This is a genomic window from Streptomyces deccanensis (assembly GCF_022385335.1).
Classification (GTDB): Bacteria; Actinomycetota; Actinomycetes; order Streptomycetales; family Streptomycetaceae; genus Streptomyces; species Streptomyces deccanensis.
The window spans coordinates 3,085,591-3,141,947 of sequence record NZ_CP092431.1 but is presented as its reverse complement, the minus strand read 5'-3'; the positions used below and the strand labels follow the sequence as shown (position 1 = coordinate 3,141,947).

51 protein-coding genes, 1 tRNA gene and 2 pseudogenes (2 of these 54 only partly in view) are annotated in these 56,357 nt (G+C 71.6%); 29 read left to right on the top strand and 25 right to left on the bottom strand.

Annotation, left to right across the window (positions count from 1 at the left end; translation table 11 throughout):
• From L3078_RS14045 to L3078_RS14030, 4 genes are all read left to right on the top strand, one after another.
• Window positions 1-152: the final stretch of a calcium homeostasis/redox stress adaptation protein gene (locus L3078_RS14045; RefSeq protein WP_005478762.1), read on the top strand. Its footprint begins 424 nt before the window's first position; 152 of the gene's 576 nt are visible here — the last part of the coding sequence; the start codon falls outside the window, past its left edge; the stop codon is at window positions 150-152.
• 169 nt (window positions 153-321) lie between these two features.
• The gene (locus tag L3078_RS14040) at window positions 322-897 is read left to right on the top strand and encodes a TerD family protein (protein ID WP_033527290.1); all 576 of its coding nucleotides are present in this window, start codon (window positions 322-324) and stop codon (window positions 895-897) included.
• 125 nt (window positions 898-1,022) lie between these two features.
• Entirely contained in the window at window positions 1,023-2,168 is a 1,146-nt protein-coding gene (locus tag L3078_RS14035) for a DUF475 domain-containing protein (protein ID WP_239753918.1), read from the top strand.
• 109 nt (window positions 2,169-2,277) lie between these two features.
• The gene (locus L3078_RS14030; protein ID WP_239753917.1) at window positions 2,278-3,015 is read left to right on the top strand and encodes a TerD family protein; all 738 of its coding nucleotides are present in this window, start codon (window positions 2,278-2,280) and stop codon (window positions 3,013-3,015) included.
• A 39-nt stretch (window positions 3,016-3,054) separates the two neighbouring features.
• Here L3078_RS14030 and L3078_RS14025 read toward each other — a convergent pair whose 3' ends face one another.
• Window positions 3,055-3,900: a TerD family protein gene (locus L3078_RS14025; protein WP_239753916.1), complete on the bottom strand. Its 846-nt coding sequence runs from the start codon at window positions 3,898-3,900 to the stop codon at window positions 3,055-3,057.
• Window positions 3,901-4,090: 190 nt separating this feature from the next.
• Between L3078_RS14025 and L3078_RS14020 the strand changes: the two genes are divergently transcribed.
• From L3078_RS14020 to L3078_RS14010, 3 genes are all read left to right on the top strand, one after another.
• Window positions 4,091-5,257 (top strand): HpcH/HpaI aldolase/citrate lyase family protein, encoded by a 1,167-nt coding sequence (locus tag L3078_RS14020; RefSeq protein WP_239753915.1) that lies wholly within the window; start codon window positions 4,091-4,093, stop codon window positions 5,255-5,257.
• Window positions 5,258-5,319: 62 nt separating this feature from the next.
• Entirely contained in the window at window positions 5,320-7,815 is a 2,496-nt protein-coding gene (locus L3078_RS14015; protein ID WP_239753913.1) for a phosphoribosyltransferase, read from the top strand.
• Entirely contained in the window at window positions 7,815-8,633 is an 819-nt protein-coding gene (locus L3078_RS14010) for an HAD family hydrolase (RefSeq protein ID WP_239753910.1), read from the top strand. Before L3078_RS14015 ends, L3078_RS14010 begins: the two co-directional genes overlap by 1 nt.
• A gap of 20 nt (window positions 8,634-8,653) precedes the next feature.
• On the opposite strand, the gene L3078_RS14005 is transcribed toward L3078_RS14010, so the two are convergent.
• Together L3078_RS14005 and L3078_RS14000 are read right to left on the bottom strand one after the other, a co-directional pair.
• Window positions 8,654-9,373: a DedA family protein gene (locus L3078_RS14005; protein ID WP_420864166.1), complete on the bottom strand. Its 720-nt coding sequence runs from the start codon at window positions 9,371-9,373 to the stop codon at window positions 8,654-8,656.
• Window positions 9,374-9,459: 86 nt separating this feature from the next.
• Window positions 9,460-9,681: an FmdB family zinc ribbon protein gene (locus tag L3078_RS14000; RefSeq protein WP_045557940.1), complete on the bottom strand. Its 222-nt coding sequence runs from the start codon at window positions 9,679-9,681 to the stop codon at window positions 9,460-9,462.
• A gap of 424 nt (window positions 9,682-10,105) precedes the next feature.
• Here L3078_RS14000 and L3078_RS13995 point away from each other — a divergent pair, with 424 nt between their 5' ends.
• The 3 genes from L3078_RS13995 (at window position 10,106) to L3078_RS13985 (ending at window position 14,824) form a co-directional block, all read left to right on the top strand.
• Complete coding sequence (locus tag L3078_RS13995) at window positions 10,106-12,232, top strand: transglycosylase domain-containing protein (RefSeq protein ID WP_392313564.1); 2,127 nt, start codon at window positions 10,106-10,108, stop codon at window positions 12,230-12,232.
• A gap of 47 nt (window positions 12,233-12,279) precedes the next feature.
• Window positions 12,280-13,566, top strand: coding sequence for a polysaccharide deacetylase family protein (locus L3078_RS13990; RefSeq protein WP_239753907.1), 1,287 nt, complete (start codon window positions 12,280-12,282; stop codon window positions 13,564-13,566).
• Window positions 13,567-13,681: 115 nt separating this feature from the next.
• Complete coding sequence (locus L3078_RS13985; RefSeq protein ID WP_239753906.1) at window positions 13,682-14,824, top strand: amidase domain-containing protein; 1,143 nt, start codon at window positions 13,682-13,684, stop codon at window positions 14,822-14,824.
• Between the two features lie 19 nt (window positions 14,825-14,843).
• Here L3078_RS13985 and L3078_RS13980 read toward each other — a convergent pair whose 3' ends face one another.
• The 3 genes from L3078_RS13980 to L3078_RS13970 form a co-directional block, all read right to left on the bottom strand.
• Window positions 14,844-15,476: a DUF4383 domain-containing protein gene (locus L3078_RS13980; protein WP_239753905.1), complete on the bottom strand. Its 633-nt coding sequence runs from the start codon at window positions 15,474-15,476 to the stop codon at window positions 14,844-14,846.
• 134 nt (window positions 15,477-15,610) lie between these two features.
• Window positions 15,611-16,957 carry a hypothetical protein gene (locus L3078_RS13975; protein ID WP_420864060.1) on the bottom strand — a complete coding sequence of 449 codons (1,347 nt, stop codon included), beginning with the start codon at window positions 16,955-16,957 and terminating at the stop codon, window positions 15,611-15,613.
• A gap of 518 nt (window positions 16,958-17,475) precedes the next feature.
• Window positions 17,476-18,306, bottom strand: coding sequence for a DUF4097 family beta strand repeat-containing protein (locus L3078_RS13970; protein ID WP_420864059.1), 831 nt, complete (start codon window positions 18,304-18,306; stop codon window positions 17,476-17,478).
• Window positions 18,307-18,476: 170 nt separating this feature from the next.
• Between L3078_RS13970 and L3078_RS13965 the strand changes: the two genes are divergently transcribed.
• Window positions 18,477-18,548, top strand: a tRNA-Val gene (locus L3078_RS13965).
• Between the two features lie 60 nt (window positions 18,549-18,608).
• Here L3078_RS13965 and L3078_RS13960 read toward each other — a convergent pair.
• On the bottom strand, window positions 18,609-18,950 hold the full coding sequence (locus L3078_RS13960; RefSeq protein WP_239753904.1) for a hypothetical protein: 342 nt from the start codon (window positions 18,948-18,950) through the stop codon (window positions 18,609-18,611).
• Between the two features lie 145 nt (window positions 18,951-19,095).
• Here L3078_RS13960 and L3078_RS13955 point away from each other — a divergent pair, with 145 nt between their 5' ends.
• Complete coding sequence (locus L3078_RS13955) at window positions 19,096-20,022, top strand: LysR family transcriptional regulator (RefSeq protein WP_239753903.1); 927 nt, start codon at window positions 19,096-19,098, stop codon at window positions 20,020-20,022.
• Between the two features lie 85 nt (window positions 20,023-20,107).
• Here the strand turns inward: L3078_RS13955 and L3078_RS13950 are convergent, their stop codons facing one another.
• A complete protein-coding gene (locus L3078_RS13950) occupies window positions 20,108-21,031 on the bottom strand; it encodes a ketopantoate reductase family protein (protein WP_239753902.1) in 924 nt (307 codons plus the stop codon).
• Between the two features lie 198 nt (window positions 21,032-21,229).
• Between L3078_RS13950 and L3078_RS13945 the strand changes: the two genes are divergently transcribed.
• The 3 genes from L3078_RS13945 (at window position 21,230) to L3078_RS44940 (ending at window position 22,724) form a co-directional block, all read left to right on the top strand.
• On the top strand, window positions 21,230-21,457 hold the full coding sequence (locus L3078_RS13945) for a DUF2277 domain-containing protein (protein WP_239753900.1): 228 nt from the start codon (window positions 21,230-21,232) through the stop codon (window positions 21,455-21,457).
• A 179-nt stretch (window positions 21,458-21,636) separates the two neighbouring features.
• Window positions 21,637-22,287: an SDR family oxidoreductase gene (locus L3078_RS13940; protein WP_239753898.1), complete on the top strand. Its 651-nt coding sequence runs from the start codon at window positions 21,637-21,639 to the stop codon at window positions 22,285-22,287.
• A 41-nt stretch (window positions 22,288-22,328) separates the two neighbouring features.
• Complete coding sequence (locus tag L3078_RS44940) at window positions 22,329-22,724, top strand: TetR/AcrR family transcriptional regulator (RefSeq protein WP_420864058.1); 396 nt, start codon at window positions 22,329-22,331, stop codon at window positions 22,722-22,724.
• 270 nt (window positions 22,725-22,994) lie between these two features.
• Here L3078_RS44940 and L3078_RS13935 read toward each other — a convergent pair whose 3' ends face one another.
• From L3078_RS13935 to L3078_RS13915, 5 genes are all read right to left on the bottom strand, one after another.
• Window positions 22,995-23,603, bottom strand: a complete 609-nt coding sequence (locus L3078_RS13935) for a DedA family protein (protein WP_239753896.1) — start codon at window positions 23,601-23,603, stop codon at window positions 22,995-22,997.
• 171 nt (window positions 23,604-23,774) lie between these two features.
• Window positions 23,775-24,230 (bottom strand): DoxX family protein, encoded by a 456-nt coding sequence (locus L3078_RS13930; RefSeq protein WP_239753894.1) that lies wholly within the window; start codon window positions 24,228-24,230, stop codon window positions 23,775-23,777.
• A gap of 87 nt (window positions 24,231-24,317) precedes the next feature.
• Window positions 24,318-26,378, bottom strand: a complete 2,061-nt coding sequence (locus tag L3078_RS13925) for an FAD/NAD(P)-binding protein (RefSeq protein WP_239753893.1) — start codon at window positions 26,376-26,378, stop codon at window positions 24,318-24,320.
• Between the two features lie 197 nt (window positions 26,379-26,575).
• Entirely contained in the window at window positions 26,576-28,231 is a 1,656-nt protein-coding gene (locus tag L3078_RS13920; RefSeq protein ID WP_239753892.1) for an alkaline phosphatase D family protein, read from the bottom strand.
• Window positions 28,232-28,395: 164 nt separating this feature from the next.
• Complete coding sequence (locus L3078_RS13915) at window positions 28,396-29,040, bottom strand: HNH endonuclease family protein (RefSeq protein WP_086800500.1); 645 nt, start codon at window positions 29,038-29,040, stop codon at window positions 28,396-28,398.
• A gap of 503 nt (window positions 29,041-29,543) precedes the next feature.
• On the opposite strand from L3078_RS13915, the gene L3078_RS13910 reads away from it, so the two are divergent.
• Window positions 29,544-30,125 carry a TMEM165/GDT1 family protein gene (locus L3078_RS13910; RefSeq protein WP_239753891.1) on the top strand — a complete coding sequence of 194 codons (582 nt, stop codon included), beginning with the start codon at window positions 29,544-29,546 and terminating at the stop codon, window positions 30,123-30,125.
• A 177-nt stretch (window positions 30,126-30,302) separates the two neighbouring features.
• Window positions 30,303-30,968 (top strand): HAD family hydrolase, encoded by a 666-nt coding sequence (locus L3078_RS13905; protein ID WP_239753890.1) that lies wholly within the window; start codon window positions 30,303-30,305, stop codon window positions 30,966-30,968.
• Between the two features lie 48 nt (window positions 30,969-31,016).
• On the opposite strand, the gene L3078_RS13900 is transcribed toward L3078_RS13905, so the two are convergent.
• Window positions 31,017-31,925 (bottom strand): NAD(P)-dependent oxidoreductase, encoded by a 909-nt coding sequence (locus L3078_RS13900; protein ID WP_239753889.1) that lies wholly within the window; start codon window positions 31,923-31,925, stop codon window positions 31,017-31,019.
• Between the two features lie 67 nt (window positions 31,926-31,992).
• Between L3078_RS13900 and L3078_RS13895 the strand changes: the two genes are divergently transcribed.
• A complete protein-coding gene (locus L3078_RS13895) occupies window positions 31,993-32,355 on the top strand; it encodes a winged helix-turn-helix transcriptional regulator (protein ID WP_239753888.1) in 363 nt (120 codons plus the stop codon).
• 363 nt (window positions 32,356-32,718) lie between these two features.
• On the opposite strand, the gene L3078_RS13890 is transcribed toward L3078_RS13895, so the two are convergent.
• Window positions 32,719-33,042, bottom strand: coding sequence for an antibiotic biosynthesis monooxygenase family protein (locus tag L3078_RS13890; protein WP_239753887.1), 324 nt, complete (start codon window positions 33,040-33,042; stop codon window positions 32,719-32,721).
• A gap of 51 nt (window positions 33,043-33,093) precedes the next feature.
• On the opposite strand from L3078_RS13890, the gene L3078_RS13885 reads away from it, so the two are divergent.
• The 3 genes and pseudogenes from L3078_RS13885 to L3078_RS45040 form a co-directional block, all read left to right on the top strand.
• Entirely contained in the window at window positions 33,094-33,852 is a 759-nt protein-coding gene (locus L3078_RS13885; RefSeq protein ID WP_239753886.1) for a recombinase family protein, read from the top strand.
• A gap of 7 nt (window positions 33,853-33,859) precedes the next feature.
• On the top strand, window positions 33,860-34,765 hold the full coding sequence (locus tag L3078_RS13880; RefSeq protein ID WP_239753885.1) for a recombinase zinc ribbon domain-containing protein: 906 nt from the start codon (window positions 33,860-33,862) through the stop codon (window positions 34,763-34,765).
• A 24-nt stretch (window positions 34,766-34,789) separates the two neighbouring features.
• Window positions 34,790-34,981: pseudogene (locus L3078_RS45040) on the top strand (DUF7848 domain-containing protein); the annotation flags it as partial.
• Here L3078_RS45040 and L3078_RS13875 read toward each other — a convergent pair.
• The gene (locus L3078_RS13875; RefSeq protein ID WP_239753884.1) at window positions 34,930-35,991 is read right to left on the bottom strand and encodes a peptidoglycan-binding domain-containing protein; all 1,062 of its coding nucleotides are present in this window, start codon (window positions 35,989-35,991) and stop codon (window positions 34,930-34,932) included. The pseudogene L3078_RS45040 and the gene L3078_RS13875 overlap by 52 nt on opposite strands.
• A 207-nt stretch (window positions 35,992-36,198) precedes the next feature.
• Here L3078_RS13875 and L3078_RS13870 point away from each other — a divergent pair, with 207 nt between their 5' ends.
• Window positions 36,199-38,415, top strand: a complete 2,217-nt coding sequence (locus tag L3078_RS13870) for an MDR family MFS transporter (RefSeq protein ID WP_420864057.1) — start codon at window positions 36,199-36,201, stop codon at window positions 38,413-38,415.
• Here the strand turns inward: L3078_RS13870 and L3078_RS13865 are convergent.
• The gene (locus tag L3078_RS13865; RefSeq protein ID WP_239753882.1) at window positions 38,381-38,911 is read right to left on the bottom strand and encodes a GNAT family N-acetyltransferase; all 531 of its coding nucleotides are present in this window, start codon (window positions 38,909-38,911) and stop codon (window positions 38,381-38,383) included. The genes L3078_RS13870 and L3078_RS13865 overlap by 35 nt on opposite strands.
• A gap of 181 nt (window positions 38,912-39,092) precedes the next feature.
• On the opposite strand from L3078_RS13865, the gene L3078_RS13860 reads away from it, so the two are divergent.
• On the top strand, window positions 39,093-39,857 hold the full coding sequence (locus L3078_RS13860) for a hypothetical protein (RefSeq protein WP_239753880.1): 765 nt from the start codon (window positions 39,093-39,095) through the stop codon (window positions 39,855-39,857).
• Between the two features lie 5 nt (window positions 39,858-39,862).
• Window positions 39,863-40,462, top strand: coding sequence for a hypothetical protein (locus tag L3078_RS13855; RefSeq protein WP_239753878.1), 600 nt, complete (start codon window positions 39,863-39,865; stop codon window positions 40,460-40,462).
• Between the two features lie 304 nt (window positions 40,463-40,766).
• On the opposite strand, the pseudogene L3078_RS44935 reads toward L3078_RS13855, so the two are convergent.
• Window positions 40,767-41,291, bottom strand: a pseudogene (locus L3078_RS44935) (NACHT N-terminal Helical domain 1-containing protein); the annotation flags it as partial.
• Window positions 41,292-41,402: 111 nt separating this feature from the next.
• Window positions 41,403-41,822 (bottom strand): DnaJ family domain-containing protein, encoded by a 420-nt coding sequence (locus tag L3078_RS13845; RefSeq protein WP_239753875.1) that lies wholly within the window; start codon window positions 41,820-41,822, stop codon window positions 41,403-41,405.
• A gap of 118 nt (window positions 41,823-41,940) precedes the next feature.
• On the opposite strand from L3078_RS13845, the gene L3078_RS13840 reads away from it, so the two are divergent.
• Window positions 41,941-42,336, top strand: a complete 396-nt coding sequence (locus L3078_RS13840; protein ID WP_045557963.1) for an FHA domain-containing protein — start codon at window positions 41,941-41,943, stop codon at window positions 42,334-42,336.
• Window positions 42,337-42,369: 33 nt separating this feature from the next.
• Here L3078_RS13840 and L3078_RS13835 read toward each other — a convergent pair whose 3' ends face one another.
• The gene (locus tag L3078_RS13835; protein ID WP_239753873.1) at window positions 42,370-43,041 is read right to left on the bottom strand and encodes an O-methyltransferase; all 672 of its coding nucleotides are present in this window, start codon (window positions 43,039-43,041) and stop codon (window positions 42,370-42,372) included.
• A gap of 113 nt (window positions 43,042-43,154) precedes the next feature.
• The gene (locus L3078_RS13830) at window positions 43,155-44,453 is read right to left on the bottom strand and encodes a DUF2330 domain-containing protein (RefSeq protein ID WP_338059493.1); all 1,299 of its coding nucleotides are present in this window, start codon (window positions 44,451-44,453) and stop codon (window positions 43,155-43,157) included.
• A 347-nt stretch (window positions 44,454-44,800) separates the two neighbouring features.
• On the opposite strand from L3078_RS13830, the gene L3078_RS13825 reads away from it, so the two are divergent.
• A complete protein-coding gene (locus L3078_RS13825) occupies window positions 44,801-46,831 on the top strand; it encodes a bifunctional glycosyltransferase 87/phosphatase PAP2 family protein (protein ID WP_239753869.1) in 2,031 nt (676 codons plus the stop codon).
• Complete coding sequence (locus L3078_RS13820) at window positions 46,828-47,316, top strand: hypothetical protein (RefSeq protein WP_239753868.1); 489 nt, start codon at window positions 46,828-46,830, stop codon at window positions 47,314-47,316. Before L3078_RS13825 ends, L3078_RS13820 begins: the two co-directional genes overlap by 4 nt.
• A 95-nt stretch (window positions 47,317-47,411) precedes the next feature.
• Here the strand turns inward: L3078_RS13820 and L3078_RS13815 are convergent, their stop codons facing one another.
• Entirely contained in the window at window positions 47,412-48,647 is a 1,236-nt protein-coding gene (locus tag L3078_RS13815; RefSeq protein WP_239753867.1) for a cytochrome P450, read from the bottom strand.
• A gap of 234 nt (window positions 48,648-48,881) precedes the next feature.
• On the opposite strand from L3078_RS13815, the gene L3078_RS13810 reads away from it, so the two are divergent.
• Both L3078_RS13810 and L3078_RS13805 read left to right on the top strand, forming a co-directional pair.
• Window positions 48,882-50,051 (top strand): steroid 3-ketoacyl-CoA thiolase, encoded by a 1,170-nt coding sequence (locus L3078_RS13810; protein ID WP_239753866.1) that lies wholly within the window; start codon window positions 48,882-48,884, stop codon window positions 50,049-50,051.
• 360 nt (window positions 50,052-50,411) lie between these two features.
• A complete protein-coding gene (locus L3078_RS13805) occupies window positions 50,412-54,191 on the top strand; it encodes an nSTAND1 domain-containing NTPase (RefSeq protein ID WP_239753865.1) in 3,780 nt (1,259 codons plus the stop codon).
• Between the two features lie 138 nt (window positions 54,192-54,329).
• Here the strand turns inward: L3078_RS13805 and L3078_RS13800 are convergent, their stop codons facing one another.
• The 3 genes from L3078_RS13800 to L3078_RS13790 form a co-directional block, all read right to left on the bottom strand.
• Entirely contained in the window at window positions 54,330-54,764 is a 435-nt protein-coding gene (locus L3078_RS13800) for an aggregation-promoting factor C-terminal-like domain-containing protein (protein WP_239760306.1), read from the bottom strand.
• A gap of 324 nt (window positions 54,765-55,088) precedes the next feature.
• Window positions 55,089-55,925: an ECF transporter S component gene (locus L3078_RS13795; RefSeq protein ID WP_239753864.1), complete on the bottom strand. Its 837-nt coding sequence runs from the start codon at window positions 55,923-55,925 to the stop codon at window positions 55,089-55,091.
• Window positions 55,926-55,948: 23 nt separating this feature from the next.
• Window positions 55,949-56,357, bottom strand: partial view of an ABC transporter ATP-binding protein gene (locus L3078_RS13790; RefSeq protein WP_239753863.1) — the final stretch only. Its footprint extends 1,379 nt past the window's final position; 409 of the gene's 1,788 nt are visible here — the last part of the coding sequence; the start codon falls outside the window, past its right edge; its stop codon occupies window positions 55,949-55,951.

Here is a 56,357-nt window from a genome sequence, read left to right as displayed (position 1 = left end):
GCTACGACCTCTCCGAGGACGCCTCCACCGAGACCGCCATGGTCTTCGGTGAGCTCTACCGGCACGGCGCCGAGTGGAAGTTCCGCGCCATCGGCCAGGGCTACGCCTCGGGTCTGCGCGGTATCGCCCAGGACTTCGGTGTGAACGTCTGAGTCACGGGGGAAGACCCCCGTGCGCCACAGACTCACCACGTCCGGCGCCGCGGTCGACACCGACCGCGGCGCCGGACGCGCTCGTACGACGAGGGCCGGCCGGCCCGCGCGTACGGAACAACTGAACAGTTGAGCAACTGAAGCTCGAAAATCGGGGAGGACCAGCACCATGGGCGTCACACTCGCCAAGGGAGGCAATGTCTCCCTCTCCAAGGCCGCGCCGAATCTCACTCAAGTTCTGGTCGGGCTCGGCTGGGACGTCCGGACCACCACCGGAGCCCCTTTCGACCTCGACGCCAGCGCGCTGCTGTGCCAGGGCGGCCGGGTGCTGGGGGACGAGTGGTTCGTCTTCTACAACAACCTCAAGAGCCCGGACGGCTCGGTCGAGCACACCGGCGACAACCTCACCGGTGAGGGCGACGGCGACGACGAGTCGCTGATCATCGACCTCTCCCGCGTGCCGGCCACCGTCGACAAGATCGTCTTCCCGGTCTCCATCCATGACGCCGAGAATCGCGGCCAGGCCTTCGGGCAGGTCAGCAACGCCTTCATCCGTGTGGTCAACCAGGCCGACGGCCAGGAACTCGCCCGCTACGACCTCTCCGAGGACGCCTCCACCGAGACCGCGATGATCTTCGGCGAGGTCTACCGCTACGGCGGGGAATGGAAGTTCCGCGCGGTGGGACAGGGGTACGCGTCCGGCCTGCGGGGCATCGCGCTCGACTTCGGGGTGAACGTCTCGTAGCGCTATATGCGCAAAAGCCGGGGCCGTGTGGGGTGCGTGGGGTACCCGACTAGACTTCGGGTTCAAAGTTTCGCAAAGCCGCGCGCGGCGCGGGGGAACCCCGTACACACACGATTGGGTAGCCAGTGGTTCTGAAAACCTTCGGCTGGTCGTTCGCGGTCACCGCGCTCGGCTTGGTCGCAGCGGTTCTCTACGACGGATGGACGGCTCTCGGGCTCGTCGCGATCCTCTGCGTCCTGGAGATCTCGCTGTCGTTCGACAACGCGGTGGTCAACGCCGGCATCGTCAAGAAGATGAATGCCTTCTGGCAGAAGATCTTCCTCACCATCGGCATCCTGATCGCCGTCTTCGGCATGCGGCTGATCTTCCCCGTCGTCATCGTCGCCATCAGCGCCAAGCTCGGGCCGATCGAGGCCGTCGACCTGGCGCTGACCGACAAGGACCAGTACCAGCAGTACGTGACCGACGCGCACCCGTCGATCGCGGCCTTCGGCGGTATGTTCCTGCTGATGATCTTCCTGGACTTCATCTTCGAGGACCGGGACATCAAGTGGCTGGGCTGGCTGGAGCGCCCGCTGTCCAAGCTCGGCAAGATCGACATGCTGTCGGCCTGCATCGCGATGATCGTCCTGCTGATCACCTCGATGACCTTCGCGACCCACGCCCACCAGCACGGCGGCACCCATGCCGACAAGGCGCAGACGGTCCTGATCTCCGGCCTCGCGGGCCTCATCACCTACCTGATCGTCGGTGGTCTCTCCGGCTACTTCGAGAACAAGCTGGAGGAGGACGAGGAGCGCGAGCACGAGGAGGAGGAAGAGGCGGCCCGCACCGGCAAGCCGCGTTCGGCCGTCGCCCTCGCCGGCAAGGCCGCGTTCTTCATGTTCCTCTACCTGGAGGTCCTGGACGCGTCCTTCTCCTTCGACGGCGTGATCGGTGCCTTCGCCATCACCAACGACATCGTCCTGATGGCGCTGGGCCTCGGTGTCGGCGCGATGTACGTCCGGTCGCTGACCGTGTACCTGGTCCGCCAGGGCACCCTCGACGACTACGTCTACCTGGAGCACGGCGCGCACTACGCGATCGGCGCGCTCGCCGCGATCCTCCTCGTCACCATCCAGTACGAGATCAACGAGTTCATCACCGGTTCCGTCGGTGTCATCCTGATCGCCTGGTCCTTCTGGTCCTCCGTCCGCCGCAACAGGGCGCTGGCGGCCGCGGAGGGAAAAGCTGACTCCGACGACAAGGCGGAGGTCTCCTCCGGGGTGTGACCACCCGCGGGGTGAGGGCAGGCTCTGAGCGGGGCGGCCGACGAGGATGCGTCCTCGTCGGCCGCCCCGCTGGTGGTTGACGCGACGACACGGCAGGTGTGGGGCGGGCATGAGTTTTCTGGACAACCTGTGGCGGGGGCGGGCCTCGGAGTTCGACGCGGGCAACGCGGCCACCAACGCGATCGAGCTGACCAAGCGGCACCAGAAGGTGTCCCTCTCCAAGCAGAACGCGGCGGCCGGACATCTGCGCGTCAACCTGTCCTGGCGGATGCGGACCTCAGACATCGGCGCTCCCAAGCGGCAGAGCGTGCTGCGGCACCCCTTCAAGGCCCTCAGGCCGGAGGAGGTGCAGGCGCACAGCCAGAGCATGGTGAACGTCGACCTCGACCTCGGCTGCCTCTACGAGCTGGCCGATGGCACCAAGGGGGTCGTCCAGCCGCTGGGCGGCTTCCTCGGCGACATCAACGAGGCGCCGTACATGCGGCTCAGCGGGGACGACCGGTTCGGCTCCGGGTCCGGCGAGACGATGTACATCAACCTGGACCACCGGGACCAGTTCAAGCGGATGCTGGTCTTCGTCTACATCTACGACCAGACGCCGGCCTTCGACCGCACGCACGCGATCGTGACGCTGTACCCGAGCAACGGGCCCCGGATCGAGATAGGCCTGGACGAGCGGCATCCGCAGGCCCGGTCGTGCGCCGTGGTGATGATCGAGAACGTCAAGGGCGAGATCACCGTGCGCCGGGAGGTGAAGTTCGTCTACGGCTTCCAGGCCGAGCTCGACCGGTTGTACGGGTGGGGGTTGCAGTGGGGCCGGGGCTACAAGACCAAGACCGAGCGCTGACGCCCGTCCCGGCACCCCCGTGCCCGGACGGGCCGCCGCTCAGCGGCCGATGAACTGCGGGCCCTGCGGGGGCAGACGGAAGTTGGGGTCCAGGGCAGCCGCCGTGGGCTGCGGGTAGCCGTACGCCGGGCCGTTGGTGGTGGCGGGGGTCGGCTGCGGGTGCGGGTAGCCGTAGGCCGGCTGCTGCGGCGGGGCCGCCGGGGGGTAGCCGTACCCGGGCTGCGCCGGGACGCCCGTCGGGGGCTGCTCGGGGGGCAGGGGGGCCGAGATCTCCGGGGCCGGGGTCTGGGTCGTGGCGGTCTCGTCCGCCGCCGCGGGCGCCGCCTCCGACTCGTCCACCGAGATGCCGAAGTCCACGGCGAGGCCCTGGAGGCCGTTGGTGTAGCCCTCGCCCAGCGCGCGGAACTTCCAGCCGCCGCCCCGGCGGTAGAGCTCGCCGCAGATCAGGGCGGTCTCGTCGCCGGTCTCCGGCTTGATGTCGAAATACGCCAGGGGTTCGGCGTCGGCGACGGTGGCGTCGTACAGCAGGATGCGCAGGGACCGTACGCGGCCGAAGGAGACGGGTTCCCCGGAGGCGTCGTCGGCGGAGGCCACGAGGAGAATCTGGCCGACGGCGGACTCGACACCGCGCAGATCGGTCTGGATGGTGTCGGTGAGGCCGTCGGCCACACGCTTTTTGCCGAGTCGCCAGACCTTGCCCGACGGGTGGCGTGGCTGGTTGTAGAAGACGAAGTCCTCGTCGGACCGTACGCGGCCGTCGGGGCCGAGGAGCAGCGCCGAGGCGTCGACGTCCGGGGCGTCCTGCCCCGGCGCCCAGCGCAGCACGGCGCGGACCGCCGTGGCTTCCACGGGGACGTTCGACCCCTTCAGCATCGCGTGCGTCATGCGGTCATCCTGCCCTCTCGGTCCTGATCACGACAACGCGGGGGCGGCGAACCGCCGGTGAAATCGTTCAGCGCCCGTCATGGCCGGGTTACCAGAACTTCACGCTCCCCGGGAACTGATGTCACACATTTGTACGTACTATTACCGGCCACGATCGTGACCGGAAGCCGAGCAACCACGGGGGAACCACATGCGTCATTTCGGGCACATCGCCCCTGAGGAGCGCCGACGTCTCTTCTACCGGGAGCCGGGTGCCTTCGACGCCGACTCCCCGGCCCGGGTGCTCGCCGCAGCGCTCGGTGCCACGCTCTACAGCCCCGCGACCCGGGAGCGGCTCGCCGACGACATCGTCAAGCAGGCCGGGCGCGGTGTGGTCTCCATGGTCCTGTGCCTGGAGGACTCCATCGACGACGCGGAGGTCGCGAGCGCCGAGGAGAACCTCGTCCGGCAGTTCACCGACCTCGCCGGCCGGCCGGACGTCGAGCTTCCGCTGCTCTTCATCCGGGTCCGCTTCCCCGAGCAGATACCCGACCTGGTCAGCCGGTTCGGCCCGGCCGTACGGCTGCTGTCCGGTTTCGTGTTCCCCAAGTTCACCGAGGAACGGGGCGTGGCCTTCCTGGAGGCGCTCACCGCCGCCGAGGCCTCGAGCGGGCGGCGGCTGTTCGGGATGCCGGTGCTCGAATCGCCCGAGCTGATGTACAGGGAGACGCGCGTAGAGGCGCTCCAGGGCATCGCCCACACCGTCGACAAGTACCGCGACCGGGTTCTCGCGCTGCGCCTCGGCGTCACCGACTTCTGCTCCTCCTACGCGCTGCGCCGGGCGCCCGACATGACCGCGTACGACGTCCAGATCGTCGCCTCCGTGATCGCGGACGTGGTGAACGTGCTGGGGCGCGCCGACGGCACCGGGTTCACGGTGACCGGGCCGGTGTGGGAGTACTTCCGGGTGCAGGAGCGCATGTTCAAGCCACAGCTGCGCTCCAGCCCCTTCCTGGCGAACCGGGCCGTGGAGCTGCGCGAGTCGCTGATCGAGCACGCGCTGGACGGTCTGCTGCGCGAGATCTCCCTCGACCACGCCAACGGTCTGCTGGGCAAGACCTGCATCCATCCCTCGCACGTCCTGCCGGTGCACGCGCTGTCCGTGGTCAGCCACGAGGAGTTCGGCGACGCCCAGGACATCGTGCGGCCCGACCGGCACGGGGGCGGGGTCCTGCGCTCGGCCTCCCGCAACAAGATGAACGAGGTCAAGCCGCACCGCGCCTGGGCGGAAAGGGTTCTGCAGCGGGCCGAGGTGTTCGGTGTCGCCAACGAGGACATCGGATTCGTGGACCTGTTGGCCGCCGGTTTGCCCGACTGACCCTCCATGGGCCGCGGGCCGGCCCGACCGACCATCCACTCGCCGTACCGACAAAGGAATCGATGATCAACACAGCGAACGACACGAGCGGGGCGCCCGGCGCGGTCTGGTCCGGGGCCTGGGTCCGTGAGCGGCTCGGGGTGGAACTGGTCGGGGACGAGGAGCTGACCGGGCTGCTCGGGCTCGCGCTGCGGCGCAACCCCAAGCGGGCCCATCTGCTGGTGTCGAACGTCCTCGGCAAGCATGTGCCGCAGTCCCCGGCCGTCGTGTACGGGCACGGGTTCGCGCTGGGCCGCCGGGTGCGGGAGCTGCTGGGGGAGGACGGGGCGCGGGCCGCGGTCGTCCTCGGGTACGCCGAGACGGCCACCGGGCTCGGGCACTCGGTCGCGGACGGGGTGGGAGAGGCGCCCTACCTGCACTCCACCCGGCGCCCCGTCGAGGGCGTCGCCCCGGCCGGGGGTTTCGAGGAGTCCCACTCCCACGCGACCTCGCACCTGCTGCTGCCGGAGGACCCCGAGCTGCTCGCGGGGCCCGGGCCGCTGGTCCTCGTCGACGACGAGTTCTCCACCGGCAACACGGTCCTCAACACCATCCGCGCGCTGCACGAGCGGTATCCGCGCGAGCGGTACGTCGTCGTGGCGCTGGTCGACATGCGCTCCGCCGCCGACCAGGGACGGCTGGCCGCGTTCGCCCGGGAGATCAGGGCGCGGGTCGACCTGGTGACGGCGGCGAAGGGCACCGTGCGGCTGCCGGAGGGGGTCCTGGAGAAGGGCCAGGCGCTCGTGGCGGAACACGAGGGGGGTGCGGGGGGTGCGCCGGGGCGTGCGGCCGGTACCACGAGTACCGAGGTCACGCGGGTCGAGCTGGGGTGGCCCGCCGGAGTGCCCGACGGGGGGCGGCACGGCTTCACTCCCGCGCATCGCGCCCGGCTGGAGCGCGCGCTGCCCGCCATGGCCGCCCGCCTCGCCGGGGCCCTGCCGCCGGGGGCCCGCCGGGTGCTCGTGCTCGGCTTCGAGGAGCTGATGTACGCCCCGCTGGCGCTCGCGCGGGAGCTGGAGAAGGCGGTCGCCGGGGACGGGCTGGAGATACGGTTCTCCACCACGACCCGGTCGCCCGTCCTCGCCGTCGACGACCCCGGTTACGCGATACGCAGCCGTATCGTCTTCCCCGCCCACGACGACCCGGCGGACGGCCCGGGGGAGCGCTACGCCTACAACGTGGCCGGCGCCGGCTTCGACGCCGTCGTCGCGGTCGTGGACTCGGTCGCGGACACGGCGGAGCTGCACGCCGAGGACGGTCTGCCGGCCACCCTCGCCGCCCACACCCCCGCCGTGCTGCTCGCCGTCGTGCCGTCGTACGTCCCGGCGCCACCGCCCCCGGACCACCCCGAAAGGTCATCCATGCTTCCCGAGCCCCTTCGCGGCCCCGACTTCTCCTCCTACGCGGCCGACGAGGTGGGGTGGCTGCTCCAGGACCTGTCGGACGTGACGCTGGAGGCGCCCACCGAGGAGCGGGAGGAGGCCATCCAGAGCGGGGGCGCGCACTACGCGGAGTCCCTGCCGGTCGAGTACCAGCCGAGCGAGCAGTACCAGGCCCTCTTCCACAGCGCCCTCGACGCGTCCGCCGAGCGCATCGCCGCCGCCGTGGGCGTGGTGACCGAGACCGTGCTGGCCGAGCGGTCGGCGCGGCCCGTCCTCGTGTCGCTGGCCCGGGCCGGTACCCCCGTGGGCGTGCTGATGCGGCGGTGGGCACGGCACCGGCACGGGATCGACGTACCGCACTACGCCGTGTCCATCGTGCGGGGCCGCGGCATCGACGCCAACGCGCTGCGCTGGCTCGCCGCCCATCACGACCCCGCCGACGTCGTGTTCGTCGACGGCTGGACCGGCAAGGGCGCGATCACCCGGGAACTCGCCGCCGCGATCGAGGAGTTCGAGGCGTCCGACGGGATCACCGGCTTCGACCCGGAGATCGCCGTGCTCGCCGACCCGGGCTCGTGCGTGCGGACGTACGGCACGCGGGAGGACTTCCTGATTCCCTCCGCCTGCCTCAACTCCACCGTCTCCGGGCTGATCTCGCGGACCGTGCTGCGCGCGGACCTCGTCGGGCCCGACGACTTCCACGGGGCCAAGTTCTACCGGGAGCTGGCCGGCGTCGACGTGTCGGTGGCCTTCCTGGACGCGATAGCCGCACGGTTCGCGGAGGTCGTGGACGCGGTCGACGTCCGCACCAAGGAACTGCTCGCCGCCGACCGCACCCCCACCTGGGAGGGCTGGGCGGCCGTCGAGCGGATCAGCGAGGAGTACGGGATCCACGACGTGAACCTGGTCAAGCCCGGTGTCGGCGAGACCACTCGGGTGCTGCTGCGCCGGGTACCGTGGAAGATCCTCGCGCGGGCCGGGGCGGGCGCGGACCTCGACCACGTACGTCTGCTCGCCGAACAGAGAGGGGTACCGGTGGAAGAGGTGGCCGAACTGCCGTACACATGCGTGGGGTTGATCCACCCGAAGTTCACGCGGGGCGCCACCGGCGCCGACGGCAAGGCGGTGACGGTCTGATGCCGGGTCCTCGGGTTCTCGTCGCGAGCGATCTCGACCGCACGCTCATCTACTCGTCCGCCGCGCTCGCGCTGACCATGCCGGACGCGCGGGCGCCGCGGCTGCTCACCGTCGAGGTGCACGAGAGCAGACCGCTGTCGTACATGACGGAGACGGCGGCGCAGCTGCTCGCCGAGTTGGGCGACACGGCGGTGTTCGTGCCCACCACGACCCGGACGCGCAAGCAGTACCAGCGGATCAATCTGCCGGGCCCGCCCCCGGCGTACGCGATCTGCGCCAACGGCGGGCACCTGCTGGTGGACGGTGTCACGGACGTCGCCTGGCACGAGCGGGTGACGGCCCGGCTCGCCGAGGAGTGCGCGCCGCTCGCTGAGGTGCGGGAGCATCTGGAGGCCACGGCGGACCCCCTGTGGGTGCGCAAGCACCGGGTCGCGGAGGAGCTGTTCGTCTATCTCGTCGTCGAGCGTGAGCTGCTCCCCGAGGAGTGGGTGAAGGACCTCGCGGTGTGGGCCGAGAACCGCGGGTGGACGGTCTCCTTGCAGGGGCGCAAGATCTACGCTGTGCCGAAGCCGCTCACCAAGTCGGCGGCGATGCGGGAGGTCGCGCGGCGGACCGGGGTGGAGCTGAGCCTGGCCGCGGGCGACTCTCTGCTCGACGCGGATCTGTTGCTGGCGGCGGATCGGGCCTGGCGGCCGGGGCATGGGGAGTTGGCGGAGGCGGGGTTCCTGGGGCCGGGGGTGACTGCGCTGCCCGAGCGGGGGGTGTTGGCCGGGGAGCGGATTCTTCGGGAGTTCTTGCGGGCGTCGCGGGAACGCTGACCTGCCGGGGACTGTGCCGGTCAGGGGGTGGGGGTGCGGTGCGTTTCGGGCTGCGGGTTCGTCGTGGCTTGTCGCGCCCGCGCGGCGGAGCCGCATATGTCAGCGCCCCGCGCCCCTTTGGAGCTGGACCTCCTCAGGAAGCGGACCAGGATGAAGGCCAGGAGCGCCAGGGCCGCGCCTGTCAGGACGATCTTCGAGTACGTCGAGACGATCGCGGTGACCTCCGTCCAGTTGGCGCCCAGGAAGTAGCCGGCCAGGACGAAGGCCGTGTTCCAGAGGGCGCTGCCCAGGGTGGTGAGGAGGGTGAAGACGGGCAGGGGCATGCGTTCCACGCCGGCCGGGACCGAGATGAGGCTGCGGAAAACGGGGATCATGCGGCCGAAGAAGATCGCCTTGGTGCCGTGCTTGAGGAACCAGGCCTCCGTCTTCTCGATGTCCGAGACCTTGACCAGGGGCAGCTTCGCGGCGATGGCGACCGTGCGGTCGCGGCCGAGGAGGGCGCCGACGCCGTAGAGGGCGAGGGCGCCGACGACCGAGCCCGCGGTGGTCCACAGCAGGGCGGCGAAGAGGTTCATCTGGCCGGTGCTCGCGGCGAAGCCGGCGAGGGGGAGGATGACCTCGCTGGGGATCGGCGGGAAGAGGTTCTCCAGCGCTACGGCGATGCCCGCGCCCGGCGCCCCCAGCAGATCCATCAGACCGATGATCCACAGGGGCGCGCCGCTCATGGACTCCGCTTGCATGGCTGTCATGGGCGCACGCTAGGCGAACGAAGCTGAAGGCAGCCTGAACGGTCGGGCGTCGGAGTCCGTTGATCGAAGTGTGTTGATCAACCGCAGCAGCCGCCACCGCAGCACCCGCCACCACCGCCGCCCGCCCGGGGCGCAGGGGCGGATGCGGCGGCCGTACCTCCGACGGCTACCGTCGACAGAAGTTTGACCGTGTCGGAGTGACCCCCGGGGCAGTCCGCGGGGGCGGAGGACTCGGCCATGGGACGGCTCAGTTCGAAGGTGTCGCCGCAGGTCCGGCAGCGGTATTCGTAGCGAGGCATGGGGTCAGGCTAACCGGCGTCCGGGGGGCGGCAAGAGCGCCGCGTTTTGCCTGGTCGGTCACACTGGCCAAATTTTCACGCTCCTGACAGAAGCAGTTGTGAAAGTGACTGATAATTTGTGGTCGCTGTGTGGAGACCGGAAGGTCGGGGGAACAGGGGGCTCACTGTCGCGGGTGTGGCGGCAGTGACCATCCGCGCGGCGATGCCAAGTGGGGAGGGGGGACAGTAATGACCGCTGTCCTTTGTCGATCGGGAGACACGTGTCCCGGTCGCATAGTCGCCGTGCGCGGGCGAAAGGTTGCCGCGCACCGCCGAATCGTTGCTGCGCATCGCTCGGGCCGTCCGTGCCGGGGAGCCCGCCGTGGGTAGCCGGGGGAAGGGGAAGGGGCAGGGGGAGGGGATGCCCGAGGAGTCCGACCTCACCATGCAGCTGAAGCTCCCGCCGGCCCCGGCGGACGAGACCATGCAGCTGCGGGTGCTGGAGCCGGGCACGTTCGACCTCCCGCAGGAGCAGCCGGCATCAGGGAAGCGCGGCAGACGCAAGGCGCCCAGGCCGTCCGTTCTGGCCAGGTTCACCGCCGTCGCCGGCGCGCGACTGGCCCCGTTCGCCCCCTTCGCCCGCCGTATGCGCCCGCAGTACCCCCGTCCGGGCCGCGCCGACTGGCGCCGCTGGGTGCCGTCCTGGCGGCAGTCGCTGGGGGCCGCGGGGCTCGCCGTGGGCGTCAGCGGCATGTTCCTGTCCGTGGCGTACGCCGCCACGGACATCCCGGAGGACCTCAACACCTTCGCCACCCAGCAGGACAACGTGTACTTCTGGTCCGACGGCTCCCCCATGGCCCGGACCGGCTGGGTGCGGCGCCAGGCGATGCCCCTGAAGGACGTCCCCGAGGACGTGCGCTGGGCGGTCCTCGCGGCGGAGAACGCGAGCTTCTACTCCGACCCCGGCATCTCCGTGAGCGGCATCACCCGCGCGCTGGTGCGCACCGTCGGCGAGGGGGACACCCAGGGCGGCTCGACCATCACCCAGCAGTACGTCAAGAACGTCTATCTGACCCAGGACCGCTCGCTCGGCCGCAAGTTCGACGAGGCGCTGCTCGCCCTCAAGCTCGACAACCAGATGAGCAAGGACGAGATCCTGGAGGGCTACCTCAACACCAGCTGGTTCGGCCGTGGCACCTACGGCATCCAGCGGGCCTCCCAGGCGTACTACGGCAAGGACGTCAGCGAACTGAACGTCAGCGAGGCCGCCGTCCTCGCCTCCCTCCTCAAGGGCGCGGGCCTCTACGACCCCACCCTGAGCAAGGCCAACCGGGAGCGGGCGGTCGAGCGCTGGGAGTGGATCCTGGACCGGATGGTCGACATCGGGAAGCTGTCCAAGGCCGAGCGCGCCACGTACACGAAGTTCCCCGAGCCGATCGAACAGGCGAACCAGTACGACACCGGCAAGCAGAGCGACTACCTGGTGCAGCTCGCCTCCCAGTACGCGAAGAAGGCGGCGAACCTCACCGACCAGGAGTTCGACCGGGGCGGCTACCAGATCTACACGACGTTCGACAAGGACCGGCAGGACGAGCTGACCGACGCCGTCACCGCGGCGCGCAAGGACGTGCGGAAGGACCACCCGAAGAAGGCGAGGACCGCGCACATCGGGGCCTCCTCCGTCGGCGCCGACGGGCGGATCCTCGCCGTCTACGGCGGCCCCGACCACCGCAGACAGGGCTTCAACGAGTCGAACGCGACCACCGTCCCGGCCGGCTCGGCCTTCCTGCCCTTCGTCTACGCGGCCGGGCTGGAACACGGTGTCGTCAAGGAACGGGGCGGCGAGGCGACACCTGTCACCCCGCAGACGGTGTACGACGGGAACGACGCCGTACCCGTGACCACCCCCGAGGGGCCCTACTGGGACCGGGACGGCGACCGGGTCTTCGCCCACAACGACGACAAGAAGTCCTGGGGCCCGATCACCCTGCACGACGCGCTCGCCCGCTCGGTGAACACCCCGTTCATGCAGCTCGGCATGGACACCGGCCTGGCCAAGGTGCGCGGCACCGCCGAGGCGGCCGGACTGCTCCGCTCCAGCTTCGGCGCACAGGTGCCGGCGCTCTCCGTGGGCAGCGCCACGCCCAGCGCGATCCGGATGGCCAGCGGCTACAGCACCTTCGCCGCCCTCGGCAAGCACACCGAGCCGTACTCCGTGCGGAAGGTGACCCACAACGGGTCCAAGGTCCCCCTGGACACCCCGAAGCCGCAGCGCGCGATGAGCGGAAAGGTGGCCGCCGAGGTCACCTCCGCGCTCACCGACGCCTACCGCAACGCCCACCCCACCTCGCCCGGTGCCGCCTCCTACGAGGTGGCCGCCAAGGGCGGGACCACCCAGGACGACAAGGCCGCCTGGTACGTCGGAACGGCCGACGACGTGTCGACCGCCGTCGTCGTCTACCGCATCGACCTGGCCAAGAGCCTGGAGCCGCTGCCGCTCGACGGGATCGCCGGAACACCCCATGCCGGGGTCCCCTACGACATCTGGTCCAGTGCGATGAGGATCGGCTGACCACCGATGAGCACCCGCACCCGCCACCCTCGCAGAATGAGCCGTACATGAAGTCTGGCAGCAAGCCGCACAAGGGCCGCCGTCGCAAGGCGCGCCCGCCGCGCCGCACCACCCGCCCGCAGTTCCTGACGGTGGCCGCGCTCCTCGTGGTGGCCTCCCTGGTCGGCGGCTATCTGGTGCTGAACCGGTCGGCCGACACCGCGCCGACCGCTTCGTCGGCCGGCAGCGGCAGCGACAAGGGGGCCACGAAGAAGGAACCCGTCTGGGACGGCAAGACGAAGATCATCGGTGACGGCTCCACCTCCTACACGGGCCCGCAGAAGGGCCGGTTGAAGCCCGTGCGGCTCAAGAAGGGCGAGAAGCCACCGCAGTTCGTCGTCTTCTCCTGGGACGGCGCGCTGGCGGGCGACGACAACCTCTTCGAGCACTACCGGCAGATGGCGAAGAAGTACGACGCCCACATGACGTTCTTCCTCACCGGCATCTATCTGCTGCCCAAGGCGAAGCGGGACCTCTACGACCCGCCGCAGCACGACAAGGGCGCCGCCGCGATCAGCTACCCCACCGACGAACACATCCGCACCACCCTGGCGGAGCTCGGCGAGGCGTGGAAGGAGGGCAACGAGATAGGCACCCACTTCAACGGCCACTTCTGCGGGGACAAGGGCGGCAAGGACTGGAGCGTCGCGGAGTGGAAGCAGGAGATCAAGGAGTTCAACTCCTTCCTCGCCAACTGGAAGACCAACACCGGCGCCACCGACCTCGACCCGCTGCCCTTCACCGTCGACGCCGTCAAGGGCGGCCGGGCGCCCTGTCTGGAAGGCCAGAACAACCTCCTGAAGGCCGTCAAGGACTTCGGCTACCGCTACGACGCCAGCTCCCCGGGCGCCTTCCAGGTGTGGCCGAGCAAGAAGAACGGCATCTGGGACTTCCCGCTCCAGATGCTGCCGTACAACGACGACTACCAGGCCCTGTCGATGGACTTCAACTTTCTCTACAACCAGACCAACGGGCAGACCGACGGTGATCCGGCCATGTACCCGACCTGGCAGCAGGAGACCATCGACACCTACATGGCGGGCTTCAACCGCGTGTACTACGGCAGCCGGGCGCCCCTGCTCATCGGCAACCACTTCGAGCAGTGGAACGGCGGCATCTACATGAACGCCGTCGACGAAATCATCAAGACCGTGTGCGTGAAGAAGGACGTCAAGTGCGTGTCCTTCGACGAACTCGCCGACTGGATGGACGTCCAGTCGCCGGAGACCCTGGCGAACCTGCGCGGCCTCGACCCCGCCCAGGCCCCGGCCGATTGGGCATCGGTCGTGAAATAGCCCCACAGATACCCATGTTGCTCACTTGTTACACCCCCCGACCTCACTTGCCTTGAGGAGGTCATGTAAAGATTCGCTCCCGGGTACGACCAACTCGGGGTCAAGGAGATTCCCAGTGAGATCAAGGACGTTGAGCCTCGCAGGCTCGACCCTCGCGGCGGCCGTCGTGGCCTCCGCCCTGCTGCCCGTCGCCGCGGCGAACGCCGCCGCGTCGACCCCCAAGGTCACGAAGGCGACCAAGGACGCCTTCGGGCGCGTCGCGGACAACGTGCTCACCGACCGTACGGCCGTGCTGCTCGGCAGCAAGGCCGCGCGCAAGTCGCTGAAGCCCACCGGCGGTGTGCAGCTGTCCGCCGGCCAGAAGAAGGCCGAGGACGGCAAGCTGTCCGCCCTGAAGGGCACCAAGTCCCGTCTGGCGTCGCTGGGTGAGGCCTACACCTCGGCCGACACGAAGGTCACCGTCGACGGCGCCAAGGTCAAGGGCAAGAAGGCCACGGTCCAGGTCACCGAGACCACGACCCTGAAGTACAAGAAGATACGCGGCGACGAACCCGCCTCGACGGGCTTCGACGCGCACCACGTGCTCACCTTCACCGCCCAGGCGAACGGCACCTGGCAGCTGACCGCGATGCGCTCCACCGACGGCGGCGCCCCGCGGATCAACGAGCCCGTCGCCGCCCCCGCGGACAGCAAGCTCAGCCGTACGCCGATGGCCATCATCCAGGCCCCCAAGGCGGCCACTACGCCCAACCCGGCCCCCAAGCCGAAGACGCTCACGGGCGGCGCCTACGACTACAGGGCGATGGCCACGTACACCGAGAAGTACTGGAAGAACTACAACCCGGCGTACCGCAAGTACAACGCGGCCGGCGGCGACTGCACCAACTACCTCAGCCAGGGCCTCCTGGCGGGCGGCTGGAAGCAGATCTCCACGGTCACGCCGGAGGAGTACGACACCTGGTACTACGCCTCCAACGGCACCGCCGACGCGTGGATCGGCGTCAACGAGTGGTCCTGGTTCACCCAGACCGCCAAGCGGACCACCGCGCTCGCGAACGTCTACCAGATGGACATCGGCGACGTGCTCCAGGTCGACTTCAACAAGGACGGGTCCAAGGACCACTCCATGATGACGACCTACCGCAGCGCCAGCGGTGTCCCGTACCTGACGTACCACGACGCGGACACCTACCGCCGTTCGGTCGCGAGCATCATCGCCTCGTACCCGACCGCGAACTACTTCGCGTACCGCACCTGAGCCCAGCCCTCACGGTGCCTCAGCCGGCGCCCTTCCCGTCGTCCGTCCCGGACTCGGGGAGGGCGTCGGCGCGTTCCAGCTTCGCCATCCCCGCACCGGCCTTGCGCCGCGTCTCGCGCTCCGCCTCCTCGGGATGGCGGGCCCGCCAGTACGGGTTGTCGTGCGGCAGCGCCGTGCCGACCCTGCCGTACATCCCGAACGTCATCAGCAGGATGCCGACGACAAAGCTGAACAGGACGTTCTGGATCCGGAACGCCAGGAAGTTCGAGTCGGTGTCCAGCAGGGCCATGTTCGCGAAGCCGCTCAGGATGAACAGGACGCCCAGGGTCATGTTCAGCGTGGAGGCGAAGTTGCCGCCGATCACCATGCCGACGAGCAGCAGCAGTCCCACGGCGATCGACAGGACGCTCAGCGTGCCGTTGGTGCTCAGCCCCACGACCTCGTCGCCGTTCGTGTCGAACCAGCCCACCTTGTCGATGAGCCCCAGGATGCCGAAGACGAGCAGGAACAGGCCCATCAGGCCCGCCCCGATCCGGTAGACCCTGCTGAGGCGGTGGTCGACGGGCAGGTGCTCGTCGATCCTGATCCGCCGCCGGGAACCCGCGTGCCGACCCTTGCCCGGACGCAGTGTGTGCGTGGCGTGCGTGGCCATGTCCGCCTCCCATCGGGCGTGCGCGGAGGCCTGCGTACCCCTTCAGCATCCGCCGGGCGGCTCCGCCGGGCAACCCAGTGCCCCGGTCCCGGGCCGGGGCCCGGTCGTCGCAGGGTGGGCGGGGGCGGGTGTCCTCAGGTCGCGCCCGCGCCGCGCTCCTTGCGGATCTGGTCCACGACCCGCGCCACGGCCTGCCGCACGGCCTCGGTCTCGGTCAAAAAGTGCCAGTAGTCCGGGTGCCGGCCCTCCAGCGTGGCGATCGCCCGGTCCAGCCGTGCCACGGACTCGTCCAGCGGGCGTGCGTGCCGCGGATCCGGGGTCGACCGCCCGGCCATGGCCAGCCGCTGCGCGTCCCGGATCGCGAACCGCGTCCGGTCGATCTCCTGCTGGGGGTCCTTCTGCACGGCGTTCAGCCGCCGCAACCGGTCCCCGGCGGCCGAGACCGCCTCGTCGGTGTGGTTCAGCAGCGCCCGCACCGTCGACAGCAGCGAGGTCGCGTCCGGCCACCGCTGGGCGTCCCGCGCGGCCCGTGCCTCGCGCAGCTTCAGCTGGGCCTGCTCGACGTCCCGCGCGGCCTGGTCCGGCACCTGCTGGAGGTCCTGCCAGCAGGCCGCCACGAACCTCCGCCGCAGCTCGCTCAGCACCTGCGGCACCTGCTCGGCCCGGGTGCCCAGCGCCTCCGCGCGGGTGCGCAGCGACACGAGCCGGTGGTCGATCTCGGCGGCTCTCTCCGGCAGCCGCTCGGCCTCCGCGCGCACCGCCTCCGCCTCGCGCACGACCCGGTCGGCCCGCTCCAGCGTCTCCCGTACGCCGTGCTGCCCGGCCCCCTGGTTGAGCTTGGTCAGCTCGGGGGCGAGGGCCGCGAGGCGGGCGGCGAGATCGTCGGCCTTCAGCCCCGAACCCCGTACGGCGTCCAGGGCGTTGGAGGCGGCGAGCAGTCCCTGCCGGGCGCGCTCCACGGCCGGGGCCAGCCGGGCCAGTTGGGTCTCGGCCTTGCCGAGCAGCGGGCCGAGGCCCTGGGCGAACCGGTCCAGCTCCTGCTTGACCCGGTCCAGCTCCGTCTTGGCGGCGGTCAGCTCGGTGCGGGCGCGGGCGGCCGCGGACGCCTCCAGGTCGTCGCGGTCCAGGTCGTGGGCGTCGACGGCGTTGATGTACTGGTGGCTGACCTCGTCGATCCGCCGGCCCAGTGCCGCGAAGCCGTCGGCCGCGTGGCGGGCGCCGGGGGAGTCGTCCACCGCCGTGATCGTCTCTATGGAGATCCGCAGATCCCGCTGCGCGGTGTCCAGCTCGTAGAACGCGGCCGCCGCCGCGTCCTTCGCCGCCTGCGCCTCCGCCCGCTGCCCCTCGGCCCGGCCCCCGAACCACCGCCGCGTCCCGCCCCCGGCGAACGCCGCGGGCAGCACGAGACCGGCGAGGAGGGGAAGAGCGATCAGCACGGCCCGATCCAGCGCGGCCGCCCGCCGCCGCACCCGCCGGCTCACGGGGGACTGCGGAGAGGGGCGGTGGGCGTGGGCTGTGGGCCCGCCGGTCCGTGGCCCGGGGGCGTCGGTCCTGGGGGTGGTGTCGGTCGGTCGGATGCCGTCGGCCGCCTGCGGGGCGGATGCGCCGGTGCGGGGTGCGGGGTCGTCCGTCAGGGGCGCGGGGCTGTCTGTTCGCGGCGCGGGGTTGGCCGTGTGCGGCGCGAGGCCGGTCCGTGGTGCGCGGTCGGCCGTCCCGCGCGCGGGGGCGTCGGCCTCGGGTGCGGGTGTCGGGCGGGTGGTCGGGTTGGCCGGTGGGCGTGCGGAGGCGTCGGGCCGGGGTGGTGGTGGCGTGGGGGCGATGGGTGGGTGGGGGCGCGGCTTTGGGGTTGTCGTGCGCTCGGCACCCTTGGTGTGTACGGCTCTGCTGGTGTCGCCGTCACTTCCCTCTCCCGTGCTGTCATCCACCCTGACCGGTGCCATTCTCCCACCGGTCAAGGACGAAAACACGGGCCGAGCGGTTCGATGTTCGCGGCCGCCGCTCAGCCGACGTTGCGCACCGTCACCGAACCGTCCTGCGTGTGGGCAGTCACCACATGGGCGCTGCCCTCGTCACGGGGCACCGAGACGTCCACGGAACCGTCGTCGCTCCCGGTCTCGATCCGGTACGACGTGTCCCGCGGCAACCCGATACTGATCGAACCGTCGTCACTGCGCGACTCCACCAGGTCCGGCACGACCCCGAGTTCGAGCTTGACCGAACCGTCCTGCGTGCTCACCTTGACGCTCCGCGACGCGACCCCGAGCGCCCGCACGGAGGCGTCGTCGGTGTGCAGCTCCAACGGCCCGGTGGTGTCGCCGACCCGCACGGCACCGTCGGCCGACCGGACCTCCAGCGGCTCCGCGAAGCCCTTCGCGGTCACACTCCCGTCGTCGCTGCGCACGGCGACCGCCACCCCGCGCGGGACCTCGATCCGGTGCTTGGCCGCGCAGTCGGCGACGATGCCGTCGCACTCCAGCCGCAGCTCCAGCCGGTCGTCCTTCATCTCCCAGGTCACCCGGGGCTTCCCGCCGACCATGACCCGCCCCTCGAACCACCGGGTGACCTCGACCTCGTCCACGTCCGCCGCGACCAGTTCGAGCGCGGAGTCGTCCGAGTCGACCGTGAGCGTCCGGCCCGCCAGGGCGAAGCTCCGGTGCTCCGGATCCCGGTCCTCCCCGGCGTCCGCCCCGCACGCGGCCACGGACGCCATGAGCACCACGGCGAGACCGGCGACCCCCATCGCTCCCGCACGCGACCTGCGAGCCGTACGAGCCGTACGAGCGGTTTGCGCCGGGCGTGCGGTGCGTGCGGTGTGTGCGGTGCCTGTCATGGCGATCTCCCCCTGGGCCGGTCCTCCGATGTCCTCCGACCGTACGGAGCAGGGGAGTTCGGGGGGATCCGGGCCGCTCCCGGATCAGGGGTGGGGTTAACCCCCGAGCCGGCCCCGATACGCGTTTGCCGGGCACTCCCTCGGGCAATGTAGGCTGTCGACCTGTACTCGGGCGTGTAGCTCAGGGGTAGAGCGCCTGCCTTACAAGCAGGATGTCGGCGGTTCGAAACCGTCCATGCCCACCGAGACGAAGACCCCGGCCGATCACGGCCGGGGTCTTCGCGTGTCCGGGGCTGTGGGCCTCAGGAATCCCGCGCGTGGGAGTCCCGCGCGTGCTTGAGATGGGTGCGGGCCTCGACCTTCTCCTCGGTGGCTATCTCCGACCAGAAGCGGTGGCAGCTCACGAAGACCGCCAGTTCCCGCTCGCGCTCGCGCAGTTTCTCGACCTCGGCCTGCTCGTCGGCCGTCCAGCCCGGCGAGGCGGGGCGCTCGACCTTGCGCCAGCCGCGGTCGTCGCTGAAACCGTCCAGGGGCTCGACCGACCAGGGCAACCGCTTCAGCAGTGCCAGGAGCTCGGCCCGGACCTGATGCAGCTCCTCCTGACCGGCGAGAAGGTCCTCTGGGAAGTCATAGGTCTTAGCCACACGGCAATGGTACGCCTGTTCGATTTTGGGATGCGAGTTCCTTCTGTCACTTCGGGCACGGGTTCACGCGAACGGGTGGCCGAGGCGGAGGCCTCTCTTGGAGCGCGGATCCATCCCCAAGGTGAGCCTTGGGTATCGTCGGGCCATGACCCTCGATGATCTCCGTGTCTTCGTCGCCGTCTGCCGGGCCGGGAGTCTCAGCGCGGTGGCCCGTGAGCTGGGGTGCACCCAGTCGGCGGTGAGCCAGCACGTGCGGCGGCTGGAGCGGGAGGTCGGGGTCGCCCTGGTGGAGCGGCAGGCCCGAGGGGTCGTGCCCACCCGGGCAGGCCGGGTGCTCCAGGAGGCGGCGGCCGATGGCATCACCGGGCTCGACCTCGCCCTGCGCCGACTGGCCGAGATGGTGCGCGGTGACGGCGGTGTCGTACGGGTCGCCACGGGCGGCACGACCGTGCGGCACTTCATGACGCAGGGCATCGTCGACTTCCGGCGCTCGTACCCGGACGTGGGCCTGGAGTTCCAGACCATGCGGTCCAGCGCCGGGTGCCGCGACGCGCTGGCCGATCCGTCCCGGGACCTCGACCTCTCCTGGCTGACCCTGGGGCCCGCCGTCCGGGGCATCGAACAGCGGGCCGTGGCGGAACTGCCCTGGGTGCTCGCCGTGCGCGCCGACGACGAACTCGCCGGACGGGAGCGGGTGGAGGGCCGGGAACTGGACGGGATGCGGCTGATCGGGCTGCCGGAGAACTCCACGTCGTACGCCCATCTCGACGCCGCCTACCGGGAGTTGGACATCTCCGTCAGCTCCTCCGGGGCCGGGGTCGCCGACTGGGACACCGCGATCCTCCTCGCCGAGCTCGGCGTCGGCCACGCCGTGGTCCCCGCGCTCCCGGGCTGGACGGGCCCCGGCCACCCCGGGCTCCGCTTCGTCCCGGTCCCCGACCTGCCCCCGCTCACGGTCGGCTGGGCCGTACGACGCTGGGACGCCCTGTCACCCCCGGCCCGCGCCTTCGCCGACACGGTGGCCCGGCACGCGGTGCGGGTGGGGGGTGGGGTGCGGGCGGTCGAGGAGTGAGCCCTGGCCTCCGCGTCGAGCACCGTCGGCTCGTGGTTCGCCGTACGGGGTTGCTCGGTCGTGCGGGGGCCCTCGGCTGTCGGGGTCATTCGGCAGTCCGACGTCCCTCCGCCGCCCTCAGCTCCGCCACCACCTCCGTCGCCACCGGCACCCGTACGCCGTGCCGTTCGGCCGTACGGAGCAACGCGCCGCCGATCGCGTCCAGTTCGAGGGGTCGGCCGGCCTCCGCGTCGCGCTGCATGGACGACTTGGTGGCGGGTGGGAAGGCGTCGTAGCGGCGGAGGGTCTCGGCCGGGTCGACCGGGGCGCCGGCGGCCGTGCTGACCGCGGCCGTCTCCTCGACCAGGGCGGTCAGTTCCTCGCGGTGGCGGGTGCGGATCTCGCCCAGCGGCAGCCCATGACGGGTCGTCAGCAGGGCGAACGGGGCCAGGAAGGACATCTTCGCCCACAGCACGGCCGTCTCGTCCGGCAGGACACGGGTGCCCACCCCTGCCCATTCCAGGGCTCCCGCAAGGGAGTTGAGGCGCTCCCTGGGGACCCTGTCGCCGGTCAGGTCGACCTCCGCGAACGGGCTGCCATGCTCGATGACGCCCGGGGCGACCCGGGTCGACTCGACGCGGATGGTGGCGGGGGCGAGGGGCACGTCGTCGCCGTAGTGGGCGCGGAGGCGTGCGGGGTGCTCGACGCCGTTCAGGAACGGGACGACCAGCGTGCCGGGGCCGAGGGACGCTGCCGGGAGGCGGTCCAGGGAGGCCGTCAGGGTCGTGTGCTTGACCGTGATCAGGGCCGCGTCGACCTGCTCGCGAAGTTCTGTCGCTGTCTCGACGCGGGCGGTGAAGTCGCCGAAGCGGGCGCTTCTGACCTCGATGCCGTCCCGCTCCAGGGCCTCGGCGGTCCGCTCGCCGGCCAGACAGATCACGCGGTTGCCGGCGCGGGTCAGCAGGGCGGCGAGCAGGCCGCCCACGCCGCCGGGGCCGAGTACCGCCACCGTGAGTCGTTCGTTCGACATGGTCCCCTCGTTTCCGCCGGGTGGGTCGAGCCGGCTTCGGTGATGATCACAAGGGGGGAGGGCACAGTCAATCCTCGGGGAAACTTGCCAATACCCAAGGGAAGACTTGGGTCGGTTGCCGGGCTGGGCCGGGGTGTCGTGGTGACCTGCTGACTTCCGGGGGTGGGGTTCGGCGGGTGTGCGCGGGAGACTGGGGGCATGTGCCGCAGTATCAAGACGCTTCGACCGCCCGTCCTGCCCGAAGAGGCCACCGAGGACGAGATCAGGGCCGCCGCCCTGCAGTACGTCCGGAAGGTCTCCGGCTTCCGCGCGCCCGCCGCTCACAACCGTGAGGTCTTCGAGCAGGCGGTGGACGCGGTCGCGGAGGCCACGGCCGCGTTGCTGGCCGGGTTGGAGGTGCGGGGGGCCGCGCGTCGGGCGGGTTAGTTTTTGCTCGCCCCCGCCGCCCCTACCCGTCCCATCAGGGGCTGCGCCCCTTTGACCCCTGGCGTCCGTCCGGTGGGGGCTGGTCGCGCAGTTCCCCGCGCCCCTCAGGGGGCACCCCCACGGTGCATAACACTCACCACCCGGCCGAGAGGTAAGTGGACCGACTTGCTATCGGGTCGGTGCGCGAGCCGGCTTCGCCGCGCGCGCGGCAGACCCTCGGGGACAAGGTGCCGGTCGTGCAGGCCGACGCACGCGATCTCGACGCGCAGCGCGCCCTGGCCAAGGAGGTGGGTGAGCACTTCGGAAAGCTGGACGTGGCGTTCCTGAACGCCGGTGTCTCGGACTGGCGGCCGTTCGAGGACCACACGGAGGACAGCTACGACCGGCTCTTCGACATCAACGTCAAGAGCGTCTTCTTCCTCAGCCAGGCCCTGGTGCCCGTACTGGCCAACCCGTCCTCGGTCATCCTCAACGCGTCGAACAGCGCGCACGGCGGCTACGGACATTCGAACGCCTACGCCGCGACGAAGGCGGCTGTCGGCTCCCTGATGCGCTCGTGGAACGCGGACCTGCTGACGTCGCACGGCATCCGGTTCAACGCGGTCAGCCCCGGGCCGGTGGACACCCCGCTGTACTCCGCCGCCAAGCTCGGGATCGAGGACCCGGCGGTGCAGGCGGCGGTCGTGGAGGGGATCAGCTCCACCATCCCGCTGGGTCGTATGGGTCTGCCCGAGGAGGTCGCGGAAGCCGTCGTGTACCTGGCCTCCGACGCCTCGGCCTTCGCCGTGGGCCAGGACCTTGTCCTGGACGGAGGCCAGACCGTCCTCTGACGGCGAGGGCGCGGCCGGGGAGACGGGCAAGGGGCGTGGGCATGTCGGTGGCGGGCCGAGCGGGAACCGGTGGCGATACGTGCCGGACCCGGTCTCCCGGGCAGACTGGAGCCGGATATCACGCGCAGGTCAAAAAAGAGAACCGCGCGCGCATCATCCGCGCCGCCCGCGACCTCTTCCTCGCCCAGGGGTACGACAAGACCTCCCTGGCCCAGATCGCCAAGGGGGCCCGCGTCTCGACCGGCACGCTCTTCAAGCGGTACCGTTCCTGTGGACTGAGCGGGAGTGAGTCCGTTCAGCCGCGCGCCCCGAACGGTCTTGGGCGAGCTGGTCCCCGGCGTACTCGACCCCGGGTGGCGACACGCATCGTGTGCGTGGTCCGGGCCCGGGAGGCCAGTTCCCTGCGCGGCCCGGCCAGTGGGTACAGCCAAGGGTGACGGGGAGGCCCTGAACCATCCTCTGGTGGAGCAGGGGCCCCGCACGCTGACGCCGTCCCCGGTGTCCCAGGTCGCACGAGCACGTCTGCCCGATCGGCCCAGGGCTGCGCAAGTCGGCAAGCGGGCGATCACACGATCGAGCTAATTCGACCTCGTGCGCACTCCTTGGCGAGCAGCCCGGACCCCACCGACGCCGCGATCGTGGACGAGGCCGTCGCCCTCATGCTCGCCCGCTACGGCACCGGATCCTGAACAAACGCCCGCCCCGGGTCAGTTGGGCTGGGGGCGGCGCATGAAGTACGCCGCTGCCGCGCCCGCGCCGAAGAGGGCGGCCAGGGACACCGCCGTCGCGAGCCAGGTGGGGCCGAGCCACTGGGCGCCGAAGTAGCCGAGGGCCACGCTGTAGGCGGCCCAGGCGAGGCCGGCGAGCGCGGACCAGGGGAGGAAGTCGCGGGCGCGGTGGCGGGCGGCGCCGGCACCGAGGGAGACGACGGAGCGGCCGGCGGGGGCGAAGCGGGCGACGACGACCAGGAGGCCGCCCCCGCGTACGAGCGCGGCGCCGAGACGTTCCTGCGCGGTGGTCAGGCGGCGGGAGCGGGCGATGGCGCGGTCGAGTCGTGCGCTGCCGCGCCAGGCCAGGCGGTACGCCACGAGGTCACCGAGCACGGACGCGGTCGCCGCCGAGAGCATCAGCACCAGGATGTCGGGGACCTCGCGGGGCATCGCGCCCGCCGCCGTCTCCGCCGCGGCGGCCGTGGCCACCGCGACGACGAGGACACCGCTCGGGAGGACCGGGAGGAACACGTCCAGCACGATGGACGCGCCCACCACGGCGTAGATCCATGGGCCGGCGGCCAGCCAACCCAGACTCTCAAGCACCGAGCACTCTCCTGTTTTCCCCCGACGTCACGGCGACCCGTGACAGCCGAACAGCGTACGCCCCGGGTATGACAGACGGCTCACAGGGGCTCATGTGTCTGTCACGCCGTGTTCATCAGGGGAGGGGAGTCAGGGGGAGAGGAGGGGGTCAGGGCCGGCCGCCGGTGGGGGTCAGGCGGTCACGGTGGCCTTGCTCGTGGCGGTCCTGTCCGCGGACGCGGCCTGGCGCTTGGCGAAGAGCTGGTCGAGGCCGAGCGCGCCGGAGCCGGTGAAGATCAGCAGGAACATGGCCCAGCAGAAGAACGCCGCGGCCTCGCCGCCGTTCTCGACCGGCCACAGGCCCTCCGGCTGGTGGACCTTGAAGTACGCGTAGGCCATGGAGCCCGAGGCGATGAACGCGGCGTAGCGGGTGCCCAGGCCGACGAGCACCAGGGTGCCGCCGACGAGTTGGATGACGGCCGCGTACCAGCCGGGCCAGGTGCCGGCCGAGACGGTGCCGCCCTGCCCGTCCGCGCCGCCCAGGACGCCGAAGAGGGACATGGCGCCGTGGCAGGCGAAGAGCAGACCGATGACGATGCGGAAGAGACCGAGGGCGTATGGCTGGGCGCTGTTGAGGCGTCCGGTCATGGTGGGGGGACTCCTTCGGTGGTGACCCGGTCCTTGTGGGACCGGTGGGGACGGTTATTACCGGTGAGTCACCCACGGTAGGCAGCCCTAATCGATGCTTGCAAGTTCAACATCTGGCCAGCGTTTTGCCCGCACTTGGGGAGCCGTCGCAGGTGTCGCCGCACGTAGAACCGCTCGCGCCACGGCGTCCGCGTCCGAAAGCGTGACCGAATCCACTCCTGGTCGGGCGCCCGCGGCCGTCACCCAGTGCACGCCCTCCGTCGGCACGCCGAACGCGAACCGCCGCGCGTGCGCGGCACCTTGACGGTCTATCAGGTGATACGGCCGGGGCGTGACGTCCAGCCCTCCCGTCTCGTAGCCGTCCACCCGGTGCGCACGGCAGGCTCCCGTCGCCAGCAGGTCGGCGAGGAGTGCGTCGGCCGTCCTGCGCAGGTCCGGCTCCGGGAGCCGCGCCTCGACGACCGTCGTCACGCGGACCGCCGACCCCGGTACGTCGGGCGAGTGCGCCAGCCAGGCGCCGTTCTCCGGACGGGTCTCGAGCCGGGGGCCCAGCACGGTCAGGGTGCCCGCCTCGATCAGCGCGGACATCTCCTCGACGCGGCTGCGGGGCGGGCCGATCGACAGGAACGCGTTCAGGGGCGTGTACCAGCGGTCCAGGTGCTCCCGGCGTGACGCGCCCGCGAGTCCGCCGTGGTCCACGATCAGCCGAAGCTCGTTCCGCAGGTCCCGCAGCACGTCCAGGGCGGCCTTCACCGGGCCGTGGACATTCCCGAGGGCGGCCTGCGCGGCGTCCTCCCGCAGGTGTTCCAGCAGCCAGCCCCGCCAGTCCGCCGCGTCCGTGAACACCCGCCCCGCGTACGGCCGCGCGACCCGTTCCCACGACCACCGGTCCGTCTTGGCGATCCCGAACTCGTCGAGGACGGCGGTCTCTTGGGGGGAGCCGTGGGGCGTGGCGAGGAAACGGTCACGGAAGAGGGCGGTTCCGCCGAAGAGATCGCAGGACATCACGGGGAACGGCCCGTACGCCGAACCCCCGCGCACACCACGCGACCCGCCGGGGGAGGCAGGGGAGGCGGAGGGGAGGGTGCCGCACACCGACGCCGGCCCCGCCTTCGCCAACAGGGTCTCGTAGTAGACCGTTTCGACTTCCTTAGCCACCAGCGGCCATATCTCCGTCAGGAAGTCCGGTGCCTCGCCGGAGTCCGCGCGTTTGCGGAACGCCGCGATGACCTCGGGGGTCAGGACGAGCGGGGTGTGGCGGCCGTAGGGGCCCTTGGCGTTGTCGCCGCGTGCCTGGTACGGGACGCCTCGCCGGGAGCCGGCGTACAGCCGGGGCTCGCGGCCGGAGGGCTCGTACCGCAGGCCCCCCTTTGCGGCGTCGTACACGAAGGCGCCGCCCCGCCCGGTCGTCAACAGGGCCATGTGGTCGAAGAAGTTGAGGCCCAGACCGCGCAGGAGGACGGGTTCGCCAGGGGCGACGGAGGAGAGGTCGAGGTCGGCCGGGTTGGCGGGCGGGAAGTGGCGCAGGCCGTGGCGGTCGGCGTACGCGGCCAGGTCCCGTTCGGCCCGGTCGGGGAGGGTGGGGAGGTGGCCCTGGGTGAGGACCACGGCGGCGAGGCCGGTGAGGACGCGGCCGGTGGCGAGGGTGAGCCGCTGGCCGCCGTCGGGGGCGTCCTCCAGCCGGACCGCGCGGGTGCCGTGCACCTCGACCCGGATCCCGGGCGGCGCGCCGCGCACCACCTCGGCGAAGACCCACTCCAGATAACGGCCGTACTGGGCCCGCGTCGGATAGTCGTCGGGCCCCAACCCGCTCAGCCCACCCGACCTGCCCAGCTGCCCCGCCCTCCGGCTCGCCCACTCGTACAGGCTCGGCCCTGGGCGTATCGGGCCCGAGCAGTCCACGCTGTCGTCGGTGAAGAGCGTGACCTGCGAAGCGACGGTGTTCATCAGCAGTTGGGGGGACTGCTCGGTGCGCCAGACCCGGCCGGGGCCCGGCGGCGCGGGGTCGACCACATGGACGGTCAGCCGGCTGCCGGGACTGAGCAGTTCGGGGGCGGAGGCACAGAGGCGTTCCAGGACGCTGGTGCCGCGCGGGCCGGCTCCGACGAGGGCGATGCCGATGTCACTGATCCCTGGCCGTTCGGACAAAGGAGTAACTCCCGTGCGTGTGGGGCGCAACGTGGGGCGCGGTGCGGCGGACCGCCCGCCGGTAAGCGGACGGTCCGCCTCATCATGCCGTCGTGCGCGCCGCGAACAGAGCCTTGGGGCTCATCGGGAGTGCCGGGTGTGGGATGCCTCACGAGCATCTCGGACAACAGGGGCAACAACCGTGCGCAACGGGTGGATTAGGGGACGAGTACCGACTCCGACGCCGTTTCGAGGCGGGCGCCGCCGCCCCGGCGGACCTGTGCGCGGTCCAGCCGCAGCCGTGCCGAACGGCCGTGCAGCGTCAGTGTCATGAGGTGGTTGCCGAACCAGGGGCCGCCGGTCCTGCGCCAGTCGATGGACGGCCGCGCGCCCCGCCCGTGCCGCCCGAACCACCGGCCGAGCGCCCGCCCCGTCCCGCTCCAGCCGAAGCGGAAGCCGAGCTTTATCGAGAGCGGGATGGAGTTGTGCACGGGGGAGCAGGTGAGCTGGAGCACGCGGGCGTCGGGGCCCCCGCTGCCGCCCGTCCCGCCCTCCGGCCACGACGGTTCGGCGATGTACGCGTGGTGCACGTCCCCGGAGAGCACCAGCACGGTCGCCGGGGCGTCGGTGCCGCCGCCCGCCTCGGCGATCAGCCGGGTCAGGTCCTCGAAGGAGTCGGGGAAGGCCGCCCAGTGCTCCAGATCGGCGCCCCGGCGCAGCTTCTCCCCGAACCGCGCCCAGCGGTCCCCGCGCTCGCCCCCGCAGAGCGCGGCGCTCCACGCCTCGGCGTCGTGCACGAGGTGGGGCAGCAGCCAGGGCAGGGAGGTGCCGATGAGCAGATGGTCGTACGAGCCGCGCGCGTCCAGTGCCTGGTCCCGCAGCCACCGCGCCTCGCCGGGGTTCAGCATCGAGCGATCGCCCTCGTCGAGGACCCGTGCCGCCCGTGAGTCGAGCATCAGCACCCGTACCCGGCCGAAGTCCCGCCGGTAGCTCCAGCGGACCGAGGCCGGGTCCCGGTCGGCCTCGGCGGCATGGGCGCGCAGCGCGTCCGTGCCGTCCGGGGTGGCGCGTACGGCGGCGTGGACGGGGTCGGTGGCCAGTTCGGCGGGGGAGAGGTTGCCGAGGTGCTGATGGACCCAGTACGACATCAGACCGCTCAGGATCCGCTCGCGCCACCAGGGGGTCGCCCGCATGTCGGCGAGCCAGGACGCGCTGGTGTTCCAGTCGTCGATGACGTCGTGGTCGTCGAAGATCATGCAGCTGGGGACGGTGGAGAGCAGCCAGCGGATCTCGGGGTCGAGCCAGGACTCGTAGTAGAGGTGGGTGTACTCCTCGTAGTCCGCCACCTGGTTGCCCGGCGGTTCCGCGAGGTCGCGGCGTGCGGCGAGCCAGCGGCGGGTGGCGTCGGAGGTCTCGTCCGCGTACACCTGGTCGCCGAGGAGCAGCAGGACGTCGGGGCGTTCGGCGCCCGGTTCGGCGGCCAGGCGGGCGGCCAGCGTGTCGAGGGCGTCCGGGCCCACCGGGTCCGGCTCCCCGGCGGGCGGCGCGGCCCAGCGGCAGGAGCCGAAGGCGACCCGGACGGTGTCGCCCTCGGCGGGGGTGCGGATCTCGGAGGGCGGGTGGGGGGAGTCGGGGAGGGGCCATACGGGGGTGCCGTCGAGGAGCACCTCGTACGCCGAGACCGTGCCCGGCGTGAGGCCCGTCACCGGGACCAGCGCGTAGTGGTGGCCGGCGATCTGGAAGGTCTGGGCCTCGCCGCGACCGCCGCCCGCGCAGCGGACCTCGGCGACGCACGGCCGGCTGGCCTCGACCCATACGGTCGCGGACGAGCCGTCCACATATCTCAGCAGTGGTCCCAGACGCAGCCCCGCCATGAGCGATCACACACCTTTTTTATGGTCGGGCTCGCCTCCGGGGCGCTGCAGCCGGCGCCGGGACGCACTGGCGCGCCCCTTCGGCTCGCCCTCCTCCGTCGCCCCGTACGGTACGGAACGACGGAGGGGAACGGGGAGGTTCCTGACCAGTTTCTCGCGTGTGGTCAGCAGCTCGCCAGGTAGCTGGTGAGGGCGCTCTTCTCGGCGGAGTCGACGGAGAGGTCGTAGTAGTACTTCACCTGGACCCAGGCGCGGACGTACGTGCAGCGGTAGGCCGTGCGCGACGGCATCCAGGTGGCGGGGTCCTGGTCGCCCTTCGACTGGTTCACGTTGTCGGTGACCGCGATGAGCTGCGGGCGGGTGAGGTCGTTGGCGAAGGCCTGGCGGGTGGCGCTGCTCCAGCTGTCGGCGCCGGAGTCCCAGGCCTCGGCCAGCGGCACGAGGTGGTCGATGTCCAGGTCGGAGGCGAGCGTCCAGGTGGCGCCGTCGTACGGGGAGTACCAGCTGCCGCTGGTGGAGGCGCAGGCGGAGTCGGTGACGACGTTCGTGCCGTCGCGCTTGAGGACCGTCTCGCGGGTGTTGCAGGTGCCGCTGATGGTGATCCAGTGGTTGAACAGGTCCCGGTTGTAGCCGGTGCGGTCCTCGGTCGCCACGGTGAGGGTGGCGAGGTAGGAGCGGGCGGTGGCGCCGCTGATGGGGGTGGGGAGGGCGGCGGAGGCGGTGGGAGCGTTGAAGAGCGCGGCGGAGGCTATCAATCCGCTGAGCGCCGCGAGTATGCTGACTCGTCGACGCGCGTAGAACCTGCGCATGTGAACTCCTTGGGGAGCCGGGGGTGTTGGGGAGCGGCGATTGAAGGGTCGCGGCGTGGTGTTACCGGCGGATGTGCGTCGGGTGAGAAACTAATGACGTGTGCATGACACGACAAGGGGTGCGGTCGTGATTGTGACCGGACGCCCGCTGGTGTGGGGTGCCTGACGCGTCGGCGGGTGCGGGTGGTTCGTGGTTGCTCGCGCAGTTCCCCGCGCCCCTGGAAAGCAGGGGCTGCGCCCGGTGCTTTTCAGGCCGGCGCCCCGCGTACCATGGATCGCGCAGAAGGGGAGTAGCTCTTCGCCGGACCGTCGACATACTGCTCAGCTCGTCTGAGCCGGCGCCCGGAGGCGGGTTCCGTTGACCGGGGCCGCGCCAGCGAGACCTTCGGCAAGCAGTGCACCGTCCGTGCCGCCCGGCGCGGGCCGACCATGTGCTGCCGTGCCGAGGTGTCGCGTCAGCGGATGATTTCCCTCGGTGGGGCGGCCCGACCGATTGTGGAATCTTGATCAGCTTCAGTGTCACGGCGCTCGTCTTCGGCGTCGTCCTCCTCGCCGAACTCCCCGACAAGACCGCGCTCGCCGGCCTTGTCCTCGGCACCCGCTACCGCGCCTCGTACGTCTTCGCCGGGGTCGCCGCCGCGTTCGCCGTGCACGTCGCCCTCGCGGTGGCGGCGGGCAGCGTCCTCACGCTGCTGCCGCAGCAGATCGTGCACGCGCTCACCGGCGTGCTGTTCCTGGGCGGCGCGGCGGTGCTGCTGACGAGGAAGGATGAGGGCGAGGAGGAAATCCGCAGGCCCGAGGACCAGAGCTTCTGGAAGGTCTCGGGCGCCGGTTTCATGCTCATCCTGGTCGCCGAGTTCGGTGACCTCACCCAGATCATGACGGCGAACCTCGCGGCCCGCTACGACGACCCGCTCTCCGTCGGGCTCGGGGCCGTCCTCGCCCTGTGGGCCGTGGCCGGGCTCGGCATCGTCGGCGGCCGGGCCCTGATGAAGCGGGTGCCGCTGGTGCTGATCACGCGGATCGCCGCCGTGCTGATGCTCGGACTCGGTGTGTGGAGCCTGTGGGGGGCCGTGACCGGATGAGGGGGCCGGACGGGTGAGGGGGGTGGCGGGGGCCGGGTTTGTTTTGTACCGTGGGGGAACAAAGTGGCTCCCGCCCGCATTCCCTGACCGGTGGGCGGGGCCGCCTTGTTCCCTCCGGGCCGCCTCGCCGGGTGCGACCCCGTCCGCGGCCCCCTTTTTCGCGCCTTGGAGCTGCTGATGACGGCCACGACCGTTCTGACCGCCCGCGCCCTCCTGCTGGACATGGACGGCACCCTCGTCAACTCGGACGCCGCCGTCGAACGCGTCTGGCGGCGCTGGGCCGAGCGGCACGGGCTGGACGGCGCCGACATCATGAAGGTGGTCCACGGCCGCCAGGGCTACGCCACGATGGCCGTTCTGCTGCCGGACCGGCCCATGGAGCAGAACCTCGCGGACAACGCGCGGATGCTGGCCGAGGAGACCGCCGACGTGGACGGTGTCGTCCCGATACCCGGCGCGCCCGAGTTCCTCGCCTCCCTCGTCGCCGGCGGTGTGCCGCACGCCCTCGTCACCTCGGCGGACGTCGCGCTGTCCACGGCACGGATGGGCGCGGCCGGACTGACCCTGCCAGAGGTGCGCGTCACCGCCGAGTCCGTCGGCGCGAGCAAGCCGGACCCCGAAGGTTTTCTGAAGGGGGCCGCCGAACTGGGCGTCGCGCCCGAGGACTGCGTCGTGTTCGAGGACTCCGAGGCGGGGATCCGGGCCGGGCGCGCCGCGGGAATGCGGGTCGTGGGCATCGGCGAGCGGGCCCGGTCCCACGGGCCGGACGTCGTGGTGCCGGACCTGACCACGGTGCGGGTCGAGGTCGCCGCGGGTGGTCTGATCCGGCTCACGGTGGGTTGATCTTCCGAGTGCGCCCCGGGGCCGTGGTGGGCCCCGGGGCGCGTGGTGTCAGCGCTGCTGGTCGAGTACCTCCGTCAGCCTGGTGAAGCCGTCGCCGCCGTGGCCCTGGGCGATGGCGCGGCGGACGAAGCCCTCGGCCGACCGCATGACGCTCGCGTCGATGCCGTGCGACTCGGAGACCTCGACGACATGGGTCATGGTCGACAACGCCGAGGTCAGCGGGTTGCCCTCGCCGGAGTGCCGGCCGCTGTCGACCTCCTTCGCGCCCTCCTCGAAGAGCGGCGGCAGGATCGCGGCGATCCCCTGGGCGAACGGGGTCAGCTCCTGAGCGCTGACACCCTCCGCCCGGGCCAGCGCCAGGGCATGCGTGTAACCGGTGATCGCGGTCCAGAACAGGTCGAGCAGCGCGACGTCGAACGTGGCGGCCCGGCCGATGTCCTCGCCCAGGTGGGTGTGGGCGCCGCCCAGCGCGTCCAGCACGGGCCGGTGCGCCCGGTACAGCTCCGCGTCGCCGCTGTAGATGAACACGCCGTCCGGGGTGCCGATGACCGGCGTCGGCGTCATGATCGCCCCGTCCAGGTACGCGACACCGTGCTCTTCCGCCCACGCGGCGGTGTCCCGGGCCCGGTGCGGGGTGTCGGCGGTCAGATTGACCACCGTGCGGCCCTTGAGGGCGCCGGTGACCGCCGGGGCGCGCAGCACCGCGTCCGAGGCGTCGTAGTTGACCACGCAGACGACGGTCAGCGGGCTCGCGGCCACCGCCTCCTCCGCCGACCCGGCGCTGATCGCGCCGCGCGCCACCAACTCCTCGTCCCGGCCCGGCGTACGGTTCCAGACCGTCGTCCGCAGCCCGGCGTCGAGGAAGGCACCGGCGAGGGCGCGGCCCATCGGGCCCAGGCCGAGTACGGTGACGGCGGGGGTGTCGACGGCGGTGTGCTCTTCGGTGTGTGCGGGCATGACTCGGTAACTCCTGTGCAAAATAGGTGGGTTGTGAATGCGCGACCGATGGACTGGGGGAGCGGGAATGAGGCGCAGGCGTGCCCAGGACGCGAGTGTGTGCGGGGTGACCGCGGCGATCGCCGTGATCGAGGGAAAGTGGAAGACGTCGCTGCTGTGGCGGCTGGAGTCCGGCCCGCACCGGCCGGGTGAGCTGCGCCGGCTGCTGCCGGGTCTCAGCGAGAAGGTGCTCACGCAGGCGCTGCGCGAGATGGAGACGGACGGGCTCGTGCACCGGGAGGTGCACGACGGGCTGCCGCTGAAGACCGTCTACTCGCTGACCCCGTTCGGCCGCGAACTCTCCGAGCTGCTGGGGCCGTTGTCGGACTGGGGGCACCGACGCCTGGAGACGCTCACCGGAGCGTCACTGTCGGCGACGTCGTCGCCGTAGGCCTCACCGTCATCGTCACGTCATCGTCTCGTCTTCCGCCCCGCTCGGTGGCGCGCCCCCGTCGGCCGCTCCCTCCCCACAAGGATCGCCCGACCCCGGCCGGCCGCCAAGTACCCACAAAAAGGTGGGTACTCGGGGCCGGGGAACCGGGGCTGGGGCGCCGGGGTCGCGGCGCAGGTGGCGCGGCGCGTGCGGCGGTGGGCGCCGTCGCGAGGGGGCCGGATGGCCGGATGGACCGTGTCGAGGCCGCCCTGTTCAGGTATCCGGGTGACGCCACGGTCGTCCGTCCGCGCCCACGCGGGAGGCGGCGGCGCGCGTCCTGTCCGACCTCGGTGGGCTGATTCGGCCCGTTGTCGAGCGGGGTCAGGCGTCGGTCTTCGGGCCCGTCTGCTGGAGGACCTCGAAGGTCCAGACGGAGGAGTCGGAGGCGGCCGGCCTGGGGCGGTCGGCCCCGCCCTGGTGGGCCTGCTTCATGGGGCCCTCCATCCACGCCTGGAACGCGGCCTCGTCACGCCAGCGGGTGTAGACGAGGTAGTTGTCGGTGCCGTCGACGGGGCGCAGCAGCTCGAACCACTCGAAGCCGTCGGAGTTCTCGACCACACCGGCGCGGGAAGCGAACCGCTTCTCCAGCGTCTCGCGCTGCTCGGCCGGAACCGTGAGGACATTGATTTTTACAACACTAGGCACATGACACCTCTGAGTAATCGGGCGCAGGGATGGCGCCCTAGCCTGGACGACGTGCGAGCAGTCTCCTATATCCGGCAGAGCAAGCAGCGTGAGGACGAGAGCAAGGCGAGCCCCGAAGCCCAGCGGACCAAGTGCGAAGCCCTGATCACGGCGAAGGGCTGGGACATCGCCGGGCACTTCGCGGACGTGGGCAAGTCGGGGTGGGACCCGAACGTTGAGCGCCCCGAGTTCGAGGAGATGATGGCCGCCGTTCGCGCCGGTCACGTGGACGCAGTGGTGGTCTTCTCGCTGTCGCGTCTCACTCGTCAGGGTGCACTCGAAGCGATGCTGATCATCCGTGAATTGGAACAGCACGGCGTACGGCTGGTCAGCGTCGAGGAACCCTACCTGGACACGTCCACCCCCGTCGGCGTTGGCATCCTGGCCATCATCGCTGGTCTCGCACAGCAAGAGTCCGACATGAAGTCGGCGTACATCACGGCGACGAAGGAGACGATCCGTAAGGCTGGCGGCCATGTCAGCGGAACTCCGCCGTACGGCTTCACGTCGGAACGTGTGCAGCGCGGGGAACTGACTGTCGTCCGTCTGGTGCCAGGACCGCAGGAAGCCGCGCACGTCCGCAAGATGGTGACCTGGGCGACAGAGGGTGTTTCCGCTGCGATCATCGCGCGGCGCCTGAACGAAGCGGGGGTGCCCACGAAGAACGCAGCCGATGAGAACCGCCTGAACGCCCGCCGGAAGCGCTCCCAATCCGAGACTTCGGGGGGCGCCGGCGTGGACATCGACGACAGTGCTCCGCATCCTCCGTGACCCGCGCTTGGCCGGCTACGCAATCGAATGGCAGGGGCGCAAGGCCAAGACGAAAGACACTCCAGGTTCCGCCGGTAAGCGCGCCATTCTGCGTGACGACGAAAGGCGTCCGTTGGCTGCCCACGAAGCCATCGTGAAGCCTGACGAGTGGTGGCGGCTCCAAGACGTCCTCGATGGCCGAACGCCGGTCGTGCGCCAGAACCGCCGGTCCGTCCCGACGTTGCTGAGCGGTGCAGGCATTCTGTTCTGTGGTGTCTGCGGATCGGTCATGGTGTCGGATGAACGCAACGGGAAGCGCCTGTATCGCTGCAACCGCGCCAGCGCGGGCCTTGTGCCCGGACACGGCGGGCTGGCCATTGACATGGTTTCCGCTGACGATGCGGTGGTCCGTGGCCTCTGGTCTCGACTGGAGTCGTTGGATCCTGCCGTCCCAGCGGATCTGGAATTCCTAGCCGAGGCAGCCCGCCGCTTCGCCGCCCAGCAAGACACCAGCGAGCGTGACGCCGAACTGACAGCCGCACGCGCTGAGTTGGAACACGTCCGGGGTGCTCTGCGCACGCTGTACCAGGACCGCCAAGACGGACTCTACGGGGGCGAGACTGGACGCCGGATGTTCTCTGAGTCCGTGACCCGACTGAGCGCCCATGAGGACCGTACCGCGGCCCGTGTGTCCGAACTGGAAGCGTCCGGGCCCGCAGCCATCGCCATCCCGTCCGAGTGGACGGAGCCGGCCACGGACCCAATCGGTCCGGGGTCGAACTGGGATAGCTGGGAACTACAGGAACGGCGCGAGTTCATCGCACTGTTCGTCGATCAGATCCGTATCTCGAAGTCAATCGGGCGTGGCCGCAATGCCAACACCGCCGAGCGCGTCCAGATTGTTTGGGCCCAGACGCCCGCGACAACGCGCTGATAGAGCCACCACTCGCAGGGGCCTCATGGAGAAAACGAGGAAAGTACCGATTGGGCCCCTGCCCACCTGAAAGACAACCCCGGTCACCTCCGCTTCCTCGAGCGCATCACCCGGTCGTCATCCTGCATCACACGGGACGAGGGGGCACCGCAGACCCCCGTCGGTCAGGGCTCCTTCGTCTCAGACTCCAGGCGCTGTCGGGTCACCAGGCCGTAGACGCCCGGCTCCTCCCTGTCCTTCGTGATGCCGCGGGTGTTCTGGTAGACGAGGACGGCCTGTTCGACCTGCTCGTCGAAGCTTTCGTCGATGTCGCCGGTGTAGATGCCCAACTGGCGCAGCCGGAGCTGGAGTTCGGTGACCTCGGGGTCGTCGTCGCCGACGCGGAGCGTCTTGGGGGCGACGATGCGGCTGTCGTCCGCCTCGTTCGCGCCGGCGGCCGAGGAACCCGTGGAGGCGCCCGCGCTCGGCGCGCTCCGCTCGGGTGTCGGCGACCCGGAGGGCGACGGCGAGCCCGACGGCTCGGAGGGGGACGGGGAGGGCGACGGGTCCTTCGTGGGACTCGGCGAACCCCCGCCGCCGCCGCTCGACGGCGCGGGTGCGGGCACTCCGCCCCCGCCGCCGCCCTCACCGGACGGCTCCACCGGCGAGGCCTCCCCGTCGGGCGAGGTGTCCGGCACGCTCGCCCGCAGGTCGTCCGGCAGCGCGCGGTCCCGCACGGGAGCCTCGTACGAGAAGAGCCCGCTCGCGAATCCCGCGGCGGCCATCACTCCGGCGGCGGCCGTCCCGGCGAGGGCGACCATCAGCCCCGTACGGCGGCGGCGCCGGCCCCGGGGACGCCCCGGCGACGGCGCGGCGGTCGCGGCGGCGGAGGGGAAGGGCGGCGTGGGCGCCGCCTGGGTCGTGGGGCCGGACAGGAACGACCGCCGAACGGCTGACGTGTCCGGTGCGGTCGGGGTGGTCGGGGTGGTTCCGGTGGTCGCGTTCTTCGCCGTGGTCATCGGCATCGCGATCGTCGGCGCCTGGGCGGGGCGGGCGTCGTTGTCGTCGCCCAGCTCCACGTAAGGGCGTATCCGGAGGGGGTCGAAGTCCTCCGCGGCCGCCGCCTCGGCCGTACGGGTCTCGAGCAGGGCCTCGGACGCGCGGCGGCCGCACGCGCAGGACGGCGTGCCGTCCGAGGCCCGGGGCGTGAAGCACTCCGGGCATATGTGACTGGTCGGTTCACTCACGTGTCGTTCCTCCCCGTGAAGTCTCCAGAGTTTAAGCAAAGCGTCGACACAGAATCTCCCAGGCGCCTCAGGAATCACGGGTTCCGGAAAGCTTCGACAGGCCATAACCGGTCACACCGACCACCATGGAACGGACATGGAGGAAGAGGGAGAAGAAGAGGAGACTGAGGGCGCTGTACGAGGTCCTCGGGTCCTCAGGAGGTCTGCATGACCGACGACATCGGTAACGAGCCCGCGCCCCGGCCCGCGCACGACTCCGCGCCCCGGCCCGCGCACGGCCCCACGCCCCGGCCCGCGCACGGCCCCACACCCCCGCCCGGCCCCCGTGGCCACGGCGTCCCCACCTCCGAGCGGGTGCCCGGTGGGGTGATGGTCTCCATCGGTGCCCTGCTGCTGGGGATGCTGCTGGCCGCGCTGGACCAGACGATCGTGTCGACGGCCCTGCCGACGATCGTGAGCGACCTCGGCGGGCTGGAACACCTGTCGTGGGTGGTCACGGCGTACATGCTGGCCGCGACGGCGGCGACCCCGCTGTGGGGGAAGCTGGGCGACCAGTACGGCCGGAAGCGGCTGTTCCAGACGGCGATCGTGATTTTTCTCATCGGCTCGGCGCTCTGCGGAGCGGCCCAGGACATGCCCCAGTTGATCGGGTTCCGCGCGCTGCAGGGCCTCGGCGGCGGCGGACTCATGGTGCTGTCGATGGCGATCGTCGGCGACCTCGTCCCGCCGCGTGAACGCGGCCGCTACCAGGGGCTGTTCGGCGCGGTCTTCGGCGCGACGAGTGTGCTCGGGCCGCTGCTGGGCGGGCTGTTCACCGAGCATCTGAGCTGGCGTTGGGTGTTCTACGTCAACCTGCCCGTCGGAGCGGTCGCGTTGGTCGTCATCGCCGCCGTGCTGCGCATCCCGCGCCGGTCCGAGCGGCATGTCATCGACTACCTCGGGACCTTCCTGATCGCCTCCGTGGCCACCTGTCTGGTCCTGGTCGCCTCCCTCGGCGGCACCACCTGGGACTGGAACTCGCCGCAGATCGTCGGCCTCTGCGTGCTGGCCGTGGTGCTGGTCGCCGTGTTCGTGGCCGTCGAGCGGCGGGCCGCCGAACCCGTCCTGCCGCTCAAGCTGTTCCGCGTCCGCACCTTCACCCTGTCCGCCGTGATCAGTTTCGTCGTCGGGTTCGCGATGTTCGGCGCGATGACCTATCTGCCGACGTTCCTCCAGGTCGTGCACGGCGTCTCGCCGACCATGTCCGGTGTGCACATGCTGCCGATGGTGTTCGGGCTGCTGCTGTCCTCGACCGTCTCCGGGCAGATCGTCAGCCGCACGGGCCGCTGGAAGGTGTTCCCGCTCGCCGGTACGGCCGTCACCACGCTGGGCCTGCTGCTCCTGCACCAACTGGACGCGGACAGCGGCGACGGCGAGATGAGCGCGTACCTCTTCGTCTTCGGCGCCGGGCTCGGCCTCGTCATGCAGGTCCTCGTCCTCATCGTGCAGAACGCCGTCTCCTACGGGGACCTCGGCGTCGCCACCTCCGGCGCGACCTTCTTCCGGTCCATCGGTGCCTCGTTCGGCGTAGCGGTCTTCGGTACGGTCTTCGCCGGGCACCTCGGCGACAAGCTCACCGACGCGCTCGACGGGGCCGCGCTGCCCGCCGGCGTCACGGTGGAGGGGCTGAAGGCCGACCCGCGCGAGATCGCCGACCTCCCGGCCGCGCTGCGCCCGCCCGTCCTCGACGCGTACGCCTCCTCCATCACCGACGTCTTCGTCTACGCGGCCCCGGTCGCCCTCCTCGGCTTCGTCCTCGCCTGGTTCCTGCGCGAGGACCGGCTGCGGGCGTCCGTGACGGCGCCGGACGCCACGGAGACGCTCGCCAGCAACCCGGTCGAGCGGTCGTCGTACGACGAGGTGTGCCGGGCGCTGTCGGTGCTCGGCTCCCGGGAGGGCCGCCGCGAGATCTACCGGAAGATCACCGCACGGGCGGGTTACGACCTGCTGCCCGCGTCGAGCTGGCTGCTGCTGCGGATCCGGCGGTACGGCTGGGCCGAACCCGCGGTGCTCGCGGAACGCAGCACCGTCCCGCTCGACGTGATCATGGCCGCGACCCGGCAGGTCGAGGAGCGTCGTCTCGCCCGTCGCGACGGCATCGATCTCGTCCTCACCGACACCGGCCACCAGGCCGCCGACCGGCTCGCCAAGGCCCGCGAGGACTCCCTCGCCGAACTCCTCGGCGACTGGTGGGGCCCCGACCGTCCCACCGACCTCATCCGCCTCGTCGCGGAACTCAACGCCGAACTGTGCGGCTCCGACGAGGAACGCCCGCACGCCGAAGGGGCGATCACCCGCCGGCCGGCCGTCAGGCCGACCTCCGGCAGGCCACCGGCACCCCCCACGCCTCCTACGGCCCCCACGTCCCCGTCAGTTCCTTCGTGAACCAGTGCTCCGCGAACTCGTGGTCGTTGTGCGGGGCGCTCTCGACGTACCCGAGCCGCGCGTACAGCGCGCGGGCCTCCACCAGGTCGCCCCGGGTGTCGAGCACCACCCGTTCGGCGCCCAGCGCGCGGGCCGCGTCCTCGGCCGCCGTGACGAGCAGCGCCGCGCCGCCCCTGCCGCGGGCCTCGGGCCGTAGGTAGACGCGCTTCAGCTCGGCCGTCGTGGCGTCCGCCAGCCGCACCCCGGCCGTGCCGACCGGCTCGCCCTCGTACCGCGCGACCAGCAGCAGCCCGTTCGGCGGTGCCAGATACTCCCCGGTGTCGGCCGCGACCTCCCGCTCCAGTTCGGCCGGGTCCGTGGCGTGCCCTTCGTGGAGCAGGTACCAGCGGTCGCTGACCTCCGTGTAGTACGCCCGCCAGAGAGCGGCGGCCACGGGGGAGTCGTAGGGCTCGGTAGCCACGGACCAGCGGGTCGTGGTGGGTGTCGTACGGGTCATGGCGGTCATTGTCGGGAGCGGGGAGGGGCGGCCCGCAAACGATTTACGCCGTCGTCGCCCCACGCGTCACGTCGTCGTCCGCGCGCACGCGCTTGCCGTTTGAACGACCGGGTTCGGGCAACCCGGTGCGAAACGGCCCGACGGGGCGAGACGCCCGGGCCGAGGACTCTGGAAGGCATTCATGTCCACAGGATTGATCATCGCTTTGATCGTGATCGTGGCGGTCGTGGTCGTCGTGGCCGCAGTCCTGGCCCTGCGCGCCCGGAGGAGCGCGGGTGGCGGGGGCTCGCTGAAGCGGCGTTTCGGACCGGAGTACGACCGGACCGTGGCCCGCCACGACGGCGACGAGCGGGCCGCCGCCCGGGAACTCGCGGAGCGGGTGAAGCGGCACGGCTCGCTGGAGAAGCGGCCGCTGTCGAGCGCCGAGCGCGAACGGTACGAGTCGCGCTGGGCCGCCGCCCAGGAGCGCTTCGTCGACTCGCCCCGTGAGGCGGTCGCCGAGGCGGACCGGCTGCTCTCCGAGGTGGCCGCGGCCCGTGGCTTCCCGGACGGGAGCCGCTACGAGACCCAGCTGGAGGCGCTCTCCGTCCACCACGCCCACCATGTGCACGGCTACCGCCGGGTGCACCTCGCGGCGCACACCAGCGGCGACACCGCGCAGGGCCGCACGGGGATGGGCGGCGCCGACGGCGTCGCTCCCGGTCCCGGCACCGGCACCGAGGACCTGCGCGAGGCCATGATCGAGGCCCGCGCCCTGTTCGAGGACCTGGTGACACCGAACCGCCGGGACGCGCGGGCGGACCGTGACGCCTCGGCCGGTGCCGCGGGCCACGCCCACCGCGACGGCTCGGCGCGACGCGACGGGCGCGACGGTGCGGCTGCCGACGGCCGCCACCGGTCCCATCTGCCATGGGCGCCGGCCAGGCGCCACGCGAAAGGGAGTTGAGGGGGATGACTGACGACGTGACGAGGCGCGAGGGCATCGGCGAACGCGGTCCGCGTGACACGCGGGAAGCCGACGCGAGGCGGGACGGCACGCGGGCGAGCGGCGTCGCCGGGGGCACCCGCGCGGCGGACGCGACCGGCTCGGCGGGCGGGACCGGCACCGGGGCCCCGCTGGTGGCCGGCCACGACCTCGACGAGGGCGGCACCGGCGGCCGTACCGAGCACAAGACGATGGGCGTCCGCGACGAGCCCGGCCGGGGCCGGGGCGAGAACGCCACCCGGGCTTCCGACGGGACCGGCTCCCGGTCCGCCGGAGCCGCCGGATCATCTCTGCTGCCGCATGACGAGAGCGACAAGCTGACGCTGCGGATGCAGCACGCGGTCGGCGGGTTCGTCGACGGGCCCCGGTCCGCCGTCGAGGAGGCCGACCACGTCCTGGAAGAGGTCACCGCCCGCTTCACCGACGCGATGACCCAGCGGCGCCGTACCCTCCGCTCCTCCTGGGAGACCACGGCCGACGACCGCGCCACCGCCACCGACACCGAACAGCTCCGCCTCGCCCTGCGCGACTACCGCGAGCTGACCGAACGGCTGCTGCGCCTCTGACGGCGACGGCGGCACACGCCGAGACCGCGCCCCGGGTCGTGCCCCGGGGCGCGGTCTCACGTCTGGGGCGGGGGGTGCGCCCGTCCAGGACGTGGTCGGCGCGGATCGGTAGCTGGCGGGTGCCCTCGCCGACGCCCAGCTCCAGGCTGAGGTAGGCCGTGTCCAGCGGCCACTGGGCCGGGGAGTTGGTGAAGTCGATGCCGTAGATCGTGAGCGTGCCGTACTTCTCGATGACGTACGTCGCGTAGCGCGCCTCGAAGGCGGCGTCCTCGCCGATCCGTGACGGGGTGCGCTCCAGCAGGAGGTCGATCCTGGTGATGGCTTCGGCGAGTTGGCTGCTCTGGCTCACCAGGGTGCGGGCGACGAAGGTCGAGCGCTGGGTGAAGAAGTGCAGGATGTGCAGGCAGGCGACGTCCACCAGGGTGTCGTGCAGCCGGGCGGCGTCGTCGGACAGGTCGAAGGTCACCCGGGGGTCCGCGTCGCGCAGCCGTCTGGCCAGTGCCCGGTGACCGAGCTGCACCGCCTGGACGTCGTCCATCTCCAGATCGCCGAGCGCGGCCAGCGTCCGGGCCAGCGCCGTGGCGACGGCCTCCTCCTCGTCGACCGCGATGGGCCGCTCGACCGGGCCGGCCGACCCGACAGCCCGCGCGACCAGCTCCGTGGCGACCTTCTGCAGCTCCCGCTCGCCGAGGATCCGCTTCTCGCCGCGGAAGGACACCAGGCCCGAGACCTTCACCGGCTGCGAGACGAGCCCGGCGCCGCCGCCAGGCTGGGCGAAGAGTTTCCTGACCAGGGGAGCGACCACGCTCGACGCCAGGCGAGCACCCACGGCAGCAGCGTCCACACGCACCCCTTCCCCCGATGCCCCACAGCATAGGGACGCCGGGGGCCGCGGGGGAGCGGGTCGACCGCGCCGGTACCGGGCGGCCGGGCGGCGGGTTCACCCCTCCTGGCGCTGCCGTCCCTCCCGGCGCTCGTGCCACTCGCGTACGACCTCTTCCACGTCGTACGGCTTCAGGCCGAGGGGTGGTCCCGGTGGGGGCTTGAACATCATGTCGCGGATCTTGGCGTTGATCTCGGTGACGATCTTGCGGACGACGCGTTCGGAAGGGGCCTCGGCGGCCGCCGCGAGGGCGTCCTCGGCCTCCTTGCGCAGGGCCAGCGTCGGGGGCAGGACGGACAGGCCCTCGCGGGCCATCTTCCTTTTGATCCACCACAGTTCGTCGTACGTGGTGTCGTCGCCCTCCAGGGGCCGGCCGACGCCGGGGAGGGTCTTGAAGTCACCGCGCGCCTCGGCGTCGCGGATCTGTTTGTCGACGAAGGACTCGAAGCTGACACCGGGGGGCTTGCGCTCGGTCATGCGTCCATTGTGCCGGAGCCCGCACAACAGGACGATCCGGCGATTTATCATGCGGCGGCGGCGCGCCAAACGCGCCGTGCGCAGCGACAATTGGAGTTTGACCCGTTAGGAGCGGTACGTGCTCGAACTCACCATGGCCTCGGTCTCCGAGGCGGACGCCGGGGCGACGGCCGGCATGCAGATGGCCGACGCGCCCAGCGAGCCGGGCGGCGTGCTCCGGGTGGGCCGCGATCGGGCGGTGTGCCGGCTCGCGACACCCGACGACTGGCTCTTCGTCTCCCGGGTGCACCTGGAGTTCCTGTGCGCCCCCGACGGGAGCTGGCAGGTCACCTGGCTGCGCGGCTCGCACGCCGACCCCTCCTCCGAGGTACGGCTGACCCTGCTCGGCCACCAGCCCTCGCCCCTGCCGTACGGCGGCACGGCGAAGCTCCCGCACGGCAGCTCCGGCGAACTCGTCATCCTCGACCGCACGGCCCCCCGCAGTGTCAACGTGGGCTTCTACCACGAGGCCTGAGGGGGGCGCGCTCGCCCGCTCCCGGCGGCGGGGTCAGTCGATCACCCGGGCCAGCGCGAAGCCGTCGTACCCCTTGCTGCCCACGGTCTGGAGCGCGGTGCCGCTCAACTTCGGGTGCGTGGCGATGAGTTCGATGGCGGCCCGGGTGCCGCGGACGTCCGGCTCGGTGCTGTCGGCGTCGGCGACCCGGCCGCCGCGTACGACGTTGTCGACGACGATGACGCTGCCGGTCCGGGTGAGCTTGAGGGCCCACTCCACGTAGTGCGGGTTGTTGGCCTTGTCCGCGTCGATGAAGACCAGGTCGAACGGTTCGGGGTTCTCGTCGGTCAGCTTGGGCAGCGACTCCAGGGCGGGGCCGACCCGTACCTCGACGAGTGCGTCGAGCCCGGCGCGGGCGATGTTGCGGCACGCGACCTCCGCGTGCCGCGCGCTGTACTCCAGGGAGATCAGGCGGCCGTCGGCGGGCAGCGCGCGGGCCAGCCAGATGGTGCTGTAGCCGCCGAGGGTGCCGATCTCCAGGATGCGCCGGGCGCCCTGGATCAGGGCGAGCAGGTGCAGGAACTTGCCCTGGTTGGCGGCGACGTCGATGGCCGGGAGCCCGGCCGCCTCGTTGTCGCGCAGGGCCGCCGCCAGGGCCTCGTCGTTCGGGGCGAGGTGGGTGGAGAAGTAGGCGTCGACGTCGTCCCAGGTCCGTGACTCGCTCATGAAGCTGTGCCTCCCGCGCCTTCCATCAGGGTAATTACTTAGAACGGCTAAGTAGGTGCGCTAATGAATATAGGCGCGGGGCGGGCTCCCTGTCAGCGGTTCCCGGAGGTGTGTCAGCCGTTCGGTGCGGACTTGGGGCCGGCCGGGGCCTCGGGCGCGGCCGGCGGATGGGCCCCGGGCGGCATCGGAGCACCGGGGGGCATCGGTGCTCCCGGCGGCACGGGCGCCCCCGGCGGATAGGCGCCCGGTGCCCCGTGCGGGTACGCGCCCGGCGGCATGTGCGCTCCTGGCGGGTAGGCGCCCGGCGGCATGAAGGCCGCGCCCGGCGGGGGTACGGGCGGCAGTTGCCGCTTGGCGTTGCGCTTGAGCACGATGGCGACCGCCACCGCCTTGATCGCCAGCACGGCCATGCCGATGCCGAAGGACAGCAACCAGCCGGGGATGCCCCAGACGGTCCACATCTCGTCCACGTGGATGACCTCTCGATAGGTGTCGTCGGCCGCGGCCCGCCGCAGCGTGTGGTCGCCGGAGATCCGCTCCGGCCGCGGGAAGTCCTGCTCGACGGCGGTGAGGAAGTCCGTGCCGCCCTCGGTCAGCTCGCCGAGCGCGCCGCCGGGTGCGCCGAGACGGCCGGCGAACGTCACCTCCGGCTCGTCCCCGCCGATCGCCGAACCCGGCTCCATCCGGTGCGCGGCGAGCACGTACAGACCGAGCGCCTGCGGGGTGGCGGCCAGCCGCGACAGCCGCATCGGGTAGACCGGCTCGTCGCTGGCGAAGGTGAGGTGGAGCGGGTCGAGGGTGCCGGAGAGCGGGGCGGAGCCGGCCGTGTCCTCGGGCGCCAGGCGGATCGCCACGTACTCCCACTTCTGCCGGACGTACGGCTCCAGCGCCGTGTCCAGGCGGTCCGGGAGCCGGAAGCCGTTCTCCTCCAGCCAGTCGCCGAGCGCGCCGGAGTCGGTGGCGGTCAGCCGGGCCACGTCGAACGGGCCGAGCCGCTCACGGCCGACGACGCCCACCGAGGACCGAGGGTCCCCGGGCGCGGCGTCCCCCGCCATCCCGTCGCCCTCGAACATGTCGAACGGCCAGTCGTCCGAGCGCGGCCAGAAGTACTCGCGCTTCTCGTACCGGGGTGCGGTCTCCTCGTCGAGCCGGTCGAAGAGGGACGCGTCGCCCAGCTCCACCGTCGCCCGGTTCGGCACCGGCATGATCCACGCGGCCGTCCGGGCGTCACCGGAGACCGTCAGACTCATCACGATCTGTTCCTCGCGCCCGTCCCAGCGCACCACGGACCGCTCACGGCTCACGTACACGCTCCGCCGGTCGTCCGGCACCATCGCGCCGCAACCGCAGGCGTACGCCGGTGCCACGAGTGACGCCAACTGAAGCCCCAGCAGCGCCAGTACCACCACCACGAGCCGTCCGCGTACCCCGCGCTCCCCGCGTGCCCTCCGTACCGGACGCGCGCGCCCCCGTACCGAACCCGTCATCCCCCGTGCCCTTCCCCTGCCCCGCTGACGTGCCGTACCGCTCGGGGCCATGGTTCCAGGTGTTTGTCAGTGGCCTGTCACAGGTGTGCCCGTGATGCGCATCCGTGATCCGCGTCGTGCCCTTGAGCGGGCGGGAGGCCTTCCGCGGACTATCGTCATCCGGACAAAACAGGGGCGACTCTCAGGTGAAGTCCGGGTTGCCCGCGTCTCACCACGGGGGCGGTGCGAGCCTTTCCGGTGGGACGGTCGACGGGGCGGGAGGACGACAGCGCGTGGCGACGGAGCAGAGCAGACCGGGCGGTGCCGTGGGTACGGGTGCGAGGGCGGCGCGGCTGGGGGCCCTGCGGGCCGTGCTGTGGCTGGTCGCCGCCGTCCTGGCGGTGCGCCAGATCGCGGTCGTGCTCCACACGCCGAAGGGCGAGCGGCTGACGGACCTGGAGACCTGGGTCGGGCCCAGCGGCGTCCTCCATGTGAACGGCTCGCTGTACGACTCGACGCGGTTCACCGGCACCCCCTTCGGCGGCCTCGTCCTCAAGCCCCTCACCCGTACGGCCGAACAGGCCCTCGGCTGGGGCTGGACCTTCGGCACCCTCCTGCTGGTCGTCGCCCTCGGCCTGGTCGCCGCCCGCGCCCTGCCCCAGCCCGTCACCCGCCGGACGGCCCTGCTCGCGGCCCCCGTCGCGGTCACGCTGCTGATGCTGTCGCTGCCCGTGCGCAACACGCTCTACCTGGGGCAGACCAGCATCATCCCCGTCCTGCTCGTCCTGGCGGGCTGCTTCGCGGTACGGGGGGAGCGCACCAGCGGCGTCTGCATAGGGCTCGCCGCGGCCTTCCAGCCGACCGTGCTGCTGTTCGTGCCGCTGCTGTGGTTCACCGGTCGCAGGCGGGCCGCCGCGAGCACGGGGATCACGTTCGCCGGGGCCACCGCGCTGGCCTGGGCCGCGATGCCGCACGACTCGTTCACCTACTGGGTGCACCACCTCGCGGGCGTCGGCCTCGGCGGCCGGGCGGACGACCTCGCCAACCAGTCCCTGCACGGCGCGCTGCTCCGGCTCGGCCTCGAAGGCCCGCTGGAGATCGTCGTCTTCTTCGCGCTGGCCGCCGCCGTCGCCGTGCTCGGCATGCGGCGGGCCGTCCACTACGCCCGCGACGGACAGTTGCTGCTGGCCGTCGCGATCACCGGCTGTGTCGTGGTCGCCGTCTCCCCGACGTCCTGGAAGCACCAGCTGCTGTGGGTGCTGCTCGCGGTCGTCGGCCGGGTCGGCACGAAGGCGTCCTCGCGGTACGTGTGGCCGGTCGCGGTCGTTCTGGTGATGACCCTGCCGGCGAAGATGATGGTCCCGAACGTGGACGTCCTGCACCCGGTCCGTGACAACGTCGTCCTGCTGGCCGCGCTCGCCGCCGCCCTCGTCGTGCCGTTCCTGTCCCGCACCTCGGAGTACTACCGGGCGCCGATCCCCACGGAGTACGCCCCGAAGGCGGAGACCCGCTTCAGCTGGGCCCCGCTGCTGCGCCGGGTCGCCACCCGGCCGAACCTGCTCCTGGAACTGCTGCTGATCCGCGTCACGTACGCGGCCTACCAGCGCACCCGGCTGGAGGCCACCGGCAGCCGGGCGACCGCCGAGGAGCACGCCCGGCAGGTCCTCTCCGTCGAGGAGGCCCTGTTCCTCGACGTCGAGCACTGGTTCAACCACGCGGTGGTCGGCGTCGACTGGCTGCGGGACTTCTTCGACTTCTACTACACGTCGTTCCACTTCGTGGTCCCGCTGACCGTCCTCGGCGTGCTCTACTGGCGCCGTCCCGCCGACTACCGCTGGGCGCGCACGGCCATCGGCTTCACCACGGTCCTCGCGCTCGTCGGGTTCTTCTTCTACCCCCTGGCACCGCCGCGGCTGATGCCCGGCCTCGGCATCATCGACACCATCCACGGCGTGCAGGACTTCTCCCGGCCGGACTACGGCAAGCTCACCGAACTCACCAACCAGTACGCGGCGATGCCGTCCCTGCACTTCGGCTGGTCCCTGTGGTGCGGGCTCACGATCGCGATCGTCGCCCCCCGGGTGTGGATGAAGGTCCTCGGCCTGCTGCACCCCTTCTTCACGGTCCTGGCGATCGTCGCGACGGGCAACCACTGGGTCCTGGACGCGGTGGGGGGCGCGGCCGTGGTGGGCGCCGGCTTCGGCCTCACCTATCTCCTGACCGGCCCCCGTACGGACACGGCTCGCCAGGGTGACGGGGAGCCGCGCGACCGCCCCCGGTCGGCCGGCGGACTCAGCCGGGCCGCCCAGCGCGAGAGCGGATGACGGCGGTGGACTCGCTGCGGGAGGCCCTGTGCTGGAGGGGCCCGGCCTCGGTGAACGTGTTCGTCCTCGGGGCCGGCGGGGCGCCCCTGCCGGAGGACGCCTTCCATCTCGCCGGGCTCGTGCCCGACGCCGTGCTGGCGTTCCCGCTGATGGAGCCGCCACCGGCCGTGGCGCGGCTCGGCCTCGTCTCGTACGACCTCGACTTCGAGGACACCTCGCTCGATCTGCACGTCTACGCACGGGCGGTCCTGCGCCGGGTCTGCGAGGGCACGCGGGCCGTCGCCTGGACGGCCTTCGAGGGCGCGTTCCACTACGACGAACTGCTCACCGACCGGGTGGCTCCGCAGGTCTACGGCTATTGCGTGAGCGGCGGCGAGCCGGTCACCGCATGGGACCTCACGGCCTTGCGGAGCGCGGAGTGGCGCTCCCGCGTCGCGGAGGCCCGCGCCGCCGTGGAGGCGCTGCTGTCCGTTCCCCGGGGCTGAACGGGGTTGCACGGGGCTGCACGGGACGGCACGTGACGGCACGGGGACGGGCCGACGGCGCCGGGAGGCCGTCGGCCCGAGCACAGGGGGGGCGGTCAGGTGGTGGTCACCTGGAGGTGCTTCACCCCGTTGATCCAGGCGGAGCGCAGGCGGTCGGGATCGCCGGCCAGGCGGAGGCCCGGCATCGCGTCGGCGATCGCGTTGAAGATCAGGTCGATCTCGAGGACGGCCAGGGATTTCCCGAGGCAGAAGTGCGGGCCTCCGCCGCCGAAGCCGAGGTGGGGGTTGGGGTCGCGGGTGATGTCGAAGGTGTCGGGGTTCTCGAAGACGTCCGGGTCGTGGTTGGCGGAGGCGTAGAAGATGCCGACGCGGTCGCCCTTCCTGATCAGCTTGCCGCCGAGTTCCACGTCCTGGGTGGCGGTGCGCTGGAAGGAGTTGACCGGGGCGGCCCAGCGGACGATCTCCTCGGCGGCCGTCGCCGGGCGCTCGCGCTTGTACAGCTCCCACTGGTCGGGGTGGGTGAGGAAGGCGTGCATGCCGTGGGTGATGGCGTTGCGGGTGGTCTCGTTGCCCGCGACCGCCAGCATCAGCACGAAGAAGCCGAACTCGTCGGAGGCGAGGTTCCCCTCGTCCTCGGCGGCCACCAGGGTGGTGACGATGTCCTTCGCCGGGCACTGCTTGCGGTCGGCGGCCATGTTCATGGCGTAGGCGATGAGTTCCATCGCCGACTGCTGGCCGACCTCCTCGGTGATGGCGTACTCCGGGTCGTCGTAGGAGATCATCCGGTTCGACCACTCGAAGATCCGGATGCGGTCCTCCTGCGGGATGCCGATCAGCTCGGCGATGGCCTGGAGGGGGAGTTCGCAGGCGACCTCGGTGACGAAGTCGAAGGGGCCGGGGCGGTCGGCGGCCTCCCGGGCGATGGTGACGGCACGATGGCGCAGGTTGTCCTCCAGCGCGCGGATCGCCCTGGGGGTGAACACGCGCTGCACGATCTGGCGGACCCGGGTGTGCTCCGGCGGGTCCATGTTCAGCAGGATCAGCCGCTGGGCGTCGATGGCGTCGCGCTCGATGTGCTCGTTGAAGCGGATGATCGCGGTGTTGACCGTGGAGGAGAACAACTCGGGGTGCGTGGAGACGTACTTGACGTCCGCGTGCCGGGTGACGGCCCAGTAGCCCTCGTCCGCGAAGCCCGCGACGCCGGGTGCCTGCGGGATCCAGTGGACCGGTTCCGTGCGGCGCAGTTCGGCGAACTCCGGGAGGGGGACACGGTGGTGCAGCAGGTCGGGGTCGGTGAAGTCGAACCCGTCGGGCAGCGCTGGACAGGGCATCGGCAACTCCTGACGGAGCATCAGATAGAGGGAATTGCGGTGACGGTAGTAACGGGTTCTAGAAGTAGCAAGGGGTGCGGGGTCCTCAATCGGCTTCCAATTGCCGCACGCCCCTTGCGGTGCCGGAGTGCCCCTCCGCAGACTGCTCAAGAGAACTAGAACGCGTACTAGTTCTGCGTGGCGGGCCGGGCCGGGACGCCCCGCGCCGCGCGGGTAACCGTCGAGAGGATTCCCATGGCCGCGGAACCCGTGATCGTCGAAGCCGTACGCACCCCCATCGGCAGGCGCGGCGGCGCGCTCGCCAACCTGCACCCCGCCTATCTGCTGGGCGAGACCTACCGTGAACTCCTCGGCCGCACCGGCATCCCCGCCGACTGCGTCGAGCAGATCGTCGGCGGCACGGTGACCCACGCCGGCGAACAGTCCATGAACCCCGCGCGCACGGCCTGGTTGACCATGGGCCTGCCGTACGAGACGGCCGCGACCACCGTCGACTGTCAGTGCGGCTCCTCGCAGCAGGCCTCGCACATGGTGGCCAACATGGTCGCCGCCGGTGTCATCGACGTCGGGATCAGCTGCGGGGTCGAGGCCATGTCCCGGGTGCCGCTCGGGTCGGGGTCCAAGCACGGGCCGGGCAAACCGTTCCCTGAGGAGTGGAACGTCGACCTGCCGAACCAGTTCGAGGCCGCGGAACGGATCGCCCGACACCGGGGGCTCACCCGGGAGGACGTGGACGCGCTGGGCCTGCTCTCCCAGGAGCGGGCCGCCGCCGCGTGGGCGGAGGAGCGGTTCAAGAAGGAGACGTTCGCCGTCCAGGTCCCGACGACCGAGGCCGAACAGGGCGCCGGGCAGGGCATGTGGCGGCTCGTCGACCACGACGAGGGGCTGCGCGACACCTCCATGGAGGCACTGGCCCGGCTGAAGCCGATCATGCCGACGGCCGTCCACACGGCGGGCAACTCCTCCCAGATCAGCGACGGCGCGGCGGCGATCATGTGGGCGTCGAAGCGGATGGCGCGGGCGCTGAAGCTGCGGCCGAGGGCACGGATCGTCGCCCAGGCGCTCGTCGGCTCCGACCCGCACTTCCACCTCGACGGGCCGATCGACGCCACCAAGGCCGTGCTGGGCAAGGCCGGGATGACACTGCGGGACATCGACCTGGTCGAGATCAACGAGGCCTTCGCGTCGGTGGTGTTGAGCTGGGCGCGGGTCTTCGACCAGGACCTGGCGAAGGTGAACGTCAACGGCGGTGCCATCGCCCTCGGGCACCCCGTGGGCGCGACCGGGGCGCGGCTCATCACGACCGCGCTGCACGAGCTGGAGCGTACGGACAAGGAGTTCGCGCTGGTGACGATGTGCGCGGGCGGCGGGCTGGCGACCGGGACGATCATCCAGCGGCTCTGACGGGCGGGGAGGAGAAAGAAGGGGAGGGCAAGAGGGGGAGGGGAAGAGGGCCCTGCTGGTCGTCCCGCGACCAGCAGGGCCCTCCCTGCGGCGGCAAGTCCCCCGTGCCGCCGTTCCTCCCCCGTGGCGGCAGGTTCCCCCGTGCCGCCGTGCTCCCCCGTGGCGGTCGGTCGTGCCGCCCGCTCCCCCGGTGTGCGCGGCCCCCGTACCGCCCACACCACTGATTTCACCGGGTCGCGCATTGTCAGGCAGGGGGGTCGAGGCTGCCAAACAATGGCCGGACGCGATCTCTCCGCTTGGGCGGCCGGATGCGTACGTTGGTGGCGGACGGTGTGGGTGCGGTGGGAGGGGAACAGCGCGGTGGCGGGTCGTCGTGAGGTGCCGGTCGATCCGGGGGCCGGGCCGGTGCAACGGTTCGCGTTCGAGTTGCGCAAACTGCGGACCGAGGCGGGCGGCCTCACCTACCGGGCGATGGCCGAGCGGGCGGGCTACTCGATCACCACCCTCTCCCAGGCCGCGGGCGGCGAGCAGTTGCCCACCCTGCCGGTGACCCTGGCCTTCGTACGGGCCTGCGGGGGCGATCCGGCGGAGTGGGAGGCACGGTGGCACCAGGCCGTCGAGGAGGCCGCCGCCTTCGACCCGGACGGCGACGAGACGGCCGCGGAGCCGCCGTACCGCGGTCTCGCCCGGTTCGAGACCGGTGACAGCGGCCTCTTCTTCGGCCGGGACCGCCTCACCGCCGACCTCGTGGACCTGATGCGCCGCCGACGGTTCGCGGCGGTCTTCGGCCCCTCCGGCATCGGCAAGTCCTCCCTCCTGCGCGCCGGCCTGATCCCCGTCCTGAGACAGTCCGAGGAGCCGGACCTGCGCCCGTCCGCGATCCGCATCCTGACCCCCGGCGACCAACTGGCCCGCACCCATGAGCTGCTGCGGGAGGCGTGCGACGGGGGAGGGGACACGGGCGGCGACGGTGACACGCTCGTCGTCGTCGACCAGTTCGAGGAGGTGTTCACCCTCTGCCACGACGTCGCCGAACGCGCGCGGTTCATCGACCTGTTGCTCACCGCACGCGAACCGGACAGCGGACTACGGGTGTTGTTGGCCGTGCGCGCGGACTTCTACGGCCGGTGCGCCGAGCACCGCGCGCTCGCCGAGGCGCTCGGCGACGCCAACCTGCTGGCCGGGCCCATGAGTCCGGCCGAGCTGCGCGAAGTCGTCGTCAAGCCGGCCGCGGCCGCCGGACTGACAGTGGAGCGGGCGCTGACCACCCGGCTGGTCGAGGAGATCACCGACGCGCCCGGCGGACTGCCGCTGCTGTCGCACGTCCTGCTGGAGACCTGGCGGCGCCGCCGGGGCAAGACCCTCACCCTCGCCGGGTACGAGGCGGCCGGAGGCCTGGACGGGGCGATCGCCAAGACCGCCGAGGACGTCCACGGCCGGTTCACCGAGAGCGAGGCGGCCACCGCCCGCCGGGTGCTGCTGCGGCTCATCTCGCCCGGTGACGGCACGCCCGACACCCGCCGGCCCGCCGAACGCGCCGAGCTGGAGACCACCGGCACCGGACGGGAGGAGGTCGCCCGGGTCCTGGAGGCGCTCACCCGGGCCCGCCTCCTCACCCTCGACGGCACGACCGTCGACCTCGCCCACGAGGCGCTGATCACCGCCTGGCCCCGGCTGCGCGGCTGGATCGAGGAGGACCGGGACCGGCTGCGCGCCCACCGGCAACTGACCGAGGCCGCCCGCTCCTGGGAGGAGCTGGGCCGCGACGCGGGCGCGCTGTACCGGGGGAGCCGGCTCGCCACGGCGCGGGAGCACTTCGCGGGGCCGGGCCACTCCGACGACCTGACCGACCAGGAGGCCGCCTTCCTCGCGGCCGGACTCGACGCGCTGGAGCAGGAGGAGCGCGCCAAGGCCCGCACCACCCGCCGGCTGCGCGTCCTCGTCACCTCCCTGGCCTGCCTCCTCGCCCTCGCCCTGACCGCCACCACCGTCGCCTACTGGCAGCGCCAGAGCGCCCTGGACGCCCAACGCGAGGGTCTCTCCCGCCAGTTGGCGGCACAGTCCGCCGCCCTGCTGGACAGCGACACCGACCTCGCGTCGCTGCTCGCCATCAAGGCGTACCGCACCAGCCCCACCCGCGAGGCCACCCGGAGCCTGTACGCCGCCGCGGCCGTCCCCCTCGAACGCCGGCTGACCGGGCACACCGGGACCGTGTCCGCGCTGGTCTACAGCCCCGACGGGAAGACCCTCGCCAGCGGCGGCTTCGACGGCACGGTCCGGTTGTGGGACCCCGCGACCGGACGTACTCGGAAGGTGCTCGCCGGCCGGGCGGACGCGGAGGACCCCGATCTCGTCCGCACCGTGGCCTTCGCCCCGGACGGCAGGACCCTCGCCACGAGCCACGGCGACGACGCGCGACTGTGGGACCTGGACACCGGACGCGTACGGGCCACGGTCGCCCTCCGGAAACCCGACGACGACAACATGGCGGCGGTCGGCTTCGACCGCGCCGGCCGCGCGCTCGCCGTGGCCGAGGGCGGGCAGGTGCTGAACGTCGCCGACGGCCGGGTCGTGACCACCCTGAAGGGCCCCACCGGGCTGGAGATGGCGGTCGCGTTCAGCCCCGACGGACGCACGCTCGCCACCAGCACCCGGGACCACACCGCCCAACTCTGGGACCTGGCCACCGGGAAGGTGCTCTCCACCGTCAAGAGCGGTACCGGAGTGGTGAGTTCACTGGCCTTCGACACCGCGGGGAAGACCCTCGCGACGGGCACCGAGGACGGCACCGTCCATCTGTGGGACGTGGCCGACGGCAGGCAGCGGACCACCCTCACCAGCGCCAGCAGCAGGGTCGAGTCCATGGCGTTCGCCCCGGACGGCAGGACCCTGGCCGCCGGCAGCTACGACGGCACGGTACGCCTCTGGGACCTCGCCACCGGCCGGGCCGACACCACCCTCACCGGGCACACCAGCCCCGTCATGTCGGTGGCGTTCGCCCCGGACGGGGGCGGACTGGTCGCGGGCAACGAGGCCGACACCTTCGGAGGCGGCGGCGACGTCGCGATCCGGCTGTGGAAGGTGGGCACGAACCGGCCCCGGGCGACGCTGGACGTTCCGGGCGGCGACATGCAGTCGATGTCCTTCAGCCCGGACGGCGACACCCTGGCCACCAGCAGCGTCACGAGGACCGAGGACCCCAGGGACATGCGCAGCACGGTCAGGCTCTGGGACACGGGCACCCGCCGTACGCGCGCCGTGCTCGACGACGGGCCGAACCGCGTCGGGGAGGTCGTCTTCAGCCCCGACGGCCGGACGCTCGCCCTCACCTCCGACATCCGGGCCCAGCTGTGGGACGTCCGAACCCGCCGACCGCGGATCACCCTCCCCGATTACTTCGTCAACGCGATGGTCTTCAGTCCGGACGGCCGCACGCTGGTGACGGTGGGCGACGGCCTCCATCTCTACGACGCCCGCACCGGGCGGCCCCGCGCCCAACTCCCCAAGGCCGAGGAGAACTCGGCGCTGGCGTTCAGCCCCACGGGCGAGCTCTTCGCCACCAGCGGGGGCCAGAAGGCGGAGATCCGGCTGCGCGATCCCGACACCGGACGCGTCCGCCGCACGCTCAGGGAACCGGTCGGCAGCGCCACGCCCGAGGGGGCGCGCGACGATCCGCTCCTGATGTTCCGGCAGGTGGAGTCGATGGCCTTCAGCCCGGACGGCCGCACCCTCGCCTCCGCCGAGGCCGACGGCACGGTACGGCTGTGGGACACCGGCACCGGAGACCTCGACGCCACGCTCACCGTCAGTCTCACGCAGGGTCCGGTCGAGCTCGCGTTCAGCCCCGACGGCCGGACGCTCGCCACGGCCGGGGACGGCGCGGTACGGCTGTGGGACACCGCCACCAGGTACGTCCGGGAGACCCTCCCCGGCGGTGACGCGGCGAGGCTCGCGTTCAGCCCCGACGGCCGCACCCTGGCGGTCGGTGACCACGGTGACCGTCTCCGTCTGTGGGACGTCGACCTGCCCCTTCCCACCGACGCGATCGCCGACCTCTGCCGAGCCGTCCACCGGGACCTCACCCAGCAGGAGAGGGCGCTGTATCTGCCGGACCAGGAGTCGGGCGGAGCGTGCGGGTAGGGCCCGGAACGGGACGAGGACGGCGAAGGCGGCGGTCGGCCCGGCGACGCGACGAAGACGGCGGCCCCGGGGATCGGGGGCCGCCGCCTTCGGTCCGTGTCGGCGCTCGGTCGCGCCGGTGGTGCCGCTCGTGCCGGATCAGTACCAGTTGTTGGCCTGCCAGAAGTTCCACGCGCCACAGGGGCTGCCGTAGCGGTCCTTCATGTAGTCCACGCCCCACTCGATCTGGGTGGCCGCGTTGGTCTTCCAGTCGGAGCCGGCGGAGGCCATCTTGGAGCCGGGGAGCGCCTGGACCAGGCCGTAGGCGCCGGAGGACGCGTTCGTCGCGTTGACGTCCCAGTCGCTCTCGTGGTCGACGATGTTGGAGAAGCACTTGTACTGCGCCGAGTCCCCGATCATCTTCTTCGCGACAGCCTGGGCCTGAGAGGCCTCCGACGCGGCCTGGGCGGGCGCGGCGGCGAGTACGGCACCGGTGGCGGCGACGGCCAGGGTGGCACCGGCGAGGGCCTTCTTCGGGGAGGCGATGCGGCGGAGAACGGAGAGGGTCACGGGGATCCTTTGCTTCGGGGACATGGTCGTCGCGGGCATGCCGTCACCACGTGAGGTGGTGGGGGGCGTACGTCGGCGCCGAGGCCCGGGTGGGCTCGTCGGCGCCGTTGCGACTCATCCAGAGAAACAGCCGGAGCGACCGTCCGCAATGACCCCTTTTGCTAGTTGTAGTCGTATCCGAGAGAGAGGCCCGTTCTGTGACGTGGCTCTCAAAGCCCAGGTCGGCGCGGGTAGGACCGTGGGCATGCCAAGCGTTTCGATCTACGAGCCCGGTTCGTATGTGATGTGGGTCCTGTGGGGTGGTTCACGGCTCACGCGACGGACGGTGAGCACGGCCCGGTCGGAGAGTCACCGGGTCGGCGGGGTGAACGTGACCGCGGTCTCGAAGGCGGCCCTGCGGGTGGCCCGGCGCAGCGCCTTGAGGACCGGGGTGCCGACGGTGAGGGTCAGGACGACGGTGACGACCGCGCGGCCCAGGTCCCAGCCGAGGGACGTGGCCAGGCAGTACGCGAGGAAACGCGCGAGGTTGGCGGCCGGGGCCGCGTCCGCCTCGTAGGCGATGCTCGTGGCGAGGGAGTCGATGAAGGGCCAGCCGTAGAGGTTCATGACCGTGCCGTACGCGAACGCGGCGACGAAGCCGTAACCGGCGAGCAGGGCGAGTTCGGCGCGGCCGCGCAGACGGTGGGCGCCCGGCAGCAGCCCCGCGCCCATCGCGAACCAGCCCATCGTCAGCATCTGGAACGGCATCCACGGGCCCACACCCCCCGTGAGCAGCGCGGACGAGAACATCGTCACCGCGCCGAGGGCGAAGCCGAAGCCCGGACCGAGCACCCGGCCGCTGAGCACCATCAGGAAGAACATCGGCTCGATCCCGGCGGTGCCGGCCCCGATGGGGCGCAGTGCCGCGCCGACCGCCGCGAGCACCCCGAGCATCGCCACCGCCTTCGCGCCGAGCCCCGCCTCGGAGAGCGTCGCGCCGACGACCCCGACCAGCAGCACGAGCAGCCCGGCGAACAGCCAGGGCGCGTCCTGCGCGTGCGCGGTCACCTGCGAACCGGGATCCGCGAAGAAGGGCCAGCCGAAGGCCGCGGCACCGATGACGCTGACGAGGAGGAGGGCGGCGACGGTGCGCGGGGAGAGGGGGACGGGACGGGGGCGGCGGAAGGGCGGGGGGCTGCCGTTCACGGGTGCTCCTCCCGGGGTGCCGCTCACGGGTGCTCCTCCCGGGTGGGCGCGGCGGGTCGCTCCGGCTCGGGTGCCGGGGTCGTGGTTCGCAGGGCGCGGCGTACCTCGGTCGTGGTGAGCCAGGGCTGCGGGGCGAGGATCTTCGTGACCTGCGGGGCGAAGGACGGGGAGCCGACGACCACCTCGGCGGTCGGCCCGTCGGCCACGACCTCCCCGTCGGCGAGGATCAGCACGCGGTGCGCCAGCTCGGCGGCCAGTTCCACGTCGTGCGTGGCCAGGACGATGGCGTGACCGTCGGCCGCGAGGGCGCGCAGGTGCGTGACCAGGCGGGCCTTGGCCGCGTAGTCGAGGCCCCGGGTCGGCTCGTCGAGCAGGAGCAGCGGCGGGCGGGCCGTGAGGACCACCGCGAGCGCGAGGGCCAGCCGCTGCCCC

Excerpts from the sequence above, each read along its gene's own strand:
- L3078_RS13800 (WP_239760306.1), bottom strand. The coding sequence starts at position 54,764 with ATGTCCCCGAAGCAAAGGATCCCCGTGACCCTCTCCGTTCTCCGCCGC.
- L3078_RS13990 (WP_239753907.1), top strand. The coding sequence starts at position 12,280 with ATGAAGTCTGGCAGCAAGCCGCACAAGGGCCGCCGTCGCAAGGCGCGC.
- L3078_RS13895 (WP_239753888.1), top strand. The coding sequence starts at position 31,993 with ATGAGGCGCAGGCGTGCCCAGGACGCGAGTGTGTGCGGGGTGACCGCG.
- L3078_RS14015 (WP_239753913.1), top strand. The coding sequence starts at position 5,320 with ATGATCAACACAGCGAACGACACGAGCGGGGCGCCCGGCGCGGTCTGG.
- L3078_RS13905 (WP_239753890.1), top strand. The coding sequence starts at position 30,303 with ATGACGGCCACGACCGTTCTGACCGCCCGCGCCCTCCTGCTGGACATG.
- L3078_RS14000 (WP_045557940.1), bottom strand. The coding sequence starts at position 9,681 with ATGCCTCGCTACGAATACCGCTGCCGGACCTGCGGCGACACCTTCGAA.
- L3078_RS14010 (WP_239753910.1), top strand. The coding sequence starts at position 7,815 with ATGCCGGGTCCTCGGGTTCTCGTCGCGAGCGATCTCGACCGCACGCTC.
- L3078_RS13870 (WP_420864057.1), top strand. The coding sequence starts at position 36,199 with ATGACCGACGACATCGGTAACGAGCCCGCGCCCCGGCCCGCGCACGAC.
- L3078_RS13915 (WP_086800500.1), bottom strand. The coding sequence starts at position 29,040 with ATGCGCAGGTTCTACGCGCGTCGACGAGTCAGCATACTCGCGGCGCTC.
- L3078_RS13855 (WP_239753878.1), top strand. The coding sequence starts at position 39,863 with ATGACTGACGACGTGACGAGGCGCGAGGGCATCGGCGAACGCGGTCCG.
- L3078_RS14040 (WP_033527290.1), top strand. The coding sequence starts at position 322 with ATGGGCGTCACACTCGCCAAGGGAGGCAATGTCTCCCTCTCCAAGGCC.
- L3078_RS13955 (WP_239753903.1), top strand. The coding sequence starts at position 19,096 with ATGACCCTCGATGATCTCCGTGTCTTCGTCGCCGTCTGCCGGGCCGGG.
- L3078_RS14030 (WP_239753917.1), top strand. The coding sequence starts at position 2,278 with ATGAGTTTTCTGGACAACCTGTGGCGGGGGCGGGCCTCGGAGTTCGAC.
- L3078_RS13950 (WP_239753902.1), bottom strand. The coding sequence starts at position 21,031 with ATGTCGAACGAACGACTCACGGTGGCGGTACTCGGCCCCGGCGGCGTG.
- L3078_RS13930 (WP_239753894.1), bottom strand. The coding sequence starts at position 24,230 with ATGACCGGACGCCTCAACAGCGCCCAGCCATACGCCCTCGGTCTCTTC.
- L3078_RS14020 (WP_239753915.1), top strand. The coding sequence starts at position 4,091 with ATGCGTCATTTCGGGCACATCGCCCCTGAGGAGCGCCGACGTCTCTTC.
- L3078_RS13820 (WP_239753868.1), top strand. The coding sequence starts at position 46,828 with ATGACGGCGGTGGACTCGCTGCGGGAGGCCCTGTGCTGGAGGGGCCCG.
- L3078_RS13980 (WP_239753905.1), bottom strand. The coding sequence starts at position 15,476 with ATGGCCACGCACGCCACGCACACACTGCGTCCGGGCAAGGGTCGGCAC.
- L3078_RS13900 (WP_239753889.1), bottom strand. The coding sequence starts at position 31,925 with ATGCCCGCACACACCGAAGAGCACACCGCCGTCGACACCCCCGCCGTC.
- L3078_RS13860 (WP_239753880.1), top strand. The coding sequence starts at position 39,093 with ATGTCCACAGGATTGATCATCGCTTTGATCGTGATCGTGGCGGTCGTG.
- L3078_RS13995 (WP_392313564.1), top strand. The coding sequence starts at position 10,106 with ATGCAGCTGAAGCTCCCGCCGGCCCCGGCGGACGAGACCATGCAGCTG.
- L3078_RS13945 (WP_239753900.1), top strand. The coding sequence starts at position 21,230 with ATGTGCCGCAGTATCAAGACGCTTCGACCGCCCGTCCTGCCCGAAGAG.
- L3078_RS14005 (WP_420864166.1), bottom strand. The coding sequence starts at position 9,373 with ATGCAAGCGGAGTCCATGAGCGGCGCGCCCCTGTGGATCATCGGTCTG.
- L3078_RS13920 (WP_239753892.1), bottom strand. The coding sequence starts at position 28,231 with ATGGCGGGGCTGCGTCTGGGACCACTGCTGAGATATGTGGACGGCTCG.
- L3078_RS13810 (WP_239753866.1), top strand. The coding sequence starts at position 48,882 with ATGGCCGCGGAACCCGTGATCGTCGAAGCCGTACGCACCCCCATCGGC.
- L3078_RS13970 (WP_420864059.1), bottom strand. The coding sequence starts at position 18,306 with ATGACAGGCACCGCACACACCGCACGCACCGCACGCCCGGCGCAAACC.
- L3078_RS44940 (WP_420864058.1), top strand. The coding sequence starts at position 22,329 with ATGTCGGTGGCGGGCCGAGCGGGAACCGGTGGCGATACGTGCCGGACC.
- L3078_RS14025 (WP_239753916.1), bottom strand. The coding sequence starts at position 3,900 with ATGACGCACGCGATGCTGAAGGGGTCGAACGTCCCCGTGGAAGCCACG.
- L3078_RS13815 (WP_239753867.1), bottom strand. The coding sequence starts at position 48,647 with ATGCCCTGTCCAGCGCTGCCCGACGGGTTCGACTTCACCGACCCCGAC.
- L3078_RS13865 (WP_239753882.1), bottom strand. The coding sequence starts at position 38,911 with ATGACCCGTACGACACCCACCACGACCCGCTGGTCCGTGGCTACCGAG.
- L3078_RS13845 (WP_239753875.1), bottom strand. The coding sequence starts at position 41,822 with ATGACCGAGCGCAAGCCCCCCGGTGTCAGCTTCGAGTCCTTCGTCGAC.
- L3078_RS13835 (WP_239753873.1), bottom strand. The coding sequence starts at position 43,041 with ATGAGCGAGTCACGGACCTGGGACGACGTCGACGCCTACTTCTCCACC.